Here is a 56,555-nt window from a genome sequence, read left to right on the forward strand (position 1 = left end):
CGCAGCCGCCTCAGCCTTACAGTGCGCAGCCGCCTCAGCCCTACGGTGCGCAGCCGGCTTCGCCTTATGGCGCCCAGCCGCCTCAGCCCTACGGCGCCCAGCCGGCCTTGCCTTACGGCGCCCAGGCCGGACCCGCCTACGGAGCCCCGCCCCCCGGTGCCTACCCAGGTTTCCCGGGCTCCGGCCAGCCCGGCTACCCCGCCCCCGGCAGCGGCGGCACCAGCGGTTTCGCCGTTGCCTCGCTCATCTTCGGGATCATCGGCGGCATCCTGTTCAGCGTCATCTTCGGCATCGTCGCGCTCGTGCAGATCCGCAAGCGGGGCCAGACCGGCCGGGGCATGGCCATCGCCGGCCTGGTGCTCTCCGGCTGCTGGGTGCTGCTCATGGTCGTCGGAGTTACCGCCGGGATCATCAGCGACTCCCGCGACGGCAGCAGCGGCACCGGCAGTGGCAACGGCACGGTTGCGGTCACCACGCTCAAGCCGGGCGACTGCATCAACGGTATTCAGGGCTCCGCCGCCATCGAGGACCTGCCGGTGGTCTCGTGCACCCTGCCGCACGAGGGTGAGGTCTACGCCGTCTTCGAGCTTCCCTCCGGACCGTGGCCCGGTGACACCGCCGTGCAGGACCAGGCCGAGACGCGCTGCAAGTCCGAGTTCAAGAGCTACGCCCCGGACGCCGCTGACACGGCCGAGGTGCTGTACCTGCACCCGTTGCAGCAGTCCTGGTACCGCGACCGCGGCGTCACCTGCGTCGCCACCGACGAGCGCGGCACCACCACCGGGTCGGTGCGCGACTGACGGAGCGCTGCGAGAGGGGGTGCGGTCACGAGGACGGGAAGAGGAGTTCTCCCATGTCCGCCTCGTTCAGCGGTTCGGCGAAGTAGTAGCCCTGGCCCAGCTCGCAGTTGCCGTCCGTCAGCTCGCTCAGCTGGTCCGCGTCCTCGATGCCCTCCGCGATCGTGGACAGGTGCAGCGCCTGGCCGAGCTGGATGATGCCCAGGGTCAGCGCCGCCGCGGCCGGTACGTCGCCCACGTCGTCGACGAAGGACTTGTCGATCTTGATGATGTCGATCGGGAAGCGGCGCAGGTACGCCAGGCTCGAGTAGCCCGTGCCGAAGTCGTCGATGGCCAGGCGTACCCCCAGGCTTTTGATCTTTTCGAGCTGGTGCAGGGTCGACGGGCGGTGGTCCACCAGCAGGGACTCGGTCAGTTCGATCACCAGGCTGGTGGCCGGCAGGCCGCTGTTGCTCAGCGCCGACGCCACCACCTCCGGCAGGTCTGCCTGGTCGAGCTGCACCGCGGACAGGTTCACGCTCACGGTCAGCGGGCGCTTGCCCTCCCCCCGGCGTTCGTTCCAGCGGGCCGCCTGCCGGCACGCCTCGCGCAGCACCCATTCACCGATCGGGACGATCATCCCGGTCTCCTCGGCGAGCGGGATGAAGTCCAGCGGCGGGATGATGCCGCGTTCCGGGTGCTGCCAGCGGACCAGCGCCTCCAAGCCGGTGGTCTCGCCGGTCTTCAGGTGCACGATGGGCTGGTAGCGCAGCTCGAACTCGTGCCGGACCACCGCGCGGCGCAGGTCCGCCTCCATCTGCAGGCCGGCCTGGAACACCGCCTGCATGGCCGGCTCGAAGATCTCGTAGCGGTCCTTGCCCTGCTTCTTCGCCTGGTACATGGCCAGGTCCGCGGAGACCATCAGCTCCTGGCCGGTGTGCCCGGCGGCCACGCTGTGCGCCACGCCGACGCTGCAGCTGACGTAGGCCTCCTTGCCGTTGATCTCGAACGGCTCCCGGATGGCCTCGAGGATGCGCCGGGCCACCGGTACGGCCTCCTCCAGCCCGTGCACCATCGGCAGCAGGACGGCGAACTCGTCGCCGCCGAGGCGGGCCGCCATGTCGGCCGAGCGCAGGCACTTCTTGATCCGTTCGGCCGCCGCCACCAGCAGGTCGTCGCCGGCCGCGTGGCCCAGGGAGTCGTTGACGACCTTGAAACGGTCCAGGTCGACGAAGAGCATCGCGACGCCGGCGCTCTCCTGCTCGGCGGTGGCGAACGCGCGGTCCATCCGGGCCTGGAACAGCGCGCGGCTGGCCAGCCCGGTCAGCGAGTCGTGGAACGCCTCGTTCATCGCCTCGAGGGTGCGGGCGTCGGTCAGGGCCAGGCTGACGTGTTCGGCGAACGCCCGCAGTATGTCCTGGGCGGGCTTGTCCCACTCGCGGGGCCCACGGTAGGTGCCGACGGTCAGGCAGCCCACCACCTCGCCGTTCTCGTGCACGGGGACGGCCATCACGGCCTTCATGCTGGAGCGCACCACCTCGGGGATGGCGATCGGCGAGTTCGCGTAGTCCTCCACCATGATCAGCTCATCGCCGAGCACGGCCAGGCCCGCGACGCCCGCCGAGTGCAGCGGGACCCGCTTCATCCGGGGCAGCACGTCCGGGCTGAAGCCGACGCTGGAGACCATCGAGCCGACCGTCGGGTCGTCCCGCTCCAGCAGGTTCAGCGAGGCCATCTCCAGGTCGAGCAGCTCGGCGGCGCTGGCGGTGATGCCGTCGAGGATCTGCTGGAGCGGGGCGCGGCGGGCGATCAGCCGCTGGATCCGGGTCAGGTGTTCGAAGAGGCGCTGGCGCTCCTGCAGCGAGTCGGCCAGCTTGCCGTTCTCCCGGGCCTGCCGGCGCTCCGACTCGATCACGTGCAGGGCCTGCAGACTGAGTTCGAGGACCCGGGCCATGCCGCGGAGCAGGCAGACGTCCTGGTCGGTGAAGTCCGGCCCGGTGCGGCCCAGCACCAGGGCGCCGGGCGCCTGGCCGCCCAGGGTCGCGCCGGTGACCGCGTACGCGTTGCCGGCCAGTTGCAGGATGCTGCGGCGACCGGCGGCGATCTCGGTGAGCACGGCCGGGCCTACCTGGTCGGCGGTCACGCCGACGGTGGCGACCACGCGCTCGTCGATGATCAGCACGGCGACCTCGGCTTCGAGGGCGCGTGCCGCACATTCGACGGCCGCGTACTGCGCGGCCGGTCCGTCCGGCCGGTCAGCGACGGCGGAGAGGAACTCCGTCAGTTGCTGAGTTGCAAGCATGCCCATGACCCAGACTGTCGGTTCCCTCGGGGTGGATCTGAGGTGTCGGCGTGACCGTTTTCCGGGCGCCGCGGTTCCCGATCCCACACCGGGGGCCTGATAAAGCTCCGGTAACAACCCCGGAGGGGGCCGGGCGGGCGTCGAACGCCCGATCAGAACCGCTTCGGTCTACCGAGTTCACACCACCGGGCAGCGGTCGGGCATGAATTTTGATCATTCGGGCATGACTTTCATCCGGTTTCGACCGCCGATGGGATGATATCGAGCGGGTCGCGGCCGTACCGAAGCGGGCAGAGAACCACCGAATCAGCCGGGTCTGTGATGGGGGCCACACGTTTCCCCGGTGTTACAAATGGTCCACGGCAGCCGCGCACAAAGCGAATGCCAGCTGTGGGCGGCCGGAGGTGCGGATGTGAACGCGGAAGAACGCCAGCACCAGATCGTCGCCATCGCGCGTCGCGCCGGCGAGGTCGACGTCGCCAAGCTCGCCGCCGAACTGACGGTTTCCGCCGAGACCATTCGGCGCGATCTGCGATTGCTCGAAAAGCACGGACTGCTCCGGCGTACGCACGGCGGCGCGTATCCGGTGGAGACCGCGAAATTCGAGACCGATCTGGCCATGCGCACCACCCGGGGAGTGCCCGAGAAGAGGCGGATCGCGGCCGCGGCGGTCGGCCTGCTCGGGGACGCGGAGACCATCTTCATCGACGAGGGCTTCACCCCGCAGCTGATCGCGGAGGCCCTGCCCACCGACCGCCCGCTCACCATCGTCACCGCCTCGCTGAACACCGCGGCGTGGCTCGCCACCTCCTCACCGGCGACAGTCCTGCTGCTCGGGGGCCGGGTCCGGGGCCGCACGCTGGCCACGGTCGACCACTGGGCCAGCGGCATGCTCGCCGGGTTCGTCATCGATCTCGCCTTCGTCGGCGCCAACGGCATCTCCCGCGAGGTGGGCCTGACCACCCCGGACCCGGCCGTCGCCGACATCAAGGCGCACGCCGTCCGGGCCGCCCGCCGGCGGATATTCGCCGGCCTGCACACGAAATTCGGCGTTCGCACGTTCTGCCGTTTCGCCGAGGTATCGGATTTCGAATCATTGGTCACGGACACCGGCCTGCCGGCATCCGAGGCGCACCGCTATGCACGGCTCGGACCACAGGTGATCCGGGTCTAAAGCGAAATACCTTTCACCCTTTACTGCCGGCAATGGTGATCGCCGGCACGGCTCGTGCATGTCTGTATAACGGAGGATCTGCTGTGCAGAAACCAGGTAAGAAACTTTCTCTGCTGATTGCCGGAGCCACCGCCGGGGCCCTCGTGCTCTCCGGCTGCTCGGGCGCCGGCTCGACCGGCGGCGGCGACGCGGCCGACAACACCATCACCGTGCTCATGGTCGGCAACCCGCAGATGGAGGACATCCAGAAGCTCACCGCCGACAACTTCACCAAGCAGAGCGGCGTCACGGTCAAGTTCACGATCCTTCCCGAGAACGAGCTGCGCGACAAGGTCACCCAGGACGTCGCCAACCAGGGCGGGCAGTACGACGCCGTCACCGTCGGCGCGTACGAGGTGCCGATCTGGGCGAAGAACGGCTGGCTGCACGAACTGTCGACGCAGGCGGGCGCCGACGCGGCGTACGACACCGCCGACCTGATCAAGCCGATGGTGCAATCGCTGACCAGCGACGACGGCAAGATGTACGCGGCGCCGTTCTACGGCGAGTCGTCGTTCCTCATGTACAACAAGGAGATGTTCGAGGCCAAGGGCCTCACCATGCCGGAGAAGCCGACCTGGGCGCAGGTCGCGGACTTCGCCGCCAAGCTCGACGACAAGAACAAGGGCGTCGCCGGCATCTGCCTGCGCGGCCTGCCCGGCTGGGGCGAGATGTTCGCCCCGCTGACCACAGTGGTCAACACCTACGGCGGCACCTGGTTCGAGAAGGACTGGACGCCGAAGGTCAACGCGCCGGAGTTCAAGGAAGCCGCCAACTTCTACGTCGACCTGGTCAAGAAGCACGGCGAGGCGGGCGCCCCGCAGGCCGGCTTCACCGAGTGCCTGAACACGTTCGGCCAGGGCAAGGCGGCCATGTGGTACGACGCCACCTCCGCGGCCGGCACGCTCGAGGACCCGAACTCGTCCAAGGTCGCCGGCAAGGTCGGCTACGCGTACGCGCCGGTCAACAAGACCGAGTACTCCGGCTGGCTGTGGACCTGGGCGTTCGCGATGCCCAAGACCACCAAGAAGTCCGACAACGCCTGGAAGTTCATCTCGTGGGCGACCAGCAAGGAGTACGAGAAGCTGGTCGGCGAGAAGCTCGGCTGGTCCCGGCTGCCGTCCGGTAAGCGCACCTCGACGTACTCGATCCCGGAGTACAAGGAGTCCGCCAAGGCCTTCGCGGACATCACGCTCGGCTCGATCGAGAACGCCAACCCGACCAACCCCGGCCTGCAGCCCCGGCCCGCGCTGGGCGTGCAGTTCGTCGGCATCCCGGAGTTCGCGGACCTCGGCACCAAGCTCTCGCAGGAGCTCAGCGCCGCCCTCGCCGGCAGCAAGACGGTCGACGAGGCACTGAACGACGGACAGAAACTCGCCGAGGCAGTGGCGAAGAACTACAAGTAGTGCCCGCGGGGGTGCCGCTGCGGCGGCACCCCCGCACCGACCGGAAGGCCAGAAATGACCGACGTCATCACCCGGGCGGACGAGCAGACGCAGGCACCGCCGCCCGTCTCCCGCAAGGGGGGCGCCAAGGAACGCTGGGTGCGGCGCGCGCCGCTGCTGCCCGCACTCGTCTTCGCCATCATCGTGACCCAGGTGCCGTTCCTGGTCACGATCTACTTCTCCACGCTGAGCTGGAACGCGCTGCGCCCGGGTTCGAAGAAGTTCGTCGGCTTCGACAACTACGTCACTGTGCTCACCGATGACCGGCTGCGGTCCGCGCTGCTGAACACGGTGCTGCTCACGGCCGGCGCGGTCATCTTCTCGATGATCCTGGGGCTGGCCCTGGCCATCCTGCTGGATCGCAAGTTCCTCGGCCGGTCCATCGTCCGGACCATGCTGATCACGCCGTTCCTGATCATGCCGGTGGCGGCCGCGCTGCTCTGGAAGCACGGCATCTACAACCCGGACTACGGCCTGATCAACGGCATCTTCGGGGGCAGCACCGCGTGGGCGACCTCGTACCCGAAGACCGCCATCATCACCACGCTGGTGTGGCAGTGGACGCCGTTCATGATGCTGATCCTGCTGGCCGGTCTGCAGTCGCAGAGCAACGACGTGCTGGAGGCGGCCCGGGTGGACGGCGCCAACGCCTGGCGGATCTTCACCCGGATGACGCTGCCGCACCTGCGGCAGTACCTGGAGCTGGGCGCGCTGCTCGGCTCGATCTACCTGGTGAACACGTTCGACGCGATCTACACGATCACCCAGGGCGGTCCCGGCACGGCGACCACCAACCTGCCGTACGAGATCTACCAGACCATCTTCAGCAAGTTCGAGTACGGCGAGGCCTCCGCGGCCGGCGTCGTCGTGGTGATCCTGACGATCATCGTGGCGACCTTCGCCCTGCGGGTCATCTCGGGTCTGTTCCGGGTGGAGGAGGGCCGATGAGCACCGCTACCGCGAGCCGGCGGAAGATCGGGGACGCGGCCTGGGGCGTGGTGGCCTGGATCGCCGGGATCATCTTCGTCTTCCCGGTCATCTGGATGCTGTTGACCAGCCTCAAGCAGGCCAAGGACGTGACCACCAACCCGCCGGTCTGGTTCTTCACGCCCACGCTCGACCACTTCGCCAACGTCTTCGACAGCAACATCACGCCGTTCCTGCTGAACTCGCTGATGGCCAGCGTGTTCTCCACGCTGCTGGTGGTGGTGCTGGCGACCCCGGCGGCGTACGCGCTGAGCCTGCGGCCGGTCGCCAAGTGGAGCGACGCGCTGTTCTTCTTCATCTCCACCAAGATGATGCCGGTGGTCGCCGCCGTACTGCCGGTGTACCTGCTGACGGTGAAGATCGGCATGAAGGACAACATCTGGACGATGGTCATCCTCTACACGTCGATGAACCTGCCGCTGGCGATCTGGATGATGCGGTCGTTCCTGCTGGAGGTGCCGCGCGAGGTGCTGGAGGCCGGCGAGGTCGACGGCGCCGGCCTGATCACCTCGATTCGGAAGATCGTGCTGCCGATCGTCTCGCCCGGCCTGGCCGCCACCGCGCTGATCTGCTTCATCTTCACCTGGAACGAGTTCTTCCTGGCGGTCAACCTGACCGACACCAACGCCAGCACGGCGCCGATCTTCCTGCTCGGCTTCATCTCCGGCCGGGGCCCGTTCCTCGCCGACCTGTCCGCCGCGGCCGTGCTGCTCTCGCTGCCGGTGCTGCTGGCCGGCTGGGTGGCCCAGAACAAGCTGGTCCGCGGACTCTCGATGGGAGCGGTCAAGTGAAGGCAGCCGTCGTTGTCACCCCCGGCACGATCTCGGTGGAGACCGTGCCGGATCCCACCCCGGGGCCGTACGACGTGGTGGTCAAGCCGGCCGCGGTCGGGATCTGCGGCACCGACCTGCACATCATGGACGGCGAGTTCGCGCCCGCGTTCCCGATCGTGCCGGGCCACGAGTTCGCCGGCGAGATCGTCGCGATCGGGACGCGGGTCGACGGCTACGCGGTCGGCGACCAGGTCGCGGTCGACCCGTCGCTCTACTGCGGGTACTGCTACTACTGCAAGCGGTCCCGCGGCAACCAGTGTGAGAACTGGAACGCGATCGGGGTGTCCCGCAGCGGGGCCGCCGCCGAGTTCGTGGCCGCCCCGATGGCGAACCTGTTCCCGTTGCCGGCGCACCTGCCGGCCCGGGACGCCGCGCTGATCGAGCCGCTCTCCTGCGCGGTACGCGGCTTCGACGTGCTGCCCCGCCGGCTGGCCGACAACTTCCTGATCTACGGCTCCGGCACGATGGGGCTGATGATGCTGGAGCTGGCCAAGCGGGCCGGCGCGGCCACGGTGTCCATGGTGGATCTCAACCCGGACCGGCTGGAGACGGCCAAGCGGCTCGGCTGCAGCGCGGCGGTGACCGATGCCGCCGAGCTGGACGCGCCGCGCGGCTGGGACATCGTGATCGACTGCACGGGCGCCGCGCCGGCCATCCGCGACGGGCTCGCCCGGGTCGGCCGGGGCGGGACGTTCCTGCAGTTCGGGGTCGCCGGGTACGACGCGCGGGTGGAGATCGAGCCGTACGAGATCTACCGGCGCGAGATCACCATCACCGGCTCGATGGCCGTGCTGCACAGCTTCGACCGGGCCGGCGAGCTGATGGCGGCGGGGGTGCTGCCGCCGGAGGTCTTCATCAGCCACCGGTTCCCGCTGGACCGCTACGCCGAGGCGCTCGACCAGTTCCGGGCCGGGGTGGGCCGGAAGATCATCATCGAGCCGTGATGTGCCAATCTTGTCACTATCAGTTAGTAATTGATCACTAGTGGTTGTCAACGGCGGCCGGTCCGGGTGTCAATGAAGCGGTGCCCCCGCCTCACCCACCGGCCGCCGGGCGGCTCGCCGGCGCGCCCGTCGTCCTGCTCGCGCTGGCCGTCACGGCTCCGCTGGCCGTCGTCAGCGGCGTGGTGCCGGCCGGGTACGCCGCAGGCCTGACCGCCGAGCCGCTGCTCTTCGCCGGCCTCGGCCTGCTGCTGCTCACCTTCGCGTCCGGCTACCTCGCGGCGGCCCGGCGGATGCCGCACCCCGGCCCGCTGTACTCCGTCGTCGCCCGGGGCCTGGGCCGCCCGCTCGGTCTCGCCGCCGCCTGGCTGGCGCTGCTCTCCTACGCCACCCTCCAGCTCGCGTGTTACGGCCTGGCCGGCGCGGCCGCGGCGCCGCTGCTGGACACCTGGTTCGGCGTCGGCGTGCCGTGGTGGGCCGTCGCGGCCGGCTGCTGGGCCGTGGTGGCGGGCTGCGGCCTGGTCCGGGGTGCCGTCACGGCCTGGCTGATCGCGGTGCTGGTGCTGGGGGAGACGGTGGTGATCGTCGGGTACGGCGCGGCGAACCTGCTGCACCCGTCCGGCGCCGGATCGGCCTGGACGACGGTGTCACCCGCCGCGCTGGCCGACGTGCCGCGTCCGGTGCTGGGCCTGCTGCTGGTCGGCGCGGCCCTGAGCTTCGTCGGCTTCGAGACGGCCGCCGGCTACGGCGACCAGACGCGGCACCCGCGCCGGGCGACGTACCTCTGCGTCGTGCTGACCACTGTGCTCACCGGGGCGGCGGCGTGGGCGATGGGCGTGGCGGCCGGCCCGGACCGGATCGTGGCGCTGGCCGGTGCCCGCGGGCCGGAGCTGATGGTCGGCCTGGCGGCGGACCGGCTGGCGCCCTGGGCCGTCACCCTGGGCCGGGTCACGTTGGTCACCGGCCTGCTGGCGGCGGCGCTGGCGCTGCACCAGGTGATCGTGCGTCACTTGGTGGCGCTGGGCCGGGAACGGGTGCTGCCCGCGGCGTTCGGCCGTACCCCGGCGGTGGCCTCGCTCGCGCAGTCGGCGGTGCTCGGGGCGGCGCTCGGCGGGTGCGCGTACGCCGGCCTGGTCCCGGGGCGCGGGCTGGGCACGGCCGGTGGGCTGGGCATCCTGGCGGTGCTGACCGCGACCTCGCTGGCGGCGCTGCTGTTCCTCAACCGCAGCCCGAACGGCGAAGGGGCGTGGCAGCGGCTGTTCGCCCCGACGATCGGCACGGTCGGGCTGGGCGTGCTGGGCTATCTCGCCGCCCGGGACCTTCCGGCGCTGCTCGGCGTACCGATGCTCCGGGTGTGGATCGGCCTCGCCGCGGCCGGGGCCGCGGTCCTGGCCGGCCTCGGCTCCGGGCTCGCGCTGCGCCGCACGGCGCCGGTGGTCTACGCCGGCATCGGGCTGGGCGGCGCCGCGGTGGTGGTGACCCCGACCCTGCCCGCCCTGCCCCGGCAGCGCCTGCCCGGCGCCCACCGGCCGGAACGGGTCGGCGGCGAGGAACTCACCGGGCCGGCGGGGTCTCCTCGCCGAAGAACTCCCGGATCTGAGTGAGGGTCAGGTAGCCCTGCGGGTCCACCTCGCCGGTCTCCGGCGGCAGCGCCCGGCGGGTCACCGCCAGCTCGCGGGCGTCGTCCGGCAGGTCCGGCAGCGGCGGCACCGGCGGCAGCGCGCCCAGCCCCATCGCCTCGCGGATCACCTCGAACATGCCGGTGACCTCGTGCACCGCCAGCGGGAACAGCTCCGTCGGCCGGCGGCTGTCGGCGTCCGGCGCGGCGCAGGTGAAGTTGGCCCGCAGCTTGCCGCTGACCTTGCAGATGTCGGCGCTCGGGCGCAGGTGATCAAGCGGGCCCTCGGCGACGATCCCCAGCTCACACTCCGGTACGCCGGCCGCGTCCCACCAGCGCCGCCAGGCCGGGTCGCCGTCCAGGGTGACCACGACGTGCTGCAGGGCAACCATGTACGCCTGGGGTGCCCGGCCGTCCATGGTGGTGGTCCCCATCAGGGGATGCAGCCAGTCCATAACCGCAACGTTACATTTCGGTCATAGTTCACGTGGCATTCCCGCGCCGCGCGTCCGGGTGGCCGGCTCGGGTCGCGCCGGCCGCCCGGCGGCTCCGGCGGGCCCGGTCGACCAGCTCTTTCGTGGTAACCCCCCGGCGTGGACGGCTGTTAAGCAGTCGTCCGCGCCGGAGCATATGGGGCGAACCGACACGAAGGGCTGGGCATGAAGAGACTTCTGGCGACTGCCGCCACGTTCGCGCTGGCGCTGGGCGGCGCGGCCGTCGCGTCCGGCGCGCAGGCGGAGCCGCCACGCGGCACCTCCGGGTACCCCGCGATCTCCTGGGGCGCGTGCGAGAACGACACCCTCAAGGCCCGGTCGGCCGAGTGCGGCTTCCTCACCGTCCCGCTGGACTACTCGGCGCCGGCCGGCCGGACCATCAAGCTGGCCGTCTCCCGGATCAAGCACTCGGTGCCGGACAGCCGGTACCAGGGCGTCATGCTGATCAACCCCGGCGGCCCCGGCGGCGCCGGCCGGTCGCTGTCGGTGCTCGGCGAGCTGGTCCCGAAGCAGGCCGGCGCCGCGTACGACTGGATCGGCTTCGACCCGCGTGGCGTCGGTGCAAGCAAGCCGGCGCTCACCTGCGACATCAAGTACCTGCGGTATCCGCGGCCGCCGTACCTGCCCGGCACCCGGGCGATCGAGAAGGCCTGGCTGGCCCGGGCCAAGGGCTACGCGGCGGCGTGCGCCAAGAACGGCGGCGCGCTGCTCCGGCACCTGCGGACCACCGACACCGTGCGCGACATGGACGCCCTGCGGGCCGCGCTCGGCGCGGAGCAGATCAACTTCTACGGCTTCTCGTACGGCACGTACCTCGGCCAGGTGTATGCCACCCGCTACCCGCAGCGGGTCCGCCGGATGGTGCTCGACGGCAACGTGAACCCGGACCGGGTCTGGTACGACGCCAACCTGGACCAGGACATCGCGTTCGACCGCAACATCAAGGTCTACTTCCGCTGGGTGGCCGACCACGACGACGTCTACCACCTCGGCAACACCGCGAAGCGGGTCGAGAAGCTGTTCTACGCCGAGCAGGCGAAGCTGGCCCGCAAGCCGGCCGACGGGGTCATCGGCCCGGCCGAGCTGACCGACGTCTTCCTCCAGGCCGGCTACTACGTCTTCGGCTGGGAGACGGTCGCGGCGGCGTTCGCGAGCTGGGTCAACGACAAGGACCCGGCGGCGCTGCGGAAGCTCTTCGACGACGCCAACCCGGAGAAGGCCGGCGCCGACAACAACTACGCCATCTACCTCGCGGTGCAGTGCACCGACGTGCAGTGGCCCGCCTCCTGGCGGCGCTGGCAGCGGGACAACTGGCGGGTGCACCGGAGCGCGCCGTTCGAGACGTGGGGCAACGCCTGGTACAACGCGCCCTGCCGGGACTGGGCCGCGCCCGCCGGCGAGCCGGTGCGGGTCAGCGGCCTCGCGGCCCCGCCGGTCCTGCTGATCAGCGAGACCCTGGACGCGGCCACCCCGTTCTCCGGCAGCCTGGAGGTCCGCAAGCGCTTCCCGCGCTCGGCCCTGATCGAGGGCGTCGGCGGCACCACCCACGCGGGCTCGCTGTTCGGCAACGCCTGCGTGGACAACACGATCGCCGACTACCTGGCGACGGGCGCACTGCCCCGGCGGGTGAAGGCGGACCGGGCGGATAAGCGCTGCAAGCCGATCGCGCCGCCGGACCCGACCCCGGCCGCGGCCGCCGGTGCCACCGAGCGAGCCGGGAGCAGGGCCCTGCAGACCCGCCTCGAGCTGCAGCAGCACATCCGCTAGCCGGGCCGCACGCGCCGGGACCAGCCGCTCGGCTGGTCCCGGCGCTGTCTGCAGGCTCACACGGCCGGCGTGATCGGATCGGCGGCCCGCCCCGGTAGGGTGGCTTTTGCGAAGGGGAGTAGCTCCCAACGTCGTGGTCGACATACTGGCTCTGCGGTCCGAGAGCCCGGCCACGCGGCCTCGGTTCTCCGGGGCGAGCGAGACCTTCGACTTGGCCGCGTCTTCATGCCGGCCGGGTCGAGGTCGCCCCGCGCCCGAGTCCCGGTCTGCCGCTCACCGGGAGTTCTCATGGACGGTTTCCTCGCCGCCACCGCGGTCAGTTTCGCGGTGATCTTCGTCGCCGAGCTGGGTGACAAGTCCCAGCTCATGGCGATGACCTTCGCCACCCGCTTCAAGACCGTGCCGGTGCTGATCGGCATCACCGTCGCCACCGCGATCGTGCACGCCGTCTCGGTCGGCATCGGCTACGGCCTCGGCGCCGCCCTGCCGACCGGCTGGATCTCGCTGGTCGCCGGCCTCGCCTTCCTCGCCTTCGGCGCCTGGACGCTGCGCGGTGACAAGCTCACCGACGAGGAGAAGACCAAGGCCGAACGCTCGACCGGGTCGGCGATCCTGGCCGTCGGCGGCGCGTTCTTCCTCGCCGAGCTGGGCGACAAGACGATGCTCGCCACCATCACGCTGGCCACCCAGCACGGCTGGTTCGGCACCTGGCTCGGCTCCACCCTCGGCATGGTCGCCGCGGACGCGCTGGCCATCCTGGTCGGCCGGCTGCTCGGCCGGCACCTGCCGGAGAAGGCCATCAAGTACGGCGCCGCCGCGCTCTTCGCTATCTTCGGCGTCTGGCTGCTCGTGGAAGCCGTCATCGAGCTCACCTAGCAGGGGAGACATTGTGCTGCAGCACCGGGCCGAGTTCGACGCCACCGTCACGTTCAGCGCGGGCGGCGGCCTGCACGCGCAGGCCTTCCGGGTGGACGTGCCGCACGCCGAGCCGGCCGAGGCGGAGATCGCCGCGCTGTTCGTGGCGGCGTGCCGGCTGTCCGGGGTCGACCGGGTCGAGGTGCGCCACGTCCGGATCTTCGCCGAGCCGCACCAGGGCACCCCGGCCGGCCCGGCGGACCCGGACCGGCGGCGCTGGGTGGAGCTCAGCCACGTCATCGGCGCGGGCCTGGTCACGCTGCCCGGGCTGCCGGTCCCGGAGATCACCCCGCACCTGACCCGGGAGGCGTCCCGCGGGGTGTACGCCCCCGGCACCGAGTTCGCCATCGACCGGATCACCATGGTCGGCAACACCGGCACCTATCTGGACAGCCCGTTCCACCGCTACCCCGACGGCGCCGACCTGGCCGGCCTGCCCCTGGAACGGCTCGCCGACCTGCCCGCCGTCGTGGTCCGTACGGCGGGCAGCGGCGTCCGCGAGGTCGGCGTCGACGCGCTGGAAGGGCTGGCCGTGGCGGGCCGGGCGGTGCTGCTGCACACCGGCGGCGACCGGCACTGGGCCACCCCGGAGTACGCGGTCGAAGCGCCGTACCTCAGCGGCGCCGGGGCGCAGTGGCTGGTCGACCACGGCGCCGCGCTGGTCGGCATCGACGCGATCAACATCGACGACATGACGCCCGCCGGGCCCCGGCCCGCGCACACGCTGCTGCTCGCCGCCGGCATCCCGATCGTGGAACACCTCACCGGCCTGGAGAACCTGCCGCCCACGGGTGCCCGGTTCACGGCCGCACCGCCCCGGGTGTCCGGCTTCGGCACGTTCCCGGTGCGGGCGTACGCCTCGGTGCCCGACATCGAGCCGCACGACCACCTCAGGTCGGCGGGGTGGCTGCCGACGTCAGGCGGGTGACCCGAGACCTCGACGCCGCCGGGTACGACCGGCGGGCCCGCGCCCTGCTCACCGCCGGGCGGTTCGCCGAAGCCGAGGAAGCCGCCCGGACCGCCGCCGAGCTGGAGCCGGCCGGGGTCGACCGGCTGCTGATCCTGGCCGCGGCCCAGGCCGGTCTCGGCGACCGCGGCCGGGCCCGGCGCACGTTGTTCGCGGTGCTCGCCCGGGACCCGCGGCACGCCGCGGCGAGGCAGCAGCTGGCCGCGCTGAAGCCGCTCCGCCCACGGCGCGCCCGGCGCAGTTCGGGCAACCGGACCATGGTGGTCCCGGCGCTGGTTATGGTGCTGATCGGGACCGTGCTGCTGGCCTGCCGGGCGCCGGCCGGGGCGGCGGCCTGCCTGGCGCTGGCGGGGGTGCTCCTGCTGGGTGGGTTTCGCGGAAACCGCTCAGAATAGCGCCCGGCGTGCCGATGATGACGGTGTGAGCTTTAACTCCGGAGCAGGGCGATGACCGACCTGGACGCGGCGCGACCGCGGGTGCAGCAGCCCGGCGGGCCCGGGCTGAGCACGCCGACGGAGATCGGGGTCGCGCGGGCCGCCGCCCTGTTCGAGCGGGTCGACCCCGCGGCCGCGGCGGCGCACCTCGAGCCGGTGCTGGCCGCCGACCCGGAGTCCGCGGCCGGCTGGATCCTGCTGGCCCGCATCCGGCTGGTGCTGGACGAGGTGGACCGGGCGCTGGAGGCGGCCAACCGGGCGATCGCCCTGGTGCCCGAGGACCCCCGCCCGCTGGCCACCGCGAGCCGCGCGCTCACGCTGCTCGGCCGGCACGAGGAGGCGGTGACCATGGCCTACCGGGCCGTCATCGTCGAGCCGAAGAACCCGCTCTGGCACGACCGGGTCGCCTGGTCCCTGCTGGCCGCCGACCGCCAGTACGCGGACGCGGAGCAGGCCGCCCGGACCGCGATCGGGCTGGAGCCCAACGAGGCGCACTACTACTTCACTCACGGCGTGACGCTGGACGCGATGGGCCACGCCGACCAGGCCCGCCAGGCGTTCCTGATCTCGCTGCGGCTGGAGCCGGAGAACCCGGTCGCGCAGCACCGGCTCGCGGTGCTCAACGGCGAGAGCGTCCGGGCGCCGGAGAAGAAGAAGCGCGGCTGGAAGCTCTTCGGCAAACGCGGTGGCGCCGCGGCTACACCGGCACGCCCCGAGGAGTACCTGCCCTAGCCCGCATGATCAGCCAGACCAGCCAGCCCGTACCGATGATGAAGCCGAAGCTGATCAGCCGGTAGAGCACCACCGTCGCGAGCGCCGAACTGCTGGTCAGGCCGCCCGCGACCAGGCCGAGGACAAGCGCGCCGTCGACCACGCCGAGCCCGCCCGGCACGATCGGCAGGCTGGCCGCGGCCATCCCCGCGCAGTACGCGATGACCAGCTGCGCGGGATGGATGTCGGTGGCGCCGACCGCGATGCAGCACATCCACAGGCACAGCGCGTCCAGCAGCCAGTTCGCCACGGCCAGCACGACCGCGAAGCTGAAGTCGGCCGGGCGGACCCGCACCGAGCGCAGCTGGTCCACGAAGCTCACCAGCCGGGCGTGCCCGGACCCCGCGGGTCGCCGGCGCACCCGGTTGACGCCGCTGAGCATCCGCCGGGCCGGTCCGATCAGCAGCTCCGGGTGCTTGGCCACCAGGCGCACCAGGAACGCGACCACCAGCGCGCCGCCCATGTAGCCGACCAGGGTCTGCCAGCTGCCGGTGCTGCGGGTCAGGATGCCGAACACCGCGCCGATCACCACCAGCGCGCCCGCCGACAGCACCCCGCTGAGCGCGATGCACCAGGAGGCGACCGCCGACGAGGCGCCGTAGCGGCGCAGCGTCCGGAAGTTGAAGGCGGTGGAGAAGACGGGCCCGCCGGGCAGCGTCGCGCTCAGCGAGTGTGCCGCGTACGCCAGCGCCACGTGCCGGCGGACCGGGACGGAGGTGCCGGCGCCGCGCAGCAGCGCCTGCTGCATCCGCGCGTACGTGCCCATCGAGGCGATCTCGGCGAGCACGGCGCCCGCGACCCAGTTCCAGGCCGGGGTGCGCAGCTGCCGGATCGCCTCGTCCAGCGCCGACCAGCCGACGACCAGCTCAACGCCGAGAATGAGCACCACGACGGCCACCACGGCCGGGGCGCGGCGCCACCAGGCCGGCGGTGTGGTCTCCTCCGAAGCGACCATCGCGGATCATCGTCGCATCATCCGGGCCGGCCGACAGCGCGTTCAGCGGGTGTACGCCAGCAGGCCGAGCCCGCTGAGCGCGGCCGGCTCGCGGGCCCGCAGCACCAGGGTGAAGTCGGGCGCGAACAACCAGAGCCGGTGCGTGCCGTGCCGGACCGAGCGGACCAGCAGGTACCCGTCCGGGTTGAAGACGGCACCGATGATCTTGCCGGATACGGGCAGCTCGACGATGTCGCCGGTGACCGTGTCCAGCACCGCGTCGGCCGGTGCCGCCGCGTCTCCGCGCGCGAATTCCTCCGGCGCGGACTCCTCGAGCCGCACCGTGACCAGGTCGCCGGTGGCGTCGACGCTGACCGGGCGGCAGGCGGTGCGGCCGGCCGGGTCGCCGGACCCGGGCACCGGCGTGCCCGTCTGCGCGTCCGCCTCGGCCACCTCCAGCCCGCAGCCGGCGGTGGCGTAGACCAGCCGGGAACCGTCGCCGGACCAGCGGAACTGCCGCCCGTCCAGGCCGCTCGGCAGCGGCGTCAGCGTGCCCGTGGCGACGTCCAGCACGCCCGGCTCGGCGGCGCCGATGAGCAGCCGGCCGCCGTCCGGTGACCAGGCCGGGGCCTGCGCGGCCGAGGCGGTGCCCGGGTACGCCTGCCGCGGGTCGCCGCCGCCGGTGTCCACCACCATCAGGGCACCGTCCGTCACGTAGGCCACCCGCTCGCCGTCGGGGGAGACCCCGACGGTGGCGTACGGCTCGGCGAGCACCGTCTCCGGCTGCTCCCCGGGGGTCAGCCGGACCAGCCGGCCGGCGTCGCCCGGGTCGGTGTAGAAGACGCGTCCCGGCAGGTCGGCAAGGGCGGTGGAGCGCGGGTCGGCGGTGGTGCGCGCGGGGCGGGGCCGGGCCGGGCCGGACCCCTTCGTGGACTGCGAGCCCTGGGCCGGCGCGCCGGTGGCGGTGGGTGCGACCGGTGCGGCCGCCGAGGAGGCGAGCGCCGGGGCCGCCGCCGGCCTGACCGGCGCGGGGCCGGTCCGGGGCAGTTGCCACAGACCGCTGCCGAGCAGGGCCAGCGCGACGACTGCGGCCGTGGTGCCCACCACGGCCTCCCGGCGCCCGATCCGGCGCGAGCGGGTCAGCGTGCGCTCGTACAGGTCGGTGGGTGTGACCGTGTCGGCCAGCTCGCGCAGCTCGTCGCGCAGCGGATCGGGCCCGGTCATCGGCCGGCCTCGTGCACGTCGGCCAGCAACCGCAGGTCGGGCACCAGGGTGCGGAGCCGGTCCAGACCCCGGGCGCACTGGGTCTTGACGGTGCTGACCGAGACGCCGAGCAGCTGGGCGGCCTCTGCCTCGGTGCGGTCCTCGAAGTACCGCAGCACGATCACCGCGCGCTGTTTCGGGCTCAGCGTGAGCAGCGCCCGCTGCAGGGTGACCCGGCGGACGGTGGCCTCGGCGGGGTCGTCGGTGCTGCCGCCGTGCCGTTCCAGGCCGTCGCCGGGCAGCGCCTCGGCGACCTTCGGCCGCCGCCAGAGGGAGACCTGGGCGTGATACATGACCTTGCGGGCGTACGCCTCGGCGTTGCTCGGGCGCTCCAGCCGGGACCAGGCCCGGTGGGTGCGGGCCAGCGCCTCCTGCACGAGATCCTCGGCGAGGTGCTGGTCGCCGGTCAGCAGGAAGGCGGACCGGAGCAGGGCGTGGGAGCGCTCACGAACGAAATCCGCGTAGGCACGGTCGTGTGCGTCGTCCATTCCCCGTGGTCCGATCGGCGTTCGGAAGGAGACGTGAGCGTACAGCGGCCGGTCAATCACCGCGGTAACGCTCACGTCTCTCGTCTCCGAACCCGGCCGGTGCCCCCCGTTGCCGCCGGCACCGGCCGATGCGCGTACGCCACAAAGACGCGCGGATCCCGGGCGGCGGGTGACAGGACGTTCGGCTGATTCGGTGTGCCCGAACGGTCACCGCGTTCCGGACCGTTGACAGTCGGTGGTCCCGTCGGTAAAACAGACCGACTCGTCACCGTCCCGCATCCCGTTAGGAGTGCTCCGTGGCGGAGCAGTACGCACCGGCTGCGCAGGATTCCGGCGTCAAGGCCCGGGTGCAGCGGTTCGGCGGGCACCTCGCGGGCATGGTGATGCCCAACATCGCGGCCTTCATCGCCTGGGGCCTGATCACCGCCCTCTTCATCCCCTCGGGCTGGCTGCCGGACGAGCGGTTCGCCGTGCTCGTCGACCCGATGGTGCACGTGCTGCTGCCGATCCTGATCGGCTACACCGGCGGCCGGATGGTGCACGGCCAGCGGGGCGCGGTCGTGGGGGCGGTGGCCACCATCGGCATCGTGGTCGGCTCGGACGTGCCGATGTTCTTCGGCGCGATGCTCGTCGGCCCGCTCGCCGCGTACGCGCTGCAGCAGGTCGACCGGCTCACCGCCGACCGGATCCGGCCCGGCTTCGAGATGCTGGTGGACAACTTCACCGCCGGCCTGGTCGGCGCCGTGGCGGCGCTGGCCGGGGTCGCCGCGATCGGCCCGGTGGTCCGCGTCTTCACCCGGGCGGCCGGCGACGGGGTGGCCTTCCTGGTGACGCACCACCTGCTGCCCGGCGCGGCGCTGCTGATCGAGCCCGCCAAGGTGCTGTTCCTGAACAACGCCATCAACCACGGCGTGCTCGGCCCGCTGGGCGTGGCCGAGTCGGCCCGCACCGGCGAGTCCATCCTGTTCCTGCTGGAGACCAACCCCGGGCCGGGCTTCGGCATCCTGCTGGCGTACCTGCTGTTCGGGCCGCGGTCGTTGCGGCCCAGCGTGCCGGCGGCGATGACGATCCAGTTCCTCGGCGGGATCCACGAGATCTACTTCCCGTACGTGCTGATGAAGCCCGCCATGGTGCTCGCGGCCATCTGCGGCGGCGGCGCCGGCATCCTGACCTTCATGGTCACCGGCGCCGGCCTGGTCGCCACCCCGTCGCCGGGCAGCATCTTCGCCTACCTGGCCGAGACCCCGCGCGGCGGTTACTTCGGGGTGCTCGCCGGGGTGGCCGTCGCGGCCGTGGTGTCCTTCGTGGTCGGTGCGGCGCTGCTCGGCTTCGGCCGGTCGGCCGCCGCCGCGGAGGAGGAACCGGTGGCGGAGCAGTGAGCAGCATCGACGGCGCCGCGGTCCGCAAGCTCGTGGTCGCCTGCGACGCGGGCATGGGCAGCAGCGTCATGCTGGCCGCGCAGCTCCGGCGGGAGCTGCGCAAGCTGCCCGTGCTGGTCGAGCACCACCCGGTCGCTGCGATCCCGGCCGACGCCGACGTGGTGCTCTGCCAGGCCGGGCTGGCAGAGCGGGCCCGGGCCGGCGCGCCCGGCGCGGTGGTGGTCGGCTTCCGGATGTTCCTGGGCGACCCCCGGGTGGCCCAGGTCGTCGCCGCGGTCCGGCACGGCGGCCCGGTCGTCGGCACGCCGGGCGGCTGACCGTGCTCGGCTCCGTGCCCACCGAGCACGTGCTCACGATGCTCCGCGCGACCCCGCCGCGGCGCGCGGTCACCACGCTGCTGTCGATGCCGAAGGACCGCGTCGTGCGGTTGCTCGCCGCGATGGACGGCAGGCTGCTCGCCCGGCTGCTGCTTGCCGCGGACCCGGACCGCCGGGCCGGCCTGCTGCGGCACCTGGACGACGGCCGGCTCGGCGCCGAGCTGGCGCTGCTGCCGATGATCGAGGCGGCCGCCGTGCTGGCCGCGCTGCCGGCCGAGCGGGCCCGCCAGCAACTCGGCCGGATCAGCCCCGAGTACCTCGGCGTGCTGCTCGACATCCTGCCGGCCGCGCAGCGTCGCCGGCTGGTCGCCGTGCTGGACCCGGGGCGCGCGGCCGACCTGCGCCGGGTGTGCTTCGAGCGGGCGGTCATCGAGTCGCTCGGCCGCACCGCCGCCGCGCTGCGGTGGCTGCCCGACGACCCGGGCTGCAACCTGCTCGCCGCCGTCTTCCAGCGGCTCTTCGGGGTGGCGCTGTGCTATGTGGACGAGGGCCCGCTGGGGTGCGGCCCGGTCGTCCGGGCCCGGCAGGTGTTCGCGGACCAGCGGGTGGACGGGGTGCTCATCGTCACCAACGCGGCACCGGACGGTTCGGTCGCCGACCTGGTCGGCTGTGCCCCGCAAGATGACCTGAAAGCCCTGGTGGCGACGTGGGAATCCGGTGACAATGGCGGAGTGCTGGGACGCGCCCTGGTCAGGCTGGCCGGATGACCACCAATGTCCGACCCGTGCTCGAGGGGCGCGCGGTGCGGCTGGCCGAGGTCGCCGTCGACCGGGTCGCCGCCATCAACCGCTGCGCCGACGTGCTCGAGGAGATCGGTGCGGTGCACCCGGCGTACCGGGAGGCGATGCTCGACCGGGAGTGGGCGATGTCCACCTATCTGGGCGAGGGCGTTGCCATCCCGCACGGCCTCGACGTCTCCCGGGTGCTGGTCCGGCGGGACGCGCTCGCGGTGCTGCGTTTCCCCGGCGGCGTGGCCTGGGACGGCGGCCGGGTCAGCGTGTGCGTGGCGATCGCGGCCCGCGGTGACGGCCACGTGGCCGTGCTGGGCGCGCTCGCCGACATCCTGCTCGACCCGGAGCGGGCCCGGGCGCTGCGCGAGGCCACCGACCCGGCGGCCGTCCTCGCGATGCTGCACCCGGTGGCGCAGCCGTGATCCGGACGGTGCTGCTGGCCGGCCGCTCCGGCCTGCACCTGCGCGCGGCCGCGCGGATCGCCGAGGCCGCGGCCCGGCAGCCGGTGCCGATCACCGTACGCACCAGCCAGCGCCCCTCGGCGGTGCCGGCGGACAGCGTGCTCTCGCTGCTCAGCCTGGGTGCGCTCTGCGGCACGGAGCTGATCCTCGAGGCGTACGGGCCGGGCGCGGCCGTGGCCCTGGACAACCTGGCCGCCCTGCTGGCCGTGGACCCGGACGTGATCGGTGCCTGAGCTGCTGCGGGGCCTGGGTGCCAGCGCCGGTACGGCCACCGGGCCCGCGTACCGGCTGGCCGATCCGCCCCGCCTGCCCCCGCCCCGGCCGGTGACCGACCCGGCCGCCGAGATCCAGCGCGCGTACGCGGCCGTCGAGGCGGTGGGTGCGGAGATCCGGCAGCGCGCCGCGGCCGCCGCGGACGAGACCAGCGGCGACATCCTGCGGGTGCAGGCCTCGCTGGCCGAGGACCGGGTCCTGCGGGACGGCATCGCTGCCGCCGTACGGGCCGGGCAGGAGGCCCCGCACGCGGTCGCCGCCGTCCTGGCCGCCCACCGCTCCGCCCTGCTCGCCGCCGGTGGCGTGCTCGCCGCCCGGGCCGCCGACCTGGACGACCTGCGGGACCGGGTGGTCGCGCACTGCCTCGGCCTGCCGATGCCCACGCTGCCGCAGCCGGGCCGGCCGTTCGTGCTGGTCGCGGTCGACCTGGCGCCGGCCGACGCCGCGCTGCTGGATCCCGAGCGGGTGCTCGCCGTGGTCACCTCGGCCGGCAGCTTCGTCAGCCACACCGCGATCCTGGCCCGAGCCCGGGGCCTGCCGACGGTGGTGGCCTGCGGCGGCGCGCTGGAGATCGGCGACGGCACGGTCGTCACGGTCGACGGCACCGCGGGCCGGGTCTCGGTCGGCGTCACCGCCGACCCGCCGCCCACCTCCGCGTCGCCGGCCGCGCCCGCCGAGGAGCTGCGCGGCAGCACGGCCGACGGGCACCATGTCGCGCTGCTGGCCAACATCGGCTGCGCGGAGGAGCTGGCCGGTTTGGCGGTCGAGGGGGTCGGGCTGTTCCGCACCGAGCTGCTCTTCCAGCACCACCTCGACCCGCCGTCGCTGGCCGAGCAGGTCGAGGCGTACGCGGAGGTCTTCGCCGTGCTGGGCGACCGGCCGGTGATCGTCCGCACGCTGGACGCCGGCTCGGACAAGCCGCTGCCGTTCCTGCGGGAGACCGACGAGCCGAACCCGGCGCTGGGCATCCGCGGGCTGCGGGTGGTCCGGCGGCACGCCGAGATCCTGCGGACCCAGCTCGCCGCCATCGCCGCCGCGGCCCGGGGCTCGCGCGCCCGGGTGTCGGTGATGGCGCCGATGGTCACCACGGTGGCGGAGGCGGCCGAGTTCGCCGCGCTGTGCCGGGACGCCGGGCTGCCGACCGTCGGCGTGATGATCGAGGTGCCGGCCGCCGCGGTCCGGGCCGCCGAGATCCTCCAGGCGGTCGACTTCCTCAGCGTCGGCACCAACGACCTCAGCCAGTACACGTTCGCCGCCGACCGGCGCAGCGGCGAGCTGGCCGACCTGCTCGACCCGTGGCAGCCGGCGCTGCTGTCGCTGCTCGCGCTCTGCGCGGCGGCCGGCGCCGCGCTGGGCCGGCCGGTCGGCGTGTGCGGGGAGGCGGCGGCCGACCCGGCGTTCGCGGTGGTGCTGGCCGGCCTGGGCGTGACCAGCCTGTCGATGTCACCGGGGGCGATCCCGGCCGTCCGGGCCGCCCTGGCGGCGCACACCGTCGACGAGTGCCGCGCGGCGGCGCAGCAGGCGCTGGCCGCCGATGATCCAAGGACCGCGCGGGCCGCCGTGCCCCGGGTCCGGTGACACCCGCCCACCACGGCGTGCGCTAACCCTGCCGCAGACCCTCGCGAGCGCGGGCCTCGGTGGCCGCCAGCGCGTCCGTGAGGGTCCTCGCGGTGTCGATCAGCGGCACGTGGCTGAACGCCTGCGGGAAGTTGCCGACCAGCCGGCCGGCCTCGGTGTCGTACTCCTCGGAGAGCAGCCCGACGTCGTTGCGCAGCGCCAGGAGCCGTTCGAAGACCTCGCGCGCCTCGTCGTGCCGGCCGTTCAGCGCGTAGTTGTCCGCCAGCCAGAACGTGCAGGCCAGGAACGCGCCCTCGCCCGGCGGCAGTCCGTCCACGTCGGCGCCGGCGAGCCAGTCGGCCACGTACTCGTCGAGGCGGCGCTCGCCGGCCACGCCGTACATGGTCTGCAGTTCCGCCGGGTTGCCGGCGATCGCCCGCAGCAGCCATTTCCGCCAGGCCTTGGCCTCGCCCTGCCCTCGGTGGCGCCGAGCTTCTCGACCGGGTCGACCGGCTCGGGCGGCGGCAGGTGCGAGGGCCGCCAGGTCAGCACAAACGGGGTACGGTCACCGGCCGCCACGGTGAAGTCGGCCCGGGTGGCCAGGTTCTCGCCGGCCGGGCCCTAACGTGGAACCCATGGCCCGACCCAGGATCGTCATCGTGGGAGCCGGTTTTGCCGGCTTCCAGGCCGCCCGCACGCTGTCCCGGCTCGCCCGCGGCGCCGCGGAGATCGTCATCGTCAACCCCACCGACTACTTCCTCTACCTGCCGCTGCTGCCCGAGGTGGCCGCCGGCATCCTGGAGCCGCGCCGGGTCTCCGTCTCGCTGGCGGGTGCGCTGCCCGGCGTCAAGGTCGTCCTCGGCGAGGTGGACGGCTTCGACTTCGACGCCCGTACGGTCTCCTACGTCGACCCGGAGGGCGGCAAGGGCACCCTCGGCTACCACCGGCTGGTCATCGCCGCGGGCAGCGTCAACAAGCTGCTCCCGGTACCCGGCGTCACCGAGTACGCGCACGGCTTCCGCGGCATCGCCGAGGCCCTGTTCCTGCGCGACCACATCACCCGGCAGATCGAGATGGCCGACATCGCCGTCGACCCGGCCGAGCGCGCGGCCCGCTGCACGTTCGTCGTGGTCGGCGCCGGCTACACCGGTACGGAGGTGGCGGCCCAGGGGGTGCTGTTCACCGAGGCGCTGACCCGGCGCCGGGAGACGCTGCGGGGCCGGCCGCGCTGGCTGCTGCTGGACACCGCCGAGCGGGTGCTGCCGACGCTGGACAGCCGGCTCGGCGCCGCCGCCGACAAGGTGCTCCGCGAGCGCGGGGTCGAGCTGCTGCTCAAGACCTCGGTCCAGGAGGCCTCCGAACGCGGGGTGGAGCTCAGCGACGGCTCGTTCGTGCCCACCCGGTCGCTGATCTGGTGTGTCGGCGTCCGGCCGGACCCGCTGGTGGCCGACCTCGGGCTGGCGACCGCCCAGGGCCGCCTGGTGGTGGACGAGTTCCTCACCGTGCCGGGCCGGCCCGACGTGTACGCCTGCGGGGACGCCGCCGCCGTGCCCGACCTGACCCGGCCGGGCGAGATCACCGGGATGACCGCCCAGCACGCCACCCGCCAGGGCGCGCTGGTCGCGAAGAACATCGCCGCCTCGTACGGTCGCGGCCGGCGCCGGGCCTACCAGCACCACGACCTCGGCTTCGTGGTGGACCTCGGCGGGCTGGACTCGGCGGCGAACCCGCTCGGCGTGCCGTTGTCGGGTCTGCCGGCCAAGGTGGTCACCCGCGGCTATCACCTGCTGTCGATGCCCGGCAACCGGGTCCGGGTGGCCACCGACTGGCTGCTCGACTCCGTCCTGCCCAACCAGGGGGTCCAGCTCGGACTGGTGGCGGCCGGCGCGGTGCCGCTGGACAGCGAGTCGCCGTCCTGAGGCCCGCCGGGTGCGAGCCGCGTCTCATTCGCAGCTCAGCACCGGTGCCCGGGGCCGGATCTCAGTAGTCTCGCGCTGGTCGGGTCGGTGCGCGTGACGGCGTTGCGGCCGAATCCGCCGACCGCTGAAAGGACCGAGCGATGACTGCTGCCGCAGAAGCCCCAGGGGTGCGCCCGGAGCACCGTCCGGAGCCGCATCCCCGGCGCTGGGCCGCGCTCGGCGTGATCGCGATCTCCCAGCTGATGGTCGTGCTGGACGCCACGATCGTCAACATCGCGCTGCCCAGCGCGCGGCTCGACCTCGGCATCACCGAGGCCGACCAGCAGTGGGTCGTCACCGCCTACACCCTGGCCTTCGGCGGCCTTCTGCTGCTCGGCGGCCGGATCGCCGACTACTGGGGCCGCAAGCGCACGTTCATCGTCGGCGCCCTCGGCTTCGCGGCCGCGTCGGCGATCGGCGGCCTGGCCACCACCGGCCCGCTGCTGTTCGGCGCGCGCGCCCTGCAGGGTGCCTTCGGCGCCCTGCTCGCCCCGGCCTCGCTGGCCCTGCTCACCGTGCTCTTCACCGAGGCCCGGGAACGCGCCAAGGCGTTCGCGGTCTACGGCGCCATCGCCGGCGGCGGCTCGGCGGTCGGCCTGCTGCTCGGCGGCGTGCTGACCGAGTACGCGAGCTGGCGCTGGTGCCTGCTGGTCAACATCCCGATCGCGCTGGTCGCGCTGGCCCTGGCGGTGCCGCTGGTGCCCGAGAGCAAGGCGCACGGCGACACGTCGTACGACGTGCCGGGCGCGGTGGTCGTCACGCTGGGCCTGACCTCGCTGGTCTACGGCTTCACCGAGGCCGCCAAGCCGGACAAGGGCTGGGACGCCGGCACCACCTGGGCGTTCATCGGCGGCGGGCTGGTGCTGCTGGTGATCTTCGTGCTGATCGAGCGGGTCAGCCGGAACCCGCTGCTCCCGCTGCGCATCGTGCTGGACCGCAACCGCGGCGGCGCCTACCTCACCTCGATGCTGGTCGGCGCGGGCCTGTTCGGCGCGTTCCTGTTCCTGACGCTCTTCCTGCAGAACGTGCTCGGCTACACCCCGCTGGAGGCCGGCTTCGCCTCGCTGCCGGTGACCGTCGGAGTGCTGATCTCGGCCACCGTGGCGTCGAACCTGCTGCCCCGGATCGGCCCGAAGATCCCGATGATGATCGGGCCGGTGCTCGCCGCGGCCGGCATGATCTCGCTGCGCTTCATCGACCTGGACACGTCCTTCTGGGCCCACCTGATGCCCGCGCAGGTGCTGCTGGGCCTGGGCCTGGGCTTCACCTTCGTGCCGCTGTCCAGCCTGGCGCTGGTCGGCGTGCCGGAGCACGACGCGGGCGCGGCCAGCGCGGCGCTGAACGCCACCCAGCAGATCGGCGGCTCGCTGGGCACCGCGCTGCTGAACACGATCGCGACCAGTGCCATCACGGCGTACGTCGCGAGCCACCTCACCGCCCCCGACCAGCCGCCGGCGCCGCGGGTGCTGCTGGAGGCGCAGGTGGACGGTTACGCCGACGCGTTCACCTGGGCGGCCGGGCTGATCCTGCTCGCCGGGATCGTCACGTTGATCTTCATCAAGGCCGGCAAGGCGGACCTGCCGACCGGCGAGACCGCAGTCCATGTCGGCTGAAGTCCCCCGGTAGGGGCGCCGCCCGGGCGTGATTAGTCCGAAAAGTCACCAGGATCGGCCATGCGTCGTAGGCGGTTGAGTGACCCCGGAAATGGTTGACAAGTAATAATTCGGACATGCGATCTCGTTCTTTCGTCGTTCCAGCGGTTCTTGCCGGTCTGCTCGCCGGCGCCGCCCCGGGCGCGGCCTCGGCCCATGAGCAGGTCAGCACCCCCGCCACCCGGACCGCGGTGGCCGCGGCCGGCGGGGGGACCCTGGTCGCGCGGTACGGCTTCGACGCCGGCCGGGCCGTCACCGTCACCGACGAGTCCGGCAACGGCCACACGCTGCGCCTGATCACCCGCAACGGCGGCACGGTGAGCATGGTCCGGCACGGCCAGGGGCGCGCCCTGCGCTTCCCGGCCAAGTGCGGCGGCCAGCCGAAGTGCCCGCACGCGGCCCTGCAGAGCCCCAGCGCGTCCCGCCTGAACCCGGGCACCCGGCCGATCTCGTACGGCGCCAAGGTGCTGCTCTCGCGCAGCCAGACCAGCAAGGGCCAGAACATCCTGCAGAAGGGCTACTCGGCGACCAGCAGCCAGTACAAGCTCCAGGTGGACGGCGCCGCCGGGCGGGCGAGCTGCGTGCTCGTCGGCGCCCGCCCCGGGATCAAGCTGGTCACCAGCTCGGTCTCGGTCGCCGACGGCACCTGGCACGCGGTGGAGTGCCGGCGCACCGCGTCGGCCCTGACGGTGCTGGTGGACGGTGCGGTCCGCGGCAACCGGGCGCTCGCCCCGGGACTCGCCGTGGCCAACAACCGCCCGCTGAGCATCGGCGGCAAGGGCGCCTACTCCGACAACGACCAGTTCCAGGGCACGCTCGACGACGTCTGGGTCCGGATCGGCTGACCCCGGCGCTACTTCGGGGTCCGCAGGCCGCCGGCCATCGCGCCGACGAGCTGGGCGTCCGCGGTGTCGCCGGAGAGCTCCCAGGCGAACGCGCCACCGAGACCCCTGCCCCGGGCGTACGCCATCTTGGTCCGGATGGTCTCCGGGGTGTCGTAGCCCCACCACTGGCCGCGACAGAGCGCGTAGGCGGTCCCGCCGATCGTTCCGGTCGGCGGGCACGTCTCGCGCAGCACCGCGTAGTCCTCCATGCCCTTCTCGTAGCTGCCCGGCGCCGGTCCGGTAGCCGCGCTGCCCGGGGCCGCGCTGCTGACCCCGGCCCACCCCCGGCCGTAGAAGCCCACGCCGAGCAGCACCTTCGCGGGCGGGACCCCCAGCTCGATCAGCTTGCCGACCGCGGCGTCGGTGGTCGCGGTCTCCCGCGGGATGCCCGGGTACGCGGTGAGCGGCGAGTGCGGCGCGGTCGGCCCGTTCCCGGCCCCGGTGCCGAAGAAGTCGTACGTCATGGCGCTGAGCCAGTCGGCGCTGCGGGCCGCGGTCGCGTAGTCGGTGGCCGTCAGCTTGCCGAGGTCACCCGGCACCGCCGCGGTGACCAGCGCGGCCGGGCCCAGCTCGGAGCGCAGCGCCGCGAGCAGGCCGGCCAGGGCGCCCGGCCCGCTGGTGTCGCAGACCAGCCCGCAGGCGTTCGGATACTCCCAGTCCACGTCGATGCCGTCGAAGACGTCCGCCCAGCGGGAGTCGGTGAGCAGGGCGCGGCACGACTCGGCGAAGGCGCCGGGGTCCCGGGCCGCCGCGGTGAACCCCTTCGAACCGGTCCAGCCGCCGAAGGACCAGAGCACCCGCAGGCCCGGATGCCGGGCCTTGAGCTTGCGCAGCTGGCCGAAGTTGCCGCGCAGCCCCCTGCCGGCCACGTCCGCGACGCCGTCGACGCTGTCCGCCGCCGCGATCGGTTTCTCGTAGTCGGCCCACTTGTCGCTGGTGGTGCAGCGGCCGTCGGTGACCTTGCCGAAGGCGTAGGTGAGGTGGGTGAGCCCGGCGGCCGCCCCGCTGGCGTCGACGTTGCGGACCTGGAAGTTGCGGCCGTAGACGCCCCAGTCGGTGAAGTAGCCGACGACGCGCTGCGCCGCGGCGGCCGGTGGGGGCGCCGGCGCGACGTCCTTCTCGGCCGGCGCGTCACAGGCGCCGGTCAGCAGCAGCGCTGCCGTCAGAACGACGGGTACGACCCGCATGCGGGCCTCCCCAGTCCCTCGCCGAGATCCGAACCTATCGCGACGGCGACGGCGCCGGGCCGCCCGCTAACCCGATCGTGTAGTCCTCGATCGTGTAGCACGCCTCGTCGTCGATGGCGTTCCGCTCCGGATCGATCTTGATGCGGGTCGGATGCAGGTCCACCGGGTCCCGCACGATCTCCACCACGTCGGCGCCGTCCCGGCGGGCGGTCTCGGCCTCCGCCTCGAGCGCGTTCAGCGTCGGCACCAGGTCGGCCATGCGCAGCATCAGCGCCCGGCGCGCGGCGTCGTCCAGACCGGTGGCGCGCACCACCTTGTTGTTCTCCACGGTGACCTGGAACCGGCCGATGAGCGCGCGTTCGCCGCACTGGGAGTCGAGCGTGAAGCCGTACTTGGCGGGGGTGGTCCAGGTCGGGGCCGAGGTCTGCATGACGTTGGGCTCCGCGCCGGCACACGCGCCGGTCAGCGTGCCCAACAGGATCGCCGGCAGAACCGTCTTTACGCGCACAGTGCCCTCCAGGAAGTCGACGCTACGGGGGTCCGACGGCCCGGGGCAGGCGCCGGTTCCGCCGCACCTGGGTGAGTGGCGTTCGCTACGGGAGGAGCGGGAGCCGCACCGGCTGTGCGATCGTTTTCCGGTGGCCGTAAGCACAGGGGACAGCCCGCGAGATCCCGTGCCGGTGCCCGGCGTCCGGCACCGGCGGGCGGAGCTGCGTGCCCTGTTCGCCTGGCGGCGGGTGGTCGACCGGGCCCGGGCGGTCTTCCGCAGCGCGGTCACCACCTTCGTGGTGCTCACCTTCACCCTGTGGCTGATGCCCGGTGTCCGCAGCACCGACGTCATCGACACGCTCGGCCTGGTGCTGCTGGTCGCCGCCGTCGGCGCGGTGCTGCGCCCGCTGCTGCTGGCCGGTGTGGTCGCGCTGGGCGGCTGGGGCGCGATGCTGCTCGGCGTCACCGCCCAGGTCATCGTGATGGTGGTGGCGCTGGAGCTGGACCCGTCCAAGCGGCTCAGCGGATGGCCCACGGTGGGCTTCGCGGCGCTGCTGGCGGTGATCTGCGCGGCGATCCTGGACTGGATGGCCGACAGCGGCACCGAGGACACGTTCATCAAGGAGGCCCGCCGGCTGATGCGCGGCATCCGCCGGCGCCAGGCCCGGCAGTCGGGCGGGCGGTGGCTCACCCTGCGCCGGCCGCTGCCGGGCACCGAGCCCGGGCTGCTGATGGTGCAGCTGGACGGGGTCAGCGAGCCGGTGCTGCGCTGGGCGGTCCGCGCGGGCAACCTGCCGACGATCGGCCGCTGGCTGCGCACCGGCACGCACGCCATGCGCGGCTGGCACACCGGCCTGCCGTCGACCACACCCGCCGCCCAGGCCGGCATCCTGCACGGCGCCTCCCGGCAGATCCCGGCCTTCCGCTGGTACGAGAAGGACACCGGCCGGCTGATGGTGTCGAACCGGCCGCGGGACGCGGCGATGATCGAGCCGCGGCTCTCCGACGGCCGGGGGCTGCTGCGCGACGGCGGCGTCAGCATCGGCAACGCGTTCTCCGGCGACGCGGCGATCAACCTGCTCACCGTCAGCCACGCCGCGCTGCCCGGCCGTTCGGCCCGGGGCTGGGCGGCGTTCATGGCCAGCCCGTTCGGCTTCACCCGGGCCCTGGTGCTCGGCGTCGGCGAGGTCTTCACCGAGCTGCACCAGGCCCGGCTGCAGCGGCGCCGCAACCTGCAGCCCCGGGTCAGCCGGTCCGGCGCGTTCCTGGCGTTGCGGCCGGCCTCGATGCTGCTGCGCGACGTCAACGTCTCGCTGATCGCCGAGCAGATGGCCCGCGGCGCCCCGGCCGTCTACTGCGACCTGGTCGACTACGACGAGGTGGCGCACCACGCCGGCCCGGCCCGGCCGGAATCGATGCGGCAGCTGGAGAGCCTCGACCGGATGCTCGGGGTGATCGAGCGGCTGGGTTCGGAGGCGGCCCGGCGGTACCGGATCGTGGTGCTCTCCGACCACGGGCAGAGCCAGGGCGCCACCTTCCGGCAACGCCACGGGGAGACCCTGGAGCAGGCCGTCGAGCGCTTCTCCGCACCGGACCTCGCCGACGCGCCGTCCACCCCGGCCGAGGACGAGGCCACCGCGGAGCCCGGCTTCCCGCCGTCCCCGGTGGCGCCGCTGCTGGTCGTGTCGTCGGGCAACCTGGCGCTGATCTATCTGACCCGGTTCCCCCGGCGGCTCGACCGGGCCGCCATCGACCGGGAGTATCCGCAGCTCATCCCCGGTCTGGCCGGGCACCCGGGAGTGGGCCTGGTGATCGTCGACGACGGCGGGCCGGTCGCGATCGGCGCGGCGGGCAGCCACCGGCTGGGCGACGGGACGGTGCGGGGGGTGGATCCGCTGCTGCCGTACGGGCCGCACGCCCGGGGTGATCTGCTGCGGCACCAGGAGTCCGCGCACATCGGTGACCTGGTGCTGATCAGTTCGGTCGACCCGGTCACCGACGAGGTGGCGGCGTTCGAGGAGCTGGTCGGCTCGCACGGCGGGCTCGGCGGCTGGCAGACCGACGCGATGCTGGTGCACCCCGCCGACTGGCAGATCACCCATGGCGACCTGATCGGCCCGGACGCGGTGCACCGGCAGCTCGTGGAGTGGCTGGCCGGGCTCGGCCTGCGGACCCAGACGGTGGCCCAGGACGAGTTGGTCGCGGGCGAGGCGCTCCAGCTGGCGGATCTGAGCCCGGGCGGCGGGGAGCGCGACGGCGCGGCGGCGCGACTTTCGTCCAGCCGGGACGGTTAGGCCTTTGTGCGTTTCTTCCAGTTCGTCAGCAGGGTCCTGAGCGTCAGTGCCGTCGCCGTTGTCGCCCTCACCTGCGCGGTAGCCCCCGCGCAGGCGATCAGCGCCAGCCCGGAGCAGGCCCCGGCCTTCAACGGCTCCGTGTACGCGGTCGTGTACCGCGGCAGCACCGTCTACGTCGGCGGGTCCTTCACCAGCGTCGGATGGGGCGGGCGCACGTACGACCGGGCCCGGCTGGCGGCCTTCGACGCGGCCTCGGGGGCGCTGCTGGACTGGGCGCCGGCCGCCGACGCCACCGTGCGCGCCCTCGCGGTCAGCGGCACCTCGATCTACGCCGGCGGTGACTTCCACCGGGTCTCCGGCCTGCGCCGGGACGCGCTGGCCCGGATCGACGCGACCTCCGGCCGGGTGGGCGACTTCTCGCACTCGGTGGCCGGCGCGCCGTACGCCCTCGCCGCCGGCCGCGGCCGGCTGTACGTCGCCGGCAGCTTCACCTCGATCGACGGCATCACCCGCCGGAACCTGGCGGCGTTCTCGCTGGCCCGCGGCGGCCTCGACCGGGGCTGGCGGGCCGGCGCCGACGACTCGGTGCACGCGCTGGCGCTGGCCGGCTCGCGGGTCTACGCCGGCGGCGCCTTCCACCAGGTCAACGGCGTCAGCGGCACGCTGCGGATCGCCGCGCTCTCGGCCACCAGCGGCAGGGTGTTCAACGCCTTCCGGCCGCCCGCGCCGGCCCAGGTCAACGCGCTCGCCACGGACGCGCACGGCGTCTACGCGGCCACCGGCGGCCAGGGCGGCAAGGTGATCGCGTACGCCGGCGGCGGCGCGGTGCGCTGGGCCCGGGTCTTCGACGGCGACACTGTGGCCGTCACCGTCCTGGCCGGGACCGTCTACGTGGGCGGACACTTCGACCGGGCCTGCCTGACCAGCCGCAACGGCAGCCAGGGCTCCTGCACCGACGGCGCGGTGAACCGGGTCAAGCTCGCGGCGATCGACAGCCGCGGCGCGCTGACCCCGTGGGCCCCGCAGGCGAACGGGGTGATCGGCGTCCGCGCGCTGGCCGCCGACCGGGCCCGCGCGACCATCGCGGCCGGTGGCGACTTCACCATCATCAACGGCACCAGCCGGAAACGCCTGGCATTCTTCAGGTGAGTCGGAGCGCCCGGTCGGGTCGGCGCCTCCCGACGACAACGGGTGGATCCGACCGGGGGTGGGAGCGGCTGTGCCGGCGATTACCACGTTGGGGGTGCTGGCCGTCGACGGGCGGCCGGTGCGTGGTGAACGGCTCGCCGCCCTGGTCCGGGAGCTGATCGAGGCGCGCGGCCGGGTGGTCTCCACTGTGGCCCTGGCCGAGGCGGTCTGGCAGGGCAGCCCGCCCGACGACGCCGCCGGTGCGCTGCAGGCCCTGATCTCCCGGGTGCGCCGGCTCGGTGTGCCGGTCGACGCCGTGGCCGCCGCCGGCTACCGGGTGCCCGCCGACCGGGTGACGGTCGACGCGGTCGCCGTACGGATGCTGATCGAGAAGGCGCGCGCCGCCGGTGATCCGGTCGCCGCCCGGGCCGCGGCCGACGAGGCCCGGGCGTTGTTCCCCGAGGTGCCTGAGCTGAGCACGGCCGAGCACACCCGCCTCTTCGCCGAGCTGGCGCAGGTGCGGGCCGAGGCCGCGCTGGCCGGCGCGGGCGCGTTCGACGAGGCTGACCTGCGGCGGCTCGTCGCGCACACCCCGCCGGACGAGCCCGCCGCGGCGCTGCTGGTGCGGGTGCTGGCCGCGCAGGGCCGCGAGGCCGAGGCCCTGGAGCTGGTCGAGCGGCTGCGCACCGAGCTGGCCGACCGGTACGGCGCGGACCCGGCACCGGTGCTGGCCGAGGCCCAGCTCGCGCTGCTCCGGGGCGAGCTCCAGGCGGCACCCACCCGCCGGACGGCGGCCACACTGCCGCGCGGCTGGCGGCGACCGGCGACCGCGCTGGTCGGCCGCGAGCCGGACGTGCGGGCCGTGCTGACGGCGCTGGCCGAGGCGCCGCTGGTGACGATCGTCGCGACCGGCGGCGCGGGCAAGACCCGGCTGGCCGCCGAGGTGGTGCGCCGCTCGGCCGGTCCGGTCCGGGTGATCGAGCTGGCCGGCCTGCGCGCGCCGGAGGAGGTGCTGCCGGCGGTGCTGGCCGTGCTGGGCGGGGCGGACACCACCACCGCCGGCCCGGGGATCAGCCTGGAGCGCCGGGTGATGAGCCCGCAGGAACGGCTGCGCGCCGTCGCGGCCGACCTCGACGGGCTCGTCGTGCTGGACAACTGCGAGCACGTGCTGACCGCGGCCGCCGCCGTCGTCGCCGACCTGCTGGCCGCGACCGGTCCGGAGGTCGCGGTGCTGGCCACCAGCCGGGCGCCGCTCGCGCTGGTGGGCGAGGTGGTGCACCGGCTGGTGGCGCTGCCGGAGGCGGAGGCGCTCGCGTTGCTGGAGTCCCGCGCCCGGGCCGGTGGCGCGGCGCCGACCTGGGACCGGGAGCGAGCGCTCGCCCTCTGCCGCCGCCTGGACCACCTGCCGCTGGCGCTGGAGCTGGCCGCCGCCCGGCTGCGGCACATGCCCATCAACGACGTGCTGGCCGGGCTCGGCGACCGGTTCGCGCTGCTCGACGACGCGCTGCGGGGCCTGCCGGAGCGGCACGCCAGCCTGTGGGCGATGGTCGACTGGAGCCGGGAACTGCTCGGCCCGGAGGCCCGCGAGCTGCTGCAACGCCTCGCGGTCATCCCGGCCTCGTTCTCCGCCGAGCTGGCCGCCGCGGTTGCCGGCACCCCGGACGTGCGCCGCCCGCTGGCCGATCTTGTCGAGCAGTCCCTGCTCACCCTGGACGGCGACGACGCCACCCCGCACTACCGGATGCTCGAGACCGTCCGCGAGTACGGCGAGGCCCGGCTCGGCCCCGGCGCGCAGGCTGCCGCGTCCGGGCTGACGGAGTGGGCCCGGAGCCAGGCGGTCCGGCTCGGCGCGCGCTTCGTCGGCCCCGGCCAGCTCGACGCCCTCGCGGAGTGCGCCGCCGAGCAGGACAACCTGCTGGCCGGCCTGCGCTTCGCCCTGGCCCGCGCGGACGAGGCCGCGGCCGTCGACATCGCCACCGCGGTGTTCCACGTGTGGACCGTGCGTGGCCTGCACGTCGAGGTCAGCACCTGGGCCCGCGAGCTGCTGCACACCGACGATCCGGGCGCCCGGGTGCGGTCCGCGCTGCTGCTCGGGCGGGCCGCCGGACGCGAGCTGCCGAACGCCGACCGGCTCGCCTGGATGTGCCTGCTGATCGGCATCAACGCCGGCATCACCGGCCCGCCGCGGCTGCTCGCGCTGGCCCGCCGGGCGCTGGCCCGGGTGCTGGCCGAGCGGCCCGGCGAGGTGTCGGCCCGGCAGCGGGCGCTGGCCGAGGCGCTGCCCTCGTTCGACGTCTTCGACCCGGAGCGCGGGCTGGCGGGCGCCGCCGTGCTGGTCGCCCATCCGGACCCGTACGTGCAGGGCCTCGGGCTGTTCCTCCGGGCCGCCATCCGGGAGAACGACGGCCATCCCACGGACTCGGTGGCAGACGCGGAGCTGGCGTACCGCCGGTTCGAGGCGGTCGGCGACCACTGGGGGATGGCGATGACCGCCCAGGCGCTCGGGCACTGGGTGGCCGTGCCGGGCGACGGCCGGTCGATCGAGTGGCTGGCCCGCGGCGTCCGGCACATGGAGCTGCTCGGCGCCGCGCAGGACGCGCGGTCCATCCGGGTGCTCCTGGACGTGCAGCGGGCGCTGGCCGGCGACCCGGACGCCGAGCACCGGCTCCGGGTGCTGGCCACCTCCGGCCAGGCCGAGGGCGGCGACGCCGCGCAGGCGTACCTGGGACTGGCGCGGCTGGCCTGGTTGCGGCAGCGGTACGACGAGGCGCTCGCCTACGGTGACGCGGTCGTCCGCACGGTGGCCGCGTCCGCCGAGCCGACGCCGCAGCCCCGGGTCATCTTCCGGGTCGCGGTGGCGGTGCTCCACCTGTGGCTGGCCGCGATCCGCCCGCTCCCGGCGGCCGAGGCGACCGCGGCCGCCCTGCTGGCCGAGGCCCGCGCCGACGTGGTGGGCGGCCACGACAACCCGCTGATCGGCGGCTGGGCGCTGGGCGGGGCGGAGCTCGCCGCCTTCCGGGGCGAGGACGCGACCGCGCGGGAGCTGTGGGCGCTGGGCGTACGGTTCGGCGCCACCGTCAGCAGCCTGTTCCCGTTCTCGGCCGGCGAGCAGGGCCGCCTTGCTGCCGTGCTCGGCAGCGAGGAGCAGCGCAAGGAGCTGCTGGAAGCCCTGCCGACCCGGCAGCTGGCGGCCATCAGCTCCCGGATCCGGGAGCTGATGGCCGCCCTGCTCGGCTAGACCTTCTTCCGGTACGCCCGCAGCGCCAGCGGCATGAACACCACCACGAACCCGGCGCACCAGGCCAGCGTCCACCACACGTGGTTACCGAGCGGCGCGCCGAGGAAGAGTCCCCGGACCGCGCCGACCAGGTGGGTCAGCGGGTTCACGTCGACGAAGCCCTGCATCCAGCCGGGCAGCGTGCTGGTGCCGACGAACACGTTGGACGCGAAGCTCAGCGGCATGATCAGGGCGAACATCAGGCCCTGGACCGCGCCCGGCGTACGGACCTTCATCGAGACGTAGACCGGCAGCCAGCTCAGGCAGAGGGCGAAGAGCACCGCCAGCCCGCAGCCCGCGACCGCGCTCAGCGGGTCGGTGGTGATCCGGAAGCCCATCACGTAACCGATCGCCAGCGTGGAGAGCGTGACGATCACGTACCGGACGATGTCGCCGAGCACCGCGCCGAGCAGCGGCGCCGAACGCGGCACCGGCAGCGAGCGGAACCGGTCGAAGATGCCCTTGGCGAGGTCGGTGTTGAGGTTGACCCCGATCGCGATGCACCCGGTGGCGATGGTCTGCGCGAGGATGCCGGGCAGCAGGAACTGCAGGTAGTCGTGGGTGGACCCGGCGACCGCGCCGCCGAAGACGTAAACGAAGATGATCAGGAACAGCACCGGCTGGAGCGTCACGTCGATGAGCGCCTCGGGGGTCCGGGCGGTCTTGATCAGGCTGCGTTTGGCGAGCGCGAGCGAGTGCCGGATGAGCCGGAACGGCCGCGGGTTGGGGGTCACCGCCGCGGGCATCACAGGGTGGCTGGTCCGGGGGGTGCTGAGCGTGGTGGTCACGCGGCTACCTCTTCCTCGATGGCGGTGCGGCCGGTCAGGGTGAAGAAGACCTCGTCGAGGCTGGGCAGGTGCAGGGCGAGCTCGGTGACCGCGACCCCGGCCGCGGCGAGCCGGGCGACGGCCTCGGTCATCGCGGCGTCATCGGCGACCGGCACGGCGAGCATGCCCTTGCGGATCTCGTCGGCCGGGGCGCCGGTGGACACCTCGGCGAGGATCGCGGCGGTGAGGTCGAGCTGCGCCGGCTCGGCCGGGCGCACCGACAGGGTCTGGCCGCCGACCACCCGCTTGAGCCCCTCGGGGGTGTCGTGCGCGATGACCCGGCCGTGGTCGATCACCGTGATCGCGTCGGCGAGCGCGTCCGCCTCCTCCAGGTACTGGGTGGTCAGCAGCACCGTCGAACCGGCCGCGACCAGCGAGCGGACCACGTTCCACATGTCCTCGCGCTTGGCCGGGTCGAGGCCGGTGGTGGGCTCGTCCAGGAAGATCACGTCGGGGGAGCCGACCAGGCTCGCGGCCAGGTCGAGCCGCCGGCGCATGCCGCCGGAGTAGGTCTTGGCCTGGCGCCCGGCGGCGGCGGTGAGGTCGAACCACTCGAGCAGTTCGGCGGCCCGCCGGCGGGCGCCGGCCCGGCCCAGGTCGAGCAGCGTGCCGAAGAGCTCCAGGTTCTGCCGGCCGGTCAGGTCCTCGTCGACCGAGGCGTACTGGCCGGTCAGGCCGATCACCTGGCGGACCCGCTCGGCGTCGCGGACCACGTCGAAACCGCTGATCCGGGCGCTGCCGGCGTCGGGGGTGAGCAGGGTGGAAAGGATGCGGACGGCGGTGGTCTTGCCGGCGCCGTTGGGGCCGAGCACGCCGAGCACGGTCCCCCGCGGCACGGCGAGATCAACACCCTGGAGGGCCTTGGTCGACCCGAAGTGCTTGACGAGGCCCTCGGCCTCGATCACGAGATCAGCTGTCATGCCCCGAGCGTGCGCGGGGTCGCTGACACGGCACCGACATGCCGCCTACATGAGCCTGCGGTGTGCGGCCCGCGTCGGTCAGCCGGCGGTCAGCGCTTCGGTGGGGGGCAGGCGTCCGGCGCGCATGGCCGGATAGAGCCCGGCGATGGCGCCGATGGCGATCGAGGCTGTGACGCCGCCGGCGATCGCGGTTGCCGGGATGACCGTCGGCCAGCCCTGGTAGGTGGCGTAAACGGTGACGACGGCGAGCCCGATCGCGGCGCCGGCCAGGCCGCCGAGCACCGAGAGCGCGACGGCCTCGGTGAGGAACTGGAGCAGGATCTGGCGTCGTCGGGCGCCGAGGGCGCGCCGTAGTCCGATCTCCTGGCGACGTTCCAGCACCGAAATGATCATTGTGTTGGCGACGCCGACGCCGCCGACCAACAGGGATACCGCGCCCAGCCCGAGCAGGAGGCTGCTGAAGGTGTTCTTGGCGGCCAATTGCGCGGTGAGCGCGTCCGATGGTCGGCTGACCTGCACCGCACTCGGATCCCGCGGGTTGGCCGTGCGCGCCAGGACTGCTCGCACCGCGTCCACGGATGCGTCGACGGAGCGGGTGTAGACGCGGGTCGGGTGGCCGTCGAATCCGAGGCGGGCGGCGGCGACCTCCCAGCCGAGCAGGGCGGAGTTATTGATCTCCGGGGCCAGCTCTAGCGGCTTCAGGATGCCGACCACGGTGAACCACTGGCCGGCGATGAACACCTGCTGTCCCGGCCCGGTGCCGAGCAACCGGGCAGCCGTCGAGCCCAGGACGACGGCCGGGTACCGGGCGGTTGCCTGGTTCAGCCAGGTTCCGCCGGCCAGCTTGCCGTCAAGGGTTTCCAGGAGATCCAGGTGGGCGGCGGCGACCTCGATGCCCTGCGACTCGCGAGGGTCGATCTTGTCGGTTCGCCGTACGGTTGCGCCCTTGACGGTTCCGGTCGCGGTGGCCGAGCGGATGGGGCCGATCCGCTTGACCATGTCGACGGCCTCGTCGGGCAGCGGGGGGTTCTGGCCCACCAGGTTCTGTCCCGGTTCGACCGTCAGCAGGTTGGTGCCGAGGCTGGCGATCTTGTCCAGGAGCTGAGCCTGGCCGGCTGCGCCGATGCCCAGCACCGCGACCATGGCGGCGATCCCGATCGCGATGCCCAGGCCGGACAGGATCGCGCGCAGCGGCCGGCCGCGCAGTCCGAGCAGCCCGACGCCGATGAGGTCGCTCGTGCGCAGCCGTGCCGTGCGGGGCAGCAGCGGCGAGGACGCGGGTTTCATCCGACGCCCTCCCTCGCACTGTCGGAGCGGATCTCGCCGTCGAGGATCTCCACCTGACGGTCGAACGCGCCGGCGATGCCGGTGTCATGGGTGATCACCGTGATCGTGGTGCCCGCATTGTGCAATTCGTGCAGCAACTCGATGATGGTGTCGCCGGAGCGTGAGTCCAGCGCACCGGTGGGCTCGTCGGCGAGCACGATGGCCGGCCGTGCCACCAGCGCGCGGGCGATCGCGACCCGCTGACGTTCGCCGCCGGAGAGTTCCTGCGGGCGGTGTCCCAGGCGATGGCCGAGGCCGACCCGCTCCAGCGCCGTGGCCGCCTCGCGCAGCCGTTCCTTGCGGGCGATGCCGTGATAGAAGAGCCCGTTGGCGACGTTCTGCACGGCCGTCAGGTGGGCGGTGAGGTAGAACTGCTGGAAGACGAAGCCGATCCAGTTCGCGCGTACCGCCGACAGCTGGACGTCGTCGAGTCCGGCGACATCGTGCCCGAGGATGCGCACCGTCCCGCTGGTCGGGCGGTCCAGGGTGCCCATCAGCTGCAACATGGTGGACTTGCCCGATCCGGAGGGCCCGACGATCGCGGTCAGCTCGTCCGGCCGGATCCGCAGGGAGGCGTCGCGGAGCGCGCGCACGCCGCCGGGATACGACTTGCTGACCCGGTCCAGTTCGATGACCGGAAGTGCTGCTGTCATGGCGCCGGCACCGTCACTTTCAGGCCCGCCGTCAGCCCGTTGCCCTTGATCTCGACCCGGCCGTCGGCGAAGGCGCCGAGCTCGACCGCGACGATCCACTTCGTGCCGTCGCCGCGAACGGCCTGCACCCCGAAGCCGCCCTCGGCCAGTGCCAGCAAGGCGTTGACCGGCACGGCGAGGACCCCTTTGTGCACGGCTCCCCGGAAGCCGACCGTGACCGGCGCACCGTCCAGGGCGCCCGTCACCGCGGGATCGTCCAACGCGATGACGACGGGCAGGGTGGGGGTGTCATCGCCACCGTCGTCGCCCGGGGGAGCCTTGGCCGTAGTGCCGACCGTGACGACTTTTCCACTCGCGTTCATGCCGTCCGGCAGCCCGACGGTGACCTTGCTGCCCCGGACCGCCAGAGCCGACTTGGTGGCCGGCAGGTCGACAGTCACCTGCTTCCTGACACCGGTCGCCGTGAGGATCTCACCGGCCGCGCGCGTTCCCGTCCTGGCCTTGACCTGGGCCACCCGGATGGCGCCGGGGAGCACGACCACGTCGCCGACCTCGACCCCGCCGGTGCGGTCGGCGCCGCGAGCCTTCTGCCACTTCCGCACCGCCGCCGCCGTGGCAGCGGTGAACCGGTCGTCGACGGTCAGGCCACCGCCGAAGCCGAGCTTCCGCAGGTTCCGCTCGAGGATCAGCACATCCGGACCATCAGCCACGCCCTCCTGCAGTTCACGCCAGAACGGCAGTTTCCCGTACAACAACGGCACCGGCTGGTTGTCGCCGTCGTACACGTGCTCTCCGCGGGTGATGGTGTCACCCGGCTGCGGAAGCCAGGTCACGATCGAGCTCCGGTCGGTCTCGACGGTGACCGTCCCCGCATAGCCGAGGGTTCCGTCGACCTGCTGGGTCTCCACCAGATCGGTCTTCACGACCGGCACAGCCGGGTCCTGACCCGCCGCGACCCGGTTGGTCCGGCGGTCGTTGCGGTTGAGGATCAGCACGGACGTGCCGATCAAGGCGGCGACCACCGCGGTGACCACCGCCACCGACACCTTCGTCCGCTTCCTCACTTGCTGCCGTCCACCGGGACCTGCTGCATGCACTTCTGGAACGCGGCCGCGAGTTCCGGGGTCTGCTTCACCTGCATCGGCTGACCCGGAACCGGGTCGGGCCAGTCGACGCCCTGGTCGCGCATGCACTTGGCGAACTTGAGCCGCTGTGCCGCCTCCTGGGGATCGCTCGGGTCGAGTCCGGTGCTGCCACTCTGCCCGGCGCTGTACTGCTTGCACTTGTTCATTGCCGCCGTGAGCGCCGGGCTGTCGGGCGGCAGCTGCACCGTTCCCCCGCCGGCCTCCGGGTCCTTGACGTCGATCCCGTTGTCCCGCAGGCACTTCGTCCACCTGGCGGGGTCGTTGGTCGCCGCCGACGCGCTCGGGGCAGCCGTGGCACCCGTCCCGCCGCCGCTGGCGATCCCGTCCGTCGACCCCCCGGAGTCACCACAACCGGTGAGCATCCAGCTAACGGTCAGTATCAGGCCGAGCGCGGCCGTCCGGATCAGGGGCCGGTGGTTCGATGTCACGTTGCGCATATCCACTCCTCCGGGTCGTGCTCGACCGGCAGCCGCCGGTACGACCCGAAGTTCTACGGCGTCCGGTGTTTCACCGGCGTTTCACCGCGGTCGGCCGGCTGCTGTTATGCCGGTGAAACACCGGCGGAGCTAGGGTCGGCCCGAAGACCGGCACCCGGAGGCGGTTATGCGCGTACTTGTGGTGGAGGACGAGAAACTCCTCGCCGGATACATCGCCGAAGGGCTGCGTGACCGGGCGATGTCGGTCGACGTCGCCCACGACGGCAGCACCGCACTCGACAAGCTCGTCACCGACTGTTACGACGTTGTCGTCCTCGACCGGGACCTGCCCGGCACCCACGGCGACGAGGTCTGCCGACGCATCATGGCAAGCGGTGGACGCGCCCGCGTGCTGATGCTCACCGCACTCGCCGAGGTCGCTGAGCGCGTTTCCGGTTTGCGGCTCGGCGCCGACGACTACCTCGGCAAGCCGTTCGACTTCGACGAACTCGTCGCCCGCCTGGACGCGCTCGGCCGCCGCTCCCAACCGGCCGTACCCCCGGTGTTGCGCCACGAAGACATCACGCTCGACTCGGCCCAGCGGCAGGTCACCCGTGGCGGCCGCCGGGTGCCGCTGTCGAACAAGGAATTCGGTGTGCTGGCCGCCTTGATGGCCGCGAACGGGACGATCGTCAGCGCCGAGGAGTTGCTGCGTACGGTCTGGGACGAACACGCGGATCCGTTCACCAACGCCGTACGGGTGACCATGTCCCGGTTGCGGGCGAAGCTCGGTGAGCCCTCGATCATCGACACCCTGCCCGGCGTCGGCTACCGGCTGGCCGGCCCGGCATGCTGAACCGCCTCACGCTGCGCTGGCGGCTCACCCTCATGCACACGGGCGTCTTCGTCGTCGTGGCCGCCGCGGTGGTGACCATGGTGTTCGTCCAGAACCGTATCGTGATCACGAAGGTCGGCAGTCTCTCCCCGAGCGACCTCGCGACCCTGCAATCCGGCACGACCAGACCGATCGGGAAGCCCTCGGCCTCATCGATCCTGGACTCGATCTCCCTTCAGCGCAACGATGCGATCGGCACCATCCTGATCCAGTGGATCGTGGCACTCGCGGTGATGACCGTCATCGTCGGGCTCCTGGCCTGGTGGGTCACCGGACGGGTGCTGAACCGGGTCCACGCGATGACCACCCAGGCGCGCCACATCTCCATCGCCAACTTGCACGAACGGATAACCGCACCGGGGCCGGCCGACGAACTCCGCGAACTCTCCGACACCTTCAACGACCTGCTGACCCGGATCGACGACGCCTTCAGCGCACAGGCCCGGTTCATCGCCAACGCGTCGCACGAGTTGCGCACCCCCCTGGCGGTGGCCCGTACGACGTTGCAGATCGGGCTGGCGACCACCGATCCGGGCCGGGTCCGGCGCGTTCGCGACGAACTGCTCCGCAACAACGACCGGTGCACCGCACTGATCAACGGCCTGCTCACCCTGGCCCGCGGGGAACAGGGCCGATGCGGGCGGGAGAGAGTGGAGTTCGACGACGTCGTCCGCCAGATCACCCGGGAAGCGGCGACCGACCACCGAGCCGGCCCGGCCGGGCTGCGGCTCGACGTGGCCGGCCGCTGCACGGTCACCGGAGACCGGCTACTGCTCGCCCAGCTTGTCCGCAACCTGACGGACAACGCCCTGCGCTACAACGTGCCCGGCGGCGAGGTGCTCGTGCGGCTCACCCCGGACGGCCACCTGACGGTGAGCAACACCGGCCCGGCGATCAGCGCCGCCGAAGCGACCCGCTTGTTCGAACCGTTCTACCGGGGCGCCGACCGCACCGCGCGGACCGACGGCGCGGGACTCGGGCTCTCGATCGTGCACGCCGTCGCCGTGGCCTGCGGAGGCAGCGCCACCGCCACCCCACGAGACGGCGGCGGCCTGGTCGTCGAGGTGTCCATCCCGCCCACGACATGAGCAGGCCACCCGAACGTGACGGTCAGGATGATGTGAGGCCTCTCTTGTCCAGCTGACGCTGCACGACGTTCCAGTAGCGGGCCGGCGCCACCCGGGCCAGCAGGTCGGCCAGCTTGGCCACCTTGGTGATCACCAGGCGTGGCTTGCGGTCCCGGACCGCCGCCACGATCAGCTTCGCCGCCTCCTCCGGCGGCAGGGTCAGCGCCCTGCGGGTGAACTCGGCGGCCTGGGCGGCCTGCGTGCCGTCCTCGTCCGCCCCGCTGAGCCGGGCGCTGGTGGCGATGTTGGTCTTGATGCCGCCGGGGTGCACCACCGTCACGCCGACCTTGCCGGCCAGCTCGTGCCGCAGCGACTCGGAGAAGCCGCGGACGCCGTACTTGCTGGTCACGTAGGCGACCTGGGTGGGCGGGGCGATCAGGCCGAAGAGGCTGGAGATGTTCACGACGTGGGCGCCGGGACGGCTCAGCAGCTGCGGCAGGAAGGCCTTCGTGGTGCGGATCACCGCGTGCAGGTTGATCTCCAGCAGCCAGTCGAAGTCCTTCATGCTGACCTGGTCGAAGGTGCCGTTCAGGGCCACCCCGGCGTTGTTGACCAGCAGGTCGGCGCCGCGGTGGCGCTCCGCGACCGCGGCCGCCAGGTCGAGCCGGTCGCCGCCGTCGGAGAGGTCGACCAGGTGCGTGCTCACGTCCTGCGCGCCCAGCTCGCGGGCCAGCCCGGCGACGCGTTCCAGGCCCTCGGCGTCGCGGTCCACCAGCGCCAGCACCGCCCGGCGGCGGGCCAGGTCGAGGGTCAGCGCCGCGCCGATCCCGCTCGCCGCCCCCGTGATGACACACGTGCGCCCAGCGAAGGTGAAGCGTTCCACGATCAATCTCCCGTCCTGGTCCGGGCGAACATCATGTCACCGTCGTCGATCCTGCTCAGTCGCATCCGCGGCAGATCGAGCAGGTAGTTGTTGAGCATCCGCCAGGCGCGGCGGTCGCTCTGCCGGGGCAGCACGGCCGCGGCCCGCCGGACGTAGCCGGAGGAGAGGTTCATCAGCGGCTCGCCGGTGTCGTGGGCCGCGGCGGGCAGCCGCGGGGTGGCGATGTCGATCCGGTGCCGGGCCAGGTAGTTGAGCAGCCGGCAGACGTAGGTCGAGGTGAGGTCGGCGCGCAGCGTCCAGGAGGCGTTGGTGTAGCCGACGCACCAGGCCAGGTTGGGCACCCCGTCGAACATCATTCCCTTGTAGACGTGCAGCTCGTGGGAGTCGACCGGGCGGCCGTCGACGCTCAGCGCGATCTCGCCGAACGCCACCATGGTCAGCCCGGTCGCGGTGACGATCACGTCGGCGTCGAGCTGCTCGCCGGTGCTCAACCGGATGCCGTGCTCGGTGAAGGTGTCGATCGTCGCGGTCACCACCGAGGCCCGGCCGGCCCGCATCGCGGCGAAGAAATCCCCGTCCGGCACGATGCAGAGCCGCTGGTCCCACGGGTCGTAGCGGGGCACAAAATGCGGATCCACCGGTACGCCCGCAGGCAGCTGTTTCGCCACCCCCTCCCGCAGCGCCTTGGCCACCCGGGCCGGCCAGCGCCGCGACGCCTGATAGAGCGCCCAGGTCAGCAGCACGTTGCGGGCCCGGATCAGCTGCGGGCCCACCCGGCTCGCCCCGCCCTCGCGCGCCGGCAGGGCGAGCAGGTAGCTGGGGGAGCGCTGCAGCATCGTCACGTGCGCGGCCTGCTCCGCCAGCGCGGGCACCAGCGTCACCGCGGTCGCCCCGCTGCCGATGACCACCACACGCTTGCCGGCGTAGTCCAGCCCGGCCGGCCAGTGCTGCGGGTGCACGATCTCGCCGGCGAACCGCTCCCGGCCCGGGAAGTCCGCCTCGTAGCCGCTCTCGTAACGGTAGTAGCCGGTGCACAGGTACAGGAACGAGCAGGTCCACTCCTCGCCGGTGTCGGTGCGTACCGTCCAGCGCGCGTCCGCCGTCGACCAGGCCGCGCCGACGACCCGCCGGCCGTAGTGGATGTGCTTGTCGATGCCGTATTCGGCGGCGGTGTCGCGCAGGTAGTCGAGAATGGTCGACCCGGCCGCGATGGCCTTCGGCTGCCGCCAGGGCCGGAACGGATAGCCCAGGGTGAACATGTCGGAGTCGGACCGTACCCCCGGATAGCGGAACAGGTCCCAGGTGCCGCCGCTGGCCTCGCGCGCCTCGAGAATCGCGTAGCCGCGCCCCGGGCACTCGGTCTGCAACCGGTACGCCGCGCCGATCCCGGACAGCCCCGCGCCGATGACGAGGACCTCCCTGTGCTCGATCATGGGTTGATTATCGGCCCCGCGGCCCGCCGGGCCGGCCGGTCCGCGACGCCCGGTCCTTCTCCTTCTCCCGGCGGACCAGGTCCGCCAGCAGTTCCTTGTCGTACTTCGCCTCGGCGGCCGCGGCCTTGGCTCGGGCCCGGTCCGCCCGCGCGGCGGCCTTCTTGCGTTCCATGACCAGCTCGCTCCGGCGCTTGCCGGCGGCCTTGAGCGACCGCTTGAGCCGCGCCGTCTCCTCGACGGCCCGGTGCAGCGCCAGTTGCTGCTGCTCGGCCAGGTTCGCGACGGTCTTGAGCTGGTGGTCGATGTCGGTGACCGCGGTCCGGGCCGCGACGGCGGCAGCACCTGCGCTGCCCGCCTTGTCCCGGCGGCGATCCAACGGTCGGGCGGTGGTGGTCACGACTATCACTCCCATCCGGTCAGAACTGTCCCGTACCCGCGGGGGTGATAGGCAATCGTCAGGCCTGGACGTCTTCCACCGCGGCCGGCGTGAGGACCGCTTCCCGGGCGCGGCGGCGCCGCAGGTGCCACCAGACGTATCCGCCGGCCGCGAGCACCCCGGCCGCGATCGCCCAGTACAGATACTTGTGCAGCTGCTCGATGATCTCGACCAGGTGGGTGCCGAGCAGGTACGAGATCGTGCACCACCAGCCCACCCAGAGCGCCGCCCCGATGGTGTTGTAGATCAGGAACGTGCGCCAGGGCATTGCCGTGATGCCGGCGATGACGCCGTTGAGCTGGCGCAGGCCGTCGATGAACCGGGCCACCACCACGATCCGGTTGCCCCGGCGGGCGAAGAACCGCTCCGCGCGTTCCAGCCGGGCCGGCGTGATGAAGATGTACTTGCCGAAGCGGTGCACGGCCCGCCGGCCGCCCCGGACGCCGATCCAGTAGCCGATGTTGTCGCCCAGCACGGCGGCGACGAACGAGATCGCGGCGACGGCGAAGATGTCCAGCCGGCCCCAGCTGGAGTAGATCGCGGCGGCGACCATGATCGTCTGCCCGGGCGCGGGCACCCCGAAGCTCTCCACCCCGATCACGCCCGCGATGGCCAGGTAACCCCAGCGGTCCAGGATGGGCGCAACACTGTGCAGGAAGCTGGGCAGATCGTCGACGGGCGGCATGGGCTGAGCAGTCTCCCGTCCTCGGTATCGGGGCCTGCGGCCCGTCCCCACGGTATCCACCCCGGCGGAACACAAACGTGGGGGTGCCCTGACGATCCCTCGCCAAGGCACCCCGTGTCCCGCTCGCACCTTTAATACAACCGGCCCGCAACTAGTTCTGCGGCGGGGTGTCTCCCGGGCCGCTGCCCCAGGTCAGGCTGGGGGTGGCGGCCAGCTGGTAGGTGAGCTCGGCGCCCTTGGTCAGCGCCCCGGCGGGCAACCACCCCTTCGTGGTCGTTCTGCCGTTCACCGCGAGTTCCCGTACGTAGATCGACTTTTCCTCGGCGCGGGGTGCGGTGATCGTCAGGTCCCGGCCGCTCGCCAGGTGCACCACCGCCCGCGGGAAGAGCGGGCTCGTGAGGGCGAGCTCGGCGCGGGTCGGCACGGTCGGATAGAGGCCCAGCGCGGAGAAGACGTACCAGGCGCTCATCGTGCCCGCGTCGTCGTTGCCGGGGATGCCGCCCGTGCCGTTGCTCCACTTGCCGTCGAGGATCGCCCGGACCGTCTCCTGCGTCCGGTACGCGGCCCCGAGGTAGTTGTAGAGGTACGGCGTCTGGATGTCCGGCTCGTTGGTCGCGTCGAACCTGGTGCTCTTGGTGGCGCTGAGGTCGAACGTGCCGTCCGGGTTGCGGAAGAACGCGTCCAGCCGCTCGACCGCCACGTCCGTGCCGCCCATCGCCGCCGCCAGGCCGACCACGTCCGAGTAGACCATCCAGGTGTACTGGGCGCTGCTGCCCTCGACGAAGCCGGCGCCGGTGGACGGGCTGAACCCCTCGGCCCAGTGCCCGTCGGCATAGCGGTCGCGCATCCAGCCGGCGTACGCCCCGTCGGCGGGCACCGGGGTGGGTACGGCCGGATCGGCCAGTTCCAGCTCGGCCAGCTGCACGATCGGGGCGCCGCCGTTGGCGTCCACGGTGAGCCGGTAGTACGCGTACGGCTGCGGGTCCGCCACGGTGAACTCCCGGGTCTCGCCGCGCGCCGCGAAGCTCTGCCCGGTCTGCGTGTCGAGGGTCGTCCAGGTCGTGCCGTCCGGGGAGCCCTGCAGCCGCCAGTCCCGCGGGTCCCGGGCCGGCACGTCGTTCGCCGAGGTCAGGGCGTACCGGTCGACGGTCAGCGGGGTGGCCGTCCGGGCCTGCACCCAGCCGGTGGCCGCGAAGGTCAGCCACTTGGTGCCCTTGTCGCCGTCGAAGACCTGGGCCTTGGACTCGCCGGGCGGGTTGTCCGCGCTCGCGGTGATCCCGGTGATCCGTTCCCGGATGTTGTGCGCCAGGCCGGGGTCCGCCCGGGCGGCCGGGTCGAAGACGTTACGCCAGTTGTGCGAGCGGTCCAGGAACTCCCGGTGCCGCTCCGGCTCGTCCAGGGCCTTGGCCAGCTCGGCGATGCCGTAGTCGGCCGCCGCGTCCTCCAGGGTCTCGGCCGCACCGCCCCAGCAGTGACAGTTGTCGGCCGGCACGTAACCCAGCGACAGGTACTTGTCGAGCGACGGCCGCTGCCCCACACACTCGACGTTGCAGCCGGCGTCGCTGGAGTCGTTCTCGGTCGGTACCGTCGCCGCCGTCACCAGCGACTCGAACGCGCCCCGGACGTCGAAGTCGCGGGCGCCGAAGGCGTACATGCCGGCCACCGCCGCCGCCGACGGGTCGCCGGACATCACCGCGGTCTTGCCGTGTTGCAGCAGCCAGCGGTCCCATTCGCCGTCCCGCTGGGTGGCGTAGGTGAACAGCGACTGCGCGAAGTCACCGGCCATCCGCGGGTCGAGCAGGGCCAGCAGCTGCACCTGCGCGCGGTACACGTCCCAGCCGGAGAAGGTCCCGTACTGGGCCTGCTGCCCGGGGGAGAGCGGGTGGACGGCGTCGTCGGCGCCGTAGTATCGGCCGTCCACGTCGCTGGTCAGCGTCGGCTCCAGCATGGCGTGGTAGAGCGCGGTGTAGAAGGTCGTCTTCTGATCCTCGGTGCCGCCGCCGATCCGGATCTTCTTGAGCCGCCGTGACCATGCGCTGCGGGCGGCGGCCTGGATCGCGGCGAAGCTGAGCCGCTCCGGGGACTCGGCGGCCAGGTTGGCCTCGGCGCCGGCCAGGCTCACGTACGAGATCGCGACCCGCATCCCCACGCTGGTCGTGCCCGGGGCGAAGCGCACGTAGCCGCCGGAGCCCCGGCCCGGGTTGGGGCGCCCGGTGCTGCTGTAGCCGCTGCCGCCCGTGGCGTCGGTGCTGCCCGGCTGCAGGGTGCCGTCGGTCCAGGTGCCGGTGGCGGCGAACGGCTGGTCCAGCTTCGCGGTGAAGTGCAGCGTGTAGTACGCGTGCGAGTTGTCGGTGCTCTGCGGCCCGCAGAAGTTGCCGGCGCGCACCGACCCGCTGACCGTCCGCGTGGCCGGGTCGAGGTGCACGGTCGCGGCCTCGCTGCCGGTCTCCGACAGCGAGGTGCGGAACAGCAGCCCGGCCGGCTTGTCGGCGGGAAAGGTGAACTTGCCGTAACCGGTCCGCGGGGTGACGGTCAGCTCCGCGCCGGCGCCGCTGTCCAGGCCGACCTGGTACCAGCCGGGCTTCGCGGCCTCGTTGGCGTGCGAGAACGTGCTCGCGAAGATCGCGTCAGCAGCGTCCGCGGTGGGCGAGCTGGTGATCTCACCGACGTGCGGCATGACCGGGATGTCGCCGTTGGCGCCCGAGCAGCCCACCCCGCTGAGGTGGGTCAGGCTCAGCCCGCGGATCCGGGTCGCCGTGTACTGGTAACCGCCTGGTGCGGGGATCGAGAGCTGGTTGCCGCGCGAGGTCTGCGGGCTCCAGGCCAGCATCCCGAACGGCGTGACCGCGCCCGGGTAGGTGTTGCCGAGGTTGGTCGTGCCGATGAACGGGTTCACGTACGCCGCGGGCTCGGCGACCAGCGGTGGAGGTGCCGCGGCGTGGGCCGCCGCGCCGAACGGCACGCTCAGGGCCACCCCGGCGAGCACGGCGACGGTACGGGATCGGAACATGCGCTGCCCCCAGATGACATCGATGTCAGGCCATGACGAAGATCAGCCTGTATCGATCCACTCCGATGTGTCAACCCATCCGCCCAGCCCGCGGGCCCTGTGGACAACCTGTGGACAGCCGGGGCGTCAGGCGGCCGGCTGGTCCTCCTCCTGCCACCAGCCGATGTCGTGCAGGACGAGCTCGATCCGGCCGGGCCCTCGGGTGCGTCCACGAGCGCCGATTGAACTACATGCGGCCGAGATCCGTTCCCCTCATCGGGATGTCCCGGAGGAGGGCCAAGTCTTGTCTGGTTCGGTACGTGAAGCACTCGCCGCCCGTTTTCGTCGTGCTCCGCAGGTGGAGGCGCCGGTGACCGCGGAGCCCGTGGTGACCACGGAGTCCGAGGCGACGGTTGCGGCCGAGCCGGCCAAGCAGCCCGGCCGGCTGCGGAAGATCGCCGCTCAGACGCTGACCGTGTCGGCGTTCATGCTGGTCTTCGCCGCGTTGATCATGCCGAACATCCTCAGCAGGTTCGAGCGGCCGGGCACCTACGTGCGGCTCCCGATCGAGGGCTTCGTCGCGATCGGGCTGGTCCTGCTGCTGCCGGGCCGGTGGAAGCGGATCGCCGCCGGGGTGCTGGGCGGCGGCCTCGCGCTGCTGACCATCGAGAAGATCATCGACATGGGTTTTCACGCGACCCTGTCGCGCCCGTTCGACCCGGTCCTCGACTGGGTGCTCTTCGACGACGCACAGTCGTTCCTGGCGGACTCCGCCGGGCGGGCCGGCGCGATCGGCGCGGTGGTCGGGGTGATCGTGCTGGTGCTGGCGATCCTCGCGCTGATGAGCCTGGCCGCCATCCGGATCACCAAGGTCGCCGACCGGCACCGGCGCGCGTCCTTCGGCACCGCCCTGACCGGTACGGCCGTCTGGGTGGTCCTGCTGGTGCTCGGCGTGCAGGTCTTCGGCACGATCCCGGTCGCCGCCCGCAGCTCGGCGATGTACGTCTGGGACCGGGCGAAGATGATCAAGGGTGGCCTGCGCGACGAGAAGGCGTTCGAGAAGCTCGCGGCCACCGACGCGTTCAGCGGCGTGCCCGGTGACCAGCTGCTCACCGGTCTGCGGGGCAAGGACGTCATGGTCTTCTTCGTGGAGAGCTACGGCCGCTCGGCGATCGAGGACCCGGCGCTGAACCCCGGCACGGTCGACGTGCTGGCCGAGGGCAACGCGACCCTGAAGCAGGCCGGCTACGTGAGCCGGAGCGGCTGGCTGGGCTCGCCCACCGCCGGCGGCGGCAGCTGGCTGGCGCACTCCACCCTGCTGTCCGGGCTGTGGATCGACAAGCAGAACCGCTACCGCAACCTCACCTCCAGCAACCGGCTCACCCTGACCAGCGCCTTCGCCAAGGCCGGCTTCGACACCATGAGCGTCATGCCGGGCGCCACCCGGGCCTGGCCGGAGGGCAACTTCTACGGCTACGACAAGGTCTACGACTCCCGGAACACCGGCTACCAGGGTCCGGCCTTCAGCTGGGCGCCGCAGCCCGACCAGTACACGTTGTCCTGGTTCGAAAAGAACGTGCACGGCCCGGCGCACGACCCGATGTTCGTCGAGATGCCGCTGGTCTCCAGCCACACGCCGTGGGCGCCGCTGCCGCAGTTCATCGACTGGGACGACGTCGGCGACGGCTCGATCTACAAGCAGATCCAGGAGGAGGGCAAGAAGGTCGGCTCGATCTGGAAGGACCCGGTCAAGCTGCGCCGCGAGTACTCCCGGTCGATCCAGTACACGCTCACCACCGTGATCTCCTGGCTGGAGCGCTACGGCGACGAGAACACCGTGATGATCCTGCTCGGCGACCACCAGCCGTCGTCGCTCATCGTCGGCGACGGCGCCAGCCGGGACGTGCCGATCACGCTGCTGGCCAAGGACAAGAACGTCATGGCCAAGGCGTCGGACTGGGGCTGGACCGCCGGCATCGCGCCGGCCCCGCAGGCGCCGGTCTGGCCGATGGACCAGTTCCGCGACCGGTTCATGACCACCTTCGGGCCCCCGGCCGACGTCAGCCGGGTGCTGGCCCCGCCCAAGCGCTGACCGCCCGGCGCGGCCGGTGATTGGAAAATCGGCGCCCTGGGTATCAGGAGGCCGGCGGACAAGCCGCCCCCTGGAACGGAGCCCCCCATGTTGATTCTCGGTCTCATCCTCCTGCTGCTGGGCATCTTCCTCGACGTCTCGATCCTCTACACGATCGGCGCCATCCTGCTGGTCATCGGAGCCGTGCTGTGGATCCTGGGCGCCGTCGGCCGCCCGGTCGGTGGCCGAAAAGTATGGTTCTGATCCGCTGAGCCGCTGAAAAACGCCCGCCCTTCGGCGGGCGTTTTTCATGCCTCCAGCACGGCCCAGCCGTGGGCCGGCAGCACCACCGCGGCGTCGGCCGAGCCGGCCAGCCTGAGCTCGGCGGCGCCGTGCAGCACCGATTTCCCGTACGGCACCGGCAGCTCGGCAGGCGCAGCACCGACGCTCAGGGCCACGACGAGCCGGTGGGTCCCGTCGGTGGCCGCGTAGGCGAACTGCTCGTTGGTCAGGTGCACCGTGCTCGTCCGGGCGCGATGCAGCCACGGGTGCCGGCGGCGCAACCCGATCAGCTCCTGGTGCAGGTGGTAGAGCGACCAGCCGTACGGCGCCAGGTCGGCCGGGGTGGCGGGGAACGCCGGACGGACGGAGTCGTCGCCGTGCTCCCGGTCCTGCTTGACGCCCTGGAAGCCCTGCTCGTCCCCGGAGTAGACCGACGGGGTGCCGCCCACGGTGCACAGCAGCGCCAGGGCCAGCGGCACGTGCCGGGTGTCGGCGAGCATGCTGGCCAGCCGGGTCACGTCGTGGTTGCCCACGAAGGTCTGCGGCACGAAGTGGTCGAGGAACCCGTTGTGCCGTTCCAGGGCCCAGCTGAGCTCGAAGAAGTTGGCCGCGTTCAGCGCGCTCCAGACCGCCTTCCACAGCTCGTACTGGGTCACCGAGTCCACGCCGGACTGCGTCACGAACTCCGCGTAGTCGCCGTGGATGACCTCGCCGACCACGTACGCGTCCGGGAACTCCGCCCGGACCCGGGGCAGCACCGTGGCCCAGAACCCGGTCGGCACCGAGTACGCGGCGTCGAGCCGCCAGCCGTCCGCGCCGCGGCGCAGCCAGTGGGTCAGCACCTCGGTGACGTAGTCGGCGACGGCCGGCTCGGCGTGGTTGAGGGCGACCAGCGCGCCGTGGCCCTCGAAGGTGTCGTATCCGGGCTCGCCGCCGCCGTCCGGCCAGGTGAGGTTGAACCACCCGGCGGTCGGCGCGTCCCGGCCCTGGTCGAGGACGGCCTGGAAGGCGGCGTGCCCGCGCCCGACGTGGTTGAACACCCCGTCGAGCAGCACCCGCAGCCCGCGCTCGTGCGCGGCGGCGACGAGCGTGTCGAAGTCGGCGTCGTCACCCAGCCGCGGGTCGATCCGCAGGTGATCGGTGGTGTCGTAGCCGTGCGTCTCGGCGGCGAACACCGGCCCGAGCAGGATGCCGGAGGCGCCCAGCTCGACGGCGTAGTCCAGCCAGGCGGTGATCCGGGCCAGCCCGCCGTTCTCCCGGCCGGCGGGGTACGCGCCGACAAAACCCAGCGGATAGACCTGCCACCACACCGCGTGCTCGACCCAGCCAGGCTCACTCACCGTGTCACTCCTCCCGATACGCAGAAACGCCGGCCCGAACCGGGCCGGCGTTCAGTCTGCGGGTTGATCAGATGGTCTCGCTGGCGAGCTGCGTGCGCAGCTTCGTCAGGGCCTTGGTGAGCAGGCGGCTGACGTGCATCTGGGAGATCCCGACCTGGTCGGCGATCTGCGACTGGGTCAGGTTGCCGTAGAAGCGCAGGGTGAGGATCTTCTGTTCACGCTCGTCGAGCATGGCCAGGGCGGGGCCGAGGGCGACCCGGGTCTCGGCGAGTTCGAACTCGTGGTCCTCGCCGCCGAGGGTGTCGCCGAGTTCGGTGGTGCCGTCGGCGCTGATCGGGGTGGACAGGCTGGTGGCGTTGTAGGCGCGGGCGCCTTCCAGGCCTTCGAGGACTTCTTCCTCGGTGACGCCCAGGTGCACGGAGATGTCGGCGACTGTCGGGGACCGGCCGAGGGTGTGGGTCAGGGTGCTGTTGGCCTCGGTGATGGCCAGGCGCAGCTCCTGCAGGCGGCGGGGCACCCGCACGGACCAGGTGCGGTCGCGGAAGTGGCGCTTGATCTCGCCGATGATGGTGGGGATGGCGTAGCCGGCGAAGTCGACGCCGCGTTCGGGGTCGAACTTGTCGACGGCCTTGATCAGGCCGACGGTGGCGGTCTGGATCAGGTCGTCGGTGGGTTCGCCGCGGCCGGAGTAGCGGTGGGCGAGGTGGCGGGCCAGCGGCAGCCAGGCCTCGATCGCCCGGTCCCGCAGCGACGCGCGGGAGGGGTGACCGACGGGCATGGCAGCCATCGCATTCAGGAGATCGGCGGCGCTGTCCTCCGGCGCCTCGCTGATCTTCGACTTCGTCTCCGAGGTCTTTACCGTCTGAGTGGCAGTCATCTCGTGGTCCTTCCTGGCACCTGTCCGGAGAGCCGGCCCGGTTTGCACCGGGCCCGGTCGGGCAAGGTATCGCTATCGGTTCCACGGGTGACGGCGATCGATGTGATCACCGTCGTCCGCGCACGCTTGGCCGTTCGGTTATGACGACCTTAACCGAGTGGACCATAGATGACTAGCCGAAAGTATGAGTCACTTTATGTAGTCGGTCGGTCACAGTGGATCGTTGTCCGATTACTCCTCGTCCTTCTGCTTCTTCTCGTCCTTCTTCGCCTCCCGGGCCAGCGCCAGGTCGAGAGCGAGCACCCCGGCGATGACCAGCAGCGGGTCCTCGCCGGGCGGCACCTTCACCGCGTACGTGTCCCGGATCGTCAGCCAGCGCTTGGACACCGCGGCCACCTCCTGACCGTCCCGCTCGATCACGTACTCGTGGTCGAGCAGGTCACCCTTCATGGTGAGGTCGTCGGGGCCGGGCACGTCGATGGTGAACTTGTCCCGGAACGGCGTGAAGAGGTTCTTGCGGACCTCCGCGGCCTTCTCCCCGCCGATCCGGATCTCGTACGTCGGCCGCAGCGCCACCAGGTGCCGGTGCACGCTGGCCACCTCGGCGCCGGCCAGGTCCTCGATCACGACCTTGTCGCGGGCGCTGAACACCTTGCCGCGATCCTTCCCCATCGGGCGGGCCGGCAACCAGGATCAGGGCTTGAGCACGACCTTGATGCAGCCGTCCTCCTTCTTCTTGAACATCTCGTACGCATGTGGGGCCTGCTCGAGCGGCATCCGGTGGGTGGTCAGGTCGTCGACGCCCAGCGGGTCGTCGTCGCCGGTCAGCAGCGGCAGGATGTCGTCCACCCACTGCTTCACGTGCGCCTGGCCCATCCGCAGGGTCACGCCCTTGTCGAACAGGTCGAACATCGGGAACGGGTCGGCCTGGCCGCCGTACACGCCGATGATCGAGATGGTGCCCGCCCGGCGGACGGCGGCGAACGCCGTGCGCAGCGCGCCCATCCGGTCCACGCCGGCGGTGTCGATGGCCTTGCGCGCGACCGCGTCGGGCAGCAGCCCGGCGGCCTTCTGGGCGAACTCCTGGAACGGGGTGCCGTGCGCCTCCATGCCGACGGCCTCGACCACGCTGTCCGCCCCGCGCCCCGAGGTCAGCTCCAGGACGGCGGCCGGCACGTCGTCGACCTCGTCGAAGTTGATCGTCTCGATGCCGTGCCGCGCGGCCATGGCGAGCCGCTCCGGCACGTTGTCGGTGGCGATGACCCGGCCGGCGCCCAGGTGCCGGGCGATCCGGGAGGTCATCTGGCCGATCGGGCCGAGGCCGGTGACGAAGACCGTGCCGCCGGGGGTGATGTCGGCCCACTGCGCCGCCTGCCAGGACGTGGTGAGCACGTCGGAGAGGAACAGGTAACGCTCGTCGGGGTGGCCGTCCGGCACCTTGATCGGCCCGAAGTGCGCCTGCGGCACCCGCAGGTACTCGGCCTGGCCGCCCGGCACCTGGCCGTAGAGCTTGGTGTAGCCGAACAGCGACGCGCCCTTGCCGTGCTCGGTGACCTGGGTGGTCTCGCACTGGGCGAAGAACCCCCGGCGGCACATCCAGCAGCGACCGCAGGAGATGTTGAACGGGATGACCACGCGGTCGCCCGGCTTGATGTGGGTGACCTCGGCGCCGACCTCCTCCACGATGCCCATCGGCTCGTGACCGAGGACGTCACCCTGGTCGAGGTACATCCCGAGCACGTCGTACAGGTGCAGGTCGGAGCCGCAGATGGCGGTCGACGTCATGCGGACGACGGCGTCCGTCGGCTCCTGGATCTTGGGGTCCGGAACCGTCTCGACCGACACCTTGGACGTGCCCTGCCAGGTGAGTGCTCGCATCGTGATGTGCCTCCGTCTCGGTGGATTCACCGGAGGGGTGCCCCGAGCGCGGCGGGATATTCCGTATCGGGCGGCGCGGGCCGCGGGACAGCCCGACGTGCCGGTCAGATCCGGTACGGACGGATCACCGGTCCCTGGACGAGCCGAGGCGCCGGCCTCGGGTGGAGCCGGCGCCATCGGTCGGGGGGACGTGCTGTGGGGACGGTGGTGTCAGTTTCATCGATGCATTACGTAACACGCAAGCAATCTGGGTTCCGGAACTTCGTCACACCCGTCCAGTGAGGTGGGTCTCCCTCGCCGGGTTCCACCGGGCCTGATCGGGCATGCTGGTCGCTCGGTCCGCATCGAGAGCCCTCGTGGCCGAAAGGTGATTTGACAGTCTTTGGGGCGGACGCGAAGGCTGTCCAGGGCATCCTGTTCTGCCGTGGAGGTCCCTTGTTCGTCCTGTCCCGACGACAGCTGCTCGCGCTGGCCGGTGCCGGCGGCGTCGGCGGCGCGCTGAGCCTGCCCACGCGGGCCTCGGCGGCGCCGGCCGACCCGGTCGCCGACGTCTACCGTGAGTTGCTGCACCTGCACACCCGGTGGGTCGAGGAGCAGTGGGACACCGAGATCGGCGCGTACCGGGCTGAGGACTTCC

At 72.4% G+C, this 56,555-nt stretch carries 51 protein-coding genes and 1 pseudogene (1 of these 52 only partly in view); 29 read left to right on the plus strand and 23 right to left on the minus strand.

Features of this window, described 5'->3' with window-relative positions:
• Positions 1-107 precede the first annotated feature (107 nt).
• Positions 108-800: a DUF4190 domain-containing protein gene (locus ACIBQZ_RS01235; RefSeq protein WP_396086428.1), complete on the plus strand. Its 693-nt coding sequence runs from the start codon at positions 108-110 to the stop codon at positions 798-800.
• Between the two features lie 25 nt (positions 801-825).
• Here the strand turns inward: ACIBQZ_RS01235 and ACIBQZ_RS01240 are convergent, their stop codons facing one another.
• Positions 826-3,084, minus strand: coding sequence for a putative bifunctional diguanylate cyclase/phosphodiesterase (locus ACIBQZ_RS01240; protein WP_396086429.1), 2,259 nt, complete (start codon positions 3,082-3,084; stop codon positions 826-828).
• 346 nt (positions 3,085-3,430) lie between these two features.
• On the opposite strand from ACIBQZ_RS01240, the gene ACIBQZ_RS01245 reads away from it, so the two are divergent.
• The 6 genes from ACIBQZ_RS01245 (at position 3,431) to ACIBQZ_RS01270 (ending at position 10,101) form a co-directional block, all read left to right on the plus strand.
• Positions 3,431-4,252: a DeoR/GlpR family DNA-binding transcription regulator gene (locus ACIBQZ_RS01245; protein WP_396086430.1), complete on the plus strand. Its 822-nt coding sequence runs from the start codon at positions 3,431-3,433 to the stop codon at positions 4,250-4,252.
• 83 nt (positions 4,253-4,335) lie between these two features.
• Positions 4,336-5,697 (plus strand): ABC transporter substrate-binding protein, encoded by a 1,362-nt coding sequence (locus ACIBQZ_RS01250; protein WP_396086431.1) that lies wholly within the window; start codon positions 4,336-4,338, stop codon positions 5,695-5,697.
• Between the two features lie 54 nt (positions 5,698-5,751).
• A complete protein-coding gene (locus ACIBQZ_RS01255) occupies positions 5,752-6,684 on the plus strand; it encodes a carbohydrate ABC transporter permease (protein ID WP_396086432.1) in 933 nt (310 codons plus the stop codon).
• Positions 6,681-7,514 carry a carbohydrate ABC transporter permease gene (locus ACIBQZ_RS01260; protein WP_396086433.1) on the plus strand — a complete coding sequence of 278 codons (834 nt, stop codon included), beginning with the start codon at positions 6,681-6,683 and terminating at the stop codon, positions 7,512-7,514. Before ACIBQZ_RS01255 ends, ACIBQZ_RS01260 begins: the two co-directional genes overlap by 4 nt.
• Positions 7,511-8,500 carry a zinc-dependent alcohol dehydrogenase family protein gene (locus ACIBQZ_RS01265; RefSeq protein ID WP_396086434.1) on the plus strand — a complete coding sequence of 330 codons (990 nt, stop codon included), beginning with the start codon at positions 7,511-7,513 and terminating at the stop codon, positions 8,498-8,500. The genes ACIBQZ_RS01260 and ACIBQZ_RS01265 overlap by 4 nt, the downstream gene beginning before the upstream one ends.
• 80 nt (positions 8,501-8,580) lie before the next feature.
• Positions 8,581-10,101, plus strand: a complete 1,521-nt coding sequence (locus ACIBQZ_RS01270; RefSeq protein WP_396086435.1) for an APC family permease — start codon at positions 8,581-8,583, stop codon at positions 10,099-10,101.
• On the opposite strand, the gene ACIBQZ_RS01275 is transcribed toward ACIBQZ_RS01270, so the two are convergent.
• Entirely contained in the window at positions 10,052-10,570 is a 519-nt protein-coding gene (locus ACIBQZ_RS01275) for a hypothetical protein (protein ID WP_396086436.1), read from the minus strand. The two genes, ACIBQZ_RS01270 and ACIBQZ_RS01275, sit on opposite strands and share 50 nt — an antisense overlap.
• A gap of 204 nt (positions 10,571-10,774) precedes the next feature.
• Here ACIBQZ_RS01275 and ACIBQZ_RS01280 point away from each other — a divergent pair, with 204 nt between their 5' ends.
• The 5 genes from ACIBQZ_RS01280 (at position 10,775) to ACIBQZ_RS01300 (ending at position 15,424) form a co-directional block, all read left to right on the plus strand.
• Positions 10,775-12,376, plus strand: a complete 1,602-nt coding sequence (locus ACIBQZ_RS01280; RefSeq protein ID WP_396086437.1) for an alpha/beta hydrolase — start codon at positions 10,775-10,777, stop codon at positions 12,374-12,376.
• A 288-nt stretch (positions 12,377-12,664) separates the two neighbouring features.
• Positions 12,665-13,252 (plus strand): TMEM165/GDT1 family protein, encoded by a 588-nt coding sequence (locus ACIBQZ_RS01285; protein ID WP_396086438.1) that lies wholly within the window; start codon positions 12,665-12,667, stop codon positions 13,250-13,252.
• Positions 13,253-13,265: 13 nt separating this feature from the next.
• The gene (locus ACIBQZ_RS01290; RefSeq protein ID WP_396086439.1) at positions 13,266-14,219 is read left to right on the plus strand and encodes a cyclase family protein; all 954 of its coding nucleotides are present in this window, start codon (positions 13,266-13,268) and stop codon (positions 14,217-14,219) included.
• Positions 14,216-14,653, plus strand: coding sequence for a hypothetical protein (locus ACIBQZ_RS01295; RefSeq protein ID WP_396086440.1), 438 nt, complete (start codon positions 14,216-14,218; stop codon positions 14,651-14,653). The genes ACIBQZ_RS01290 and ACIBQZ_RS01295 overlap by 4 nt, the downstream gene beginning before the upstream one ends.
• 51 nt (positions 14,654-14,704) lie before the next feature.
• Positions 14,705-15,424 carry a tetratricopeptide repeat protein gene (locus tag ACIBQZ_RS01300; protein ID WP_396086441.1) on the plus strand — a complete coding sequence of 240 codons (720 nt, stop codon included), beginning with the start codon at positions 14,705-14,707 and terminating at the stop codon, positions 15,422-15,424.
• On the opposite strand, the gene ACIBQZ_RS01305 is transcribed toward ACIBQZ_RS01300, so the two are convergent.
• Genes ACIBQZ_RS01305 through ACIBQZ_RS01315 form a run of 3 tightly spaced genes read right to left on the minus strand, consistent with a single transcriptional unit; the run spans position 15,390 to position 18,148 of the window.
• A complete protein-coding gene (locus ACIBQZ_RS01305; RefSeq protein ID WP_396086442.1) occupies positions 15,390-16,418 on the minus strand; it encodes a YbhN family protein in 1,029 nt (342 codons plus the stop codon). The two genes, ACIBQZ_RS01300 and ACIBQZ_RS01305, sit on opposite strands and share 35 nt — an antisense overlap.
• Positions 16,419-16,460: 42 nt before the next feature.
• Positions 16,461-17,621, minus strand: coding sequence for a TolB family protein (locus ACIBQZ_RS01310; protein ID WP_396086443.1), 1,161 nt, complete (start codon positions 17,619-17,621; stop codon positions 16,461-16,463).
• Positions 17,618-18,148 carry a SigE family RNA polymerase sigma factor gene (locus ACIBQZ_RS01315; RefSeq protein WP_396086444.1) on the minus strand — a complete coding sequence of 177 codons (531 nt, stop codon included), beginning with the start codon at positions 18,146-18,148 and terminating at the stop codon, positions 17,618-17,620. The genes ACIBQZ_RS01310 and ACIBQZ_RS01315 overlap by 4 nt, the downstream gene beginning before the upstream one ends.
• 296 nt (positions 18,149-18,444) lie before the next feature.
• Here ACIBQZ_RS01315 and mtlA point away from each other — a divergent pair, with 296 nt between their 5' ends.
• The 6 genes from mtlA to ACIBQZ_RS01345 are packed head-to-tail and all read left to right on the plus strand — an operon-like array spanning position 18,445 to position 22,947.
• Positions 18,445-19,527, plus strand: a complete 1,083-nt coding sequence (gene mtlA, locus ACIBQZ_RS01320; protein ID WP_396086445.1) for a mannitol-specific PTS transporter subunit IIC — start codon at positions 18,445-18,447, stop codon at positions 19,525-19,527.
• Positions 19,524-19,844: a PTS lactose transporter subunit IIB gene (locus tag ACIBQZ_RS01325; RefSeq protein WP_396086446.1), complete on the plus strand. Its 321-nt coding sequence runs from the start codon at positions 19,524-19,526 to the stop codon at positions 19,842-19,844. The genes mtlA and ACIBQZ_RS01325 overlap by 4 nt, the downstream gene beginning before the upstream one ends.
• A gap of 14 nt (positions 19,845-19,858) precedes the next feature.
• Complete coding sequence (locus ACIBQZ_RS01330; RefSeq protein ID WP_396086447.1) at positions 19,859-20,611, plus strand: magnesium transporter MgtE N-terminal domain-containing protein; 753 nt, start codon at positions 19,859-19,861, stop codon at positions 20,609-20,611.
• A complete protein-coding gene (locus tag ACIBQZ_RS01335; RefSeq protein ID WP_396086448.1) occupies positions 20,608-21,057 on the plus strand; it encodes a PTS sugar transporter subunit IIA in 450 nt (149 codons plus the stop codon). The genes ACIBQZ_RS01330 and ACIBQZ_RS01335 overlap by 4 nt, the downstream gene beginning before the upstream one ends.
• Positions 21,054-21,329 (plus strand): HPr family phosphocarrier protein, encoded by a 276-nt coding sequence (locus ACIBQZ_RS01340; RefSeq protein WP_396086449.1) that lies wholly within the window; start codon positions 21,054-21,056, stop codon positions 21,327-21,329. The genes ACIBQZ_RS01335 and ACIBQZ_RS01340 overlap by 4 nt, the downstream gene beginning before the upstream one ends.
• The gene (locus tag ACIBQZ_RS01345) at positions 21,322-22,947 is read left to right on the plus strand and encodes a putative PEP-binding protein (RefSeq protein ID WP_396086450.1); all 1,626 of its coding nucleotides are present in this window, start codon (positions 21,322-21,324) and stop codon (positions 22,945-22,947) included. The genes ACIBQZ_RS01340 and ACIBQZ_RS01345 overlap by 8 nt, the downstream gene beginning before the upstream one ends.
• A 22-nt stretch (positions 22,948-22,969) precedes the next feature.
• On the opposite strand, the gene ACIBQZ_RS01350 is transcribed toward ACIBQZ_RS01345, so the two are convergent.
• Positions 22,970-23,320, minus strand: a complete 351-nt coding sequence (locus ACIBQZ_RS01350) for a glycoside hydrolase family 15 protein (RefSeq protein WP_396086451.1) — start codon at positions 23,318-23,320, stop codon at positions 22,970-22,972.
• A 241-nt stretch (positions 23,321-23,561) separates the two neighbouring features.
• Between ACIBQZ_RS01350 and ACIBQZ_RS01355 the strand changes: the two genes are divergently transcribed.
• The 3 genes from ACIBQZ_RS01355 (at position 23,562) to ACIBQZ_RS01365 (ending at position 27,381) form a co-directional block, all read left to right on the plus strand.
• On the plus strand, positions 23,562-24,845 hold the full coding sequence (locus ACIBQZ_RS01355; protein WP_396086452.1) for an NAD(P)/FAD-dependent oxidoreductase: 1,284 nt from the start codon (positions 23,562-23,564) through the stop codon (positions 24,843-24,845).
• A 140-nt stretch (positions 24,846-24,985) separates the two neighbouring features.
• On the plus strand, positions 24,986-26,497 hold the full coding sequence (locus tag ACIBQZ_RS01360; protein ID WP_396086453.1) for an MFS transporter: 1,512 nt from the start codon (positions 24,986-24,988) through the stop codon (positions 26,495-26,497).
• A gap of 116 nt (positions 26,498-26,613) precedes the next feature.
• Positions 26,614-27,381 carry a LamG-like jellyroll fold domain-containing protein gene (locus ACIBQZ_RS01365; protein WP_396086454.1) on the plus strand — a complete coding sequence of 256 codons (768 nt, stop codon included), beginning with the start codon at positions 26,614-26,616 and terminating at the stop codon, positions 27,379-27,381.
• 8 nt (positions 27,382-27,389) lie between these two features.
• Here the strand turns inward: ACIBQZ_RS01365 and ACIBQZ_RS01370 are convergent.
• Positions 27,390-28,496, minus strand: a pseudogene (locus ACIBQZ_RS01370) (glycoside hydrolase family 18 protein); the annotation flags it as partial.
• A 145-nt stretch (positions 28,497-28,641) separates the two neighbouring features.
• Positions 28,642-29,115: a DUF6174 domain-containing protein gene (locus ACIBQZ_RS01375; protein ID WP_396086455.1), complete on the minus strand. Its 474-nt coding sequence runs from the start codon at positions 29,113-29,115 to the stop codon at positions 28,642-28,644.
• Between the two features lie 130 nt (positions 29,116-29,245).
• Between ACIBQZ_RS01375 and ACIBQZ_RS01380 the strand changes: the two genes are divergently transcribed.
• From ACIBQZ_RS01380 to ACIBQZ_RS01390, 3 genes are all read left to right on the plus strand, one after another.
• The gene (locus ACIBQZ_RS01380) at positions 29,246-31,390 is read left to right on the plus strand and encodes an alkaline phosphatase family protein (protein ID WP_396086456.1); all 2,145 of its coding nucleotides are present in this window, start codon (positions 29,246-29,248) and stop codon (positions 31,388-31,390) included.
• Between the two features lie 6 nt (positions 31,391-31,396).
• A complete protein-coding gene (locus ACIBQZ_RS01385; RefSeq protein WP_396086457.1) occupies positions 31,397-32,539 on the plus strand; it encodes a hypothetical protein in 1,143 nt (380 codons plus the stop codon).
• Positions 32,540-32,609: 70 nt separating this feature from the next.
• Complete coding sequence (locus tag ACIBQZ_RS01390) at positions 32,610-35,756, plus strand: BTAD domain-containing putative transcriptional regulator (protein WP_396086458.1); 3,147 nt, start codon at positions 32,610-32,612, stop codon at positions 35,754-35,756.
• On the opposite strand, the gene ACIBQZ_RS01395 is transcribed toward ACIBQZ_RS01390, so the two are convergent.
• The 6 genes from ACIBQZ_RS01395 to ACIBQZ_RS01420 all read right to left on the minus strand — a co-directional run bounded on the left by ACIBQZ_RS01395 (position 35,753) and on the right by ACIBQZ_RS01420 (position 41,103).
• On the minus strand, positions 35,753-36,583 hold the full coding sequence (locus ACIBQZ_RS01395; RefSeq protein WP_396086459.1) for an ABC transporter permease: 831 nt from the start codon (positions 36,581-36,583) through the stop codon (positions 35,753-35,755). The two genes, ACIBQZ_RS01390 and ACIBQZ_RS01395, sit on opposite strands and share 4 nt — an antisense overlap.
• Positions 36,580-37,542, minus strand: coding sequence for an ATP-binding cassette domain-containing protein (locus ACIBQZ_RS01400; protein ID WP_396086460.1), 963 nt, complete (start codon positions 37,540-37,542; stop codon positions 36,580-36,582). Before ACIBQZ_RS01400 ends, ACIBQZ_RS01395 begins: the two co-directional genes overlap by 4 nt.
• A 78-nt stretch (positions 37,543-37,620) precedes the next feature.
• Positions 37,621-38,829 carry an ABC transporter permease gene (locus tag ACIBQZ_RS01405; protein ID WP_396086461.1) on the minus strand — a complete coding sequence of 403 codons (1,209 nt, stop codon included), beginning with the start codon at positions 38,827-38,829 and terminating at the stop codon, positions 37,621-37,623.
• Positions 38,826-39,521, minus strand: coding sequence for an ABC transporter ATP-binding protein (locus ACIBQZ_RS01410; RefSeq protein WP_396086462.1), 696 nt, complete (start codon positions 39,519-39,521; stop codon positions 38,826-38,828). Before ACIBQZ_RS01410 ends, ACIBQZ_RS01405 begins: the two co-directional genes overlap by 4 nt.
• Positions 39,518-40,585: a peptidoglycan-binding protein gene (locus ACIBQZ_RS01415; RefSeq protein WP_396086463.1), complete on the minus strand. Its 1,068-nt coding sequence runs from the start codon at positions 40,583-40,585 to the stop codon at positions 39,518-39,520. The genes ACIBQZ_RS01410 and ACIBQZ_RS01415 overlap by 4 nt, the downstream gene beginning before the upstream one ends.
• The gene (locus ACIBQZ_RS01420) at positions 40,582-41,103 is read right to left on the minus strand and encodes a hypothetical protein (protein ID WP_396086464.1); all 522 of its coding nucleotides are present in this window, start codon (positions 41,101-41,103) and stop codon (positions 40,582-40,584) included. Before ACIBQZ_RS01420 ends, ACIBQZ_RS01415 begins: the two co-directional genes overlap by 4 nt.
• A gap of 166 nt (positions 41,104-41,269) precedes the next feature.
• Here ACIBQZ_RS01420 and ACIBQZ_RS01425 point away from each other — a divergent pair, with 166 nt between their 5' ends.
• Positions 41,270-41,938 (plus strand): response regulator transcription factor, encoded by a 669-nt coding sequence (locus ACIBQZ_RS01425; protein WP_396086465.1) that lies wholly within the window; start codon positions 41,270-41,272, stop codon positions 41,936-41,938.
• Entirely contained in the window at positions 41,932-43,065 is a 1,134-nt protein-coding gene (locus ACIBQZ_RS01430) for a sensor histidine kinase (protein WP_396086466.1), read from the plus strand. The genes ACIBQZ_RS01425 and ACIBQZ_RS01430 overlap by 7 nt, the downstream gene beginning before the upstream one ends.
• A 22-nt stretch (positions 43,066-43,087) precedes the next feature.
• Here ACIBQZ_RS01430 and ACIBQZ_RS01435 read toward each other — a convergent pair whose 3' ends face one another.
• The 5 genes from ACIBQZ_RS01435 to ACIBQZ_RS01455 all read right to left on the minus strand — a co-directional run bounded on the left by ACIBQZ_RS01435 (position 43,088) and on the right by ACIBQZ_RS01455 (position 49,491).
• Positions 43,088-43,927 (minus strand): SDR family NAD(P)-dependent oxidoreductase, encoded by an 840-nt coding sequence (locus tag ACIBQZ_RS01435; protein ID WP_396086467.1) that lies wholly within the window; start codon positions 43,925-43,927, stop codon positions 43,088-43,090.
• 2 nt (positions 43,928-43,929) lie between these two features.
• The gene (locus ACIBQZ_RS01440) at positions 43,930-45,360 is read right to left on the minus strand and encodes a flavin-containing monooxygenase (protein WP_396086468.1); all 1,431 of its coding nucleotides are present in this window, start codon (positions 45,358-45,360) and stop codon (positions 43,930-43,932) included.
• Positions 45,361-45,367: 7 nt separating this feature from the next.
• Positions 45,368-45,757 (minus strand): hypothetical protein, encoded by a 390-nt coding sequence (locus ACIBQZ_RS01445; RefSeq protein ID WP_396086469.1) that lies wholly within the window; start codon positions 45,755-45,757, stop codon positions 45,368-45,370.
• Positions 45,758-45,815: 58 nt separating this feature from the next.
• Positions 45,816-46,481 carry a DedA family protein gene (locus ACIBQZ_RS01450; protein ID WP_396086470.1) on the minus strand — a complete coding sequence of 222 codons (666 nt, stop codon included), beginning with the start codon at positions 46,479-46,481 and terminating at the stop codon, positions 45,816-45,818.
• A 151-nt stretch (positions 46,482-46,632) separates the two neighbouring features.
• Positions 46,633-49,491, minus strand: a complete 2,859-nt coding sequence (locus ACIBQZ_RS01455; RefSeq protein WP_396086471.1) for a GH92 family glycosyl hydrolase — start codon at positions 49,489-49,491, stop codon at positions 46,633-46,635.
• A 349-nt stretch (positions 49,492-49,840) separates the two neighbouring features.
• Between ACIBQZ_RS01455 and ACIBQZ_RS01460 the strand changes: the two genes are divergently transcribed.
• Positions 49,841-51,562: a sulfatase-like hydrolase/transferase gene (locus ACIBQZ_RS01460; RefSeq protein ID WP_396086472.1), complete on the plus strand. Its 1,722-nt coding sequence runs from the start codon at positions 49,841-49,843 to the stop codon at positions 51,560-51,562.
• 87 nt (positions 51,563-51,649) lie between these two features.
• A complete protein-coding gene (locus tag ACIBQZ_RS01465) occupies positions 51,650-51,805 on the plus strand; it encodes a hypothetical protein (protein ID WP_396086473.1) in 156 nt (51 codons plus the stop codon).
• A 44-nt stretch (positions 51,806-51,849) separates the two neighbouring features.
• Here the strand turns inward: ACIBQZ_RS01465 and ACIBQZ_RS01470 are convergent, their stop codons facing one another.
• From ACIBQZ_RS01470 to ACIBQZ_RS01485, 4 genes are all read right to left on the minus strand, one after another.
• A complete protein-coding gene (locus tag ACIBQZ_RS01470) occupies positions 51,850-53,163 on the minus strand; it encodes an alpha-amylase family protein (RefSeq protein WP_396086474.1) in 1,314 nt (437 codons plus the stop codon).
• Between the two features lie 67 nt (positions 53,164-53,230).
• Positions 53,231-53,950 carry a SigB/SigF/SigG family RNA polymerase sigma factor gene (locus ACIBQZ_RS01475; protein WP_396086792.1) on the minus strand — a complete coding sequence of 240 codons (720 nt, stop codon included), beginning with the start codon at positions 53,948-53,950 and terminating at the stop codon, positions 53,231-53,233.
• Positions 53,951-54,271: 321 nt separating this feature from the next.
• On the minus strand, positions 54,272-54,691 hold the full coding sequence (locus tag ACIBQZ_RS01480; RefSeq protein WP_396086475.1) for an LURP-one-related/scramblase family protein: 420 nt from the start codon (positions 54,689-54,691) through the stop codon (positions 54,272-54,274).
• Between the two features lie 42 nt (positions 54,692-54,733).
• Positions 54,734-55,918, minus strand: coding sequence for a zinc-dependent alcohol dehydrogenase (locus ACIBQZ_RS01485; protein WP_396086476.1), 1,185 nt, complete (start codon positions 55,916-55,918; stop codon positions 54,734-54,736).
• Between the two features lie 435 nt (positions 55,919-56,353).
• On the opposite strand from ACIBQZ_RS01485, the gene ACIBQZ_RS01490 reads away from it, so the two are divergent.
• Positions 56,354-56,555: the start of a discoidin domain-containing protein gene (locus ACIBQZ_RS01490; RefSeq protein WP_396086477.1), read on the plus strand. The gene runs 2,759 nt beyond the window's last position; 202 of the gene's 2,961 nt are visible here — the first part of the coding sequence; it begins with the start codon at positions 56,354-56,356; its stop codon lies off the right edge, out of view.

It is taken from the genome of Actinoplanes sp. NPDC049599 (genome assembly GCF_044465625.1).
GTDB lineage: Bacteria > Actinomycetota > Actinomycetes > Mycobacteriales > Micromonosporaceae > Actinoplanes.

Bases quoted from the DNA above. Each gene is read 5' to 3' on its own strand.
- ACIBQZ_RS01410 (WP_396086462.1), bottom strand. From the start codon at position 39,521: ATGACAGCAGCACTTCCGGTCATCGAACTGGACCGGGTCAGCAAGTCG.
- ACIBQZ_RS01405 (WP_396086461.1), bottom strand. From the start codon at position 38,829: ATGAAACCCGCGTCCTCGCCGCTGCTGCCCCGCACGGCACGGCTGCGC.
- ACIBQZ_RS01245 (WP_396086430.1), top strand. From the start codon at position 3,431: ATGGTCCACGGCAGCCGCGCACAAAGCGAATGCCAGCTGTGGGCGGCC.
- ACIBQZ_RS01455 (WP_396086471.1), bottom strand. From the start codon at position 49,491: ATGTTCCGATCCCGTACCGTCGCCGTGCTCGCCGGGGTGGCCCTGAGC.
- ACIBQZ_RS01475 (WP_396086792.1), bottom strand. From the start codon at position 53,950: ATGGCTGCCATGCCCGTCGGTCACCCCTCCCGCGCGTCGCTGCGGGAC.
- ACIBQZ_RS01465 (WP_396086473.1), top strand. From the start codon at position 51,650: ATGTTGATTCTCGGTCTCATCCTCCTGCTGCTGGGCATCTTCCTCGAC.
- ACIBQZ_RS01420 (WP_396086464.1), bottom strand. From the start codon at position 41,103: ATGCGCAACGTGACATCGAACCACCGGCCCCTGATCCGGACGGCCGCG.
- ACIBQZ_RS01280 (WP_396086437.1), top strand. From the start codon at position 10,775: ATGAAGAGACTTCTGGCGACTGCCGCCACGTTCGCGCTGGCGCTGGGC.
- ACIBQZ_RS01305 (WP_396086442.1), bottom strand. From the start codon at position 16,418: ATGGTCGCTTCGGAGGAGACCACACCGCCGGCCTGGTGGCGCCGCGCC.
- ACIBQZ_RS01240 (WP_396086429.1), bottom strand. From the start codon at position 3,084: ATGGGCATGCTTGCAACTCAGCAACTGACGGAGTTCCTCTCCGCCGTC.
- ACIBQZ_RS01440 (WP_396086468.1), bottom strand. From the start codon at position 45,360: ATGATCGAGCACAGGGAGGTCCTCGTCATCGGCGCGGGGCTGTCCGGG.
- ACIBQZ_RS01365 (WP_396086454.1), top strand. From the start codon at position 26,614: ATGCGATCTCGTTCTTTCGTCGTTCCAGCGGTTCTTGCCGGTCTGCTC.
- ACIBQZ_RS01355 (WP_396086452.1), top strand. From the start codon at position 23,562: ATGGCCCGACCCAGGATCGTCATCGTGGGAGCCGGTTTTGCCGGCTTC.
- ACIBQZ_RS01425 (WP_396086465.1), top strand. From the start codon at position 41,270: ATGCGCGTACTTGTGGTGGAGGACGAGAAACTCCTCGCCGGATACATC.
- ACIBQZ_RS01430 (WP_396086466.1), top strand. From the start codon at position 41,932: ATGCTGAACCGCCTCACGCTGCGCTGGCGGCTCACCCTCATGCACACG.
- ACIBQZ_RS01255 (WP_396086432.1), top strand. From the start codon at position 5,752: ATGACCGACGTCATCACCCGGGCGGACGAGCAGACGCAGGCACCGCCG.
- ACIBQZ_RS01485 (WP_396086476.1), bottom strand. From the start codon at position 55,918: ATGCGAGCACTCACCTGGCAGGGCACGTCCAAGGTGTCGGTCGAGACG.
- ACIBQZ_RS01335 (WP_396086448.1), top strand. From the start codon at position 20,608: ATGACCACCAATGTCCGACCCGTGCTCGAGGGGCGCGCGGTGCGGCTG.
- ACIBQZ_RS01360 (WP_396086453.1), top strand. From the start codon at position 24,986: ATGACTGCTGCCGCAGAAGCCCCAGGGGTGCGCCCGGAGCACCGTCCG.
- ACIBQZ_RS01260 (WP_396086433.1), top strand. From the start codon at position 6,681: ATGAGCACCGCTACCGCGAGCCGGCGGAAGATCGGGGACGCGGCCTGG.
- ACIBQZ_RS01400 (WP_396086460.1), bottom strand. From the start codon at position 37,542: ATGACAGCTGATCTCGTGATCGAGGCCGAGGGCCTCGTCAAGCACTTC.
- ACIBQZ_RS01275 (WP_396086436.1), bottom strand. From the start codon at position 10,570: ATGGACTGGCTGCATCCCCTGATGGGGACCACCACCATGGACGGCCGG.
- ACIBQZ_RS01315 (WP_396086444.1), bottom strand. From the start codon at position 18,148: ATGGACGACGCACACGACCGTGCCTACGCGGATTTCGTTCGTGAGCGC.
- ACIBQZ_RS01450 (WP_396086470.1), bottom strand. From the start codon at position 46,481: ATGCCGCCCGTCGACGATCTGCCCAGCTTCCTGCACAGTGTTGCGCCC.
- ACIBQZ_RS01300 (WP_396086441.1), top strand. From the start codon at position 14,705: ATGACCGACCTGGACGCGGCGCGACCGCGGGTGCAGCAGCCCGGCGGG.
- ACIBQZ_RS01310 (WP_396086443.1), bottom strand. From the start codon at position 17,621: ATGACCGGGCCCGATCCGCTGCGCGACGAGCTGCGCGAGCTGGCCGAC.
- ACIBQZ_RS01285 (WP_396086438.1), top strand. From the start codon at position 12,665: ATGGACGGTTTCCTCGCCGCCACCGCGGTCAGTTTCGCGGTGATCTTC.